This window comes from Pseudoalteromonas pernae (assembly GCF_039831865.1).
In the GTDB taxonomy this organism is placed as follows: domain Bacteria; phylum Pseudomonadota; class Gammaproteobacteria; order Enterobacterales; family Alteromonadaceae; genus Pseudoalteromonas; species Pseudoalteromonas pernae.
Map to the genome: position 1 here is coordinate 1 of NZ_JBDODM010000001.1, position 57,671 is coordinate 57,671.

The 57,671-nt window shown below is 45.2% G+C and carries 52 protein-coding genes and 1 rRNA gene (1 of these 53 running past the window's edge); 31 read left to right on the forward strand and 22 right to left on the reverse strand.

The genetic code is table 11. From position 1 onward, the window contains the following. The first annotated feature begins 76 nt into the window (after positions 1-76). Positions 77-191: ribosomal RNA gene (gene rrf, locus V1358_RS00005) — 5S ribosomal RNA — on the forward strand. Positions 192-759: 568 nt separating this feature from the next. Here the strand turns inward: rrf and V1358_RS00010 are convergent. Beyond that, positions 760-1,032 (reverse strand): hypothetical protein, encoded by a 273-nt coding sequence (locus tag V1358_RS00010; protein WP_347392177.1) that lies wholly within the window; start codon positions 1,030-1,032, stop codon positions 760-762. Between the two features lie 69 nt (positions 1,033-1,101). Here V1358_RS00010 and V1358_RS00015 point away from each other — a divergent pair, with 69 nt between their 5' ends. The 5 genes from V1358_RS00015 to ihfA all read left to right on the forward strand — a co-directional run bounded on the left by V1358_RS00015 (position 1,102) and on the right by ihfA (position 6,633). Then, positions 1,102-2,148 carry a DUF2066 domain-containing protein gene (locus V1358_RS00015; RefSeq protein WP_440589858.1) on the forward strand — a complete coding sequence of 349 codons (1,047 nt, stop codon included), beginning with the start codon at positions 1,102-1,104 and terminating at the stop codon, positions 2,146-2,148. Between the two features lie 3 nt (positions 2,149-2,151). Continuing rightward, positions 2,152-2,856 (forward strand): DnaA regulatory inactivator Hda, encoded by a 705-nt coding sequence (gene hda / locus V1358_RS00020; protein WP_440589751.1) that lies wholly within the window; start codon positions 2,152-2,154, stop codon positions 2,854-2,856. A 93-nt stretch (positions 2,857-2,949) separates the two neighbouring features. Continuing rightward, entirely contained in the window at positions 2,950-3,930 is a 981-nt protein-coding gene (pheS, locus tag V1358_RS00025) for a phenylalanine--tRNA ligase subunit alpha (protein ID WP_347392179.1), read from the forward strand. Positions 3,931-3,943: 13 nt separating this feature from the next. Next, positions 3,944-6,331: a phenylalanine--tRNA ligase subunit beta gene (pheT, locus tag V1358_RS00030; protein ID WP_347392180.1), complete on the forward strand. Its 2,388-nt coding sequence runs from the start codon at positions 3,944-3,946 to the stop codon at positions 6,329-6,331. Between the two features lie 2 nt (positions 6,332-6,333). Next, positions 6,334-6,633 carry an integration host factor subunit alpha gene (gene ihfA / locus V1358_RS00035; RefSeq protein WP_022943602.1) on the forward strand — a complete coding sequence of 100 codons (300 nt, stop codon included), beginning with the start codon at positions 6,334-6,336 and terminating at the stop codon, positions 6,631-6,633. A 42-nt stretch (positions 6,634-6,675) separates the two neighbouring features. On the opposite strand, the gene V1358_RS00040 is transcribed toward ihfA, so the two are convergent. Next, a complete protein-coding gene (locus V1358_RS00040) occupies positions 6,676-7,470 on the reverse strand; it encodes a DUF2989 domain-containing protein (protein WP_347392181.1) in 795 nt (264 codons plus the stop codon). Positions 7,471-7,757: 287 nt separating this feature from the next. On the opposite strand from V1358_RS00040, the gene V1358_RS00045 reads away from it, so the two are divergent. The 9 genes from V1358_RS00045 (at position 7,758) to ccoG (ending at position 19,406) form a co-directional block, all read left to right on the forward strand. After that, entirely contained in the window at positions 7,758-9,203 is a 1,446-nt protein-coding gene (locus V1358_RS00045; RefSeq protein ID WP_347391823.1) for a glyceraldehyde-3-phosphate dehydrogenase, read from the forward strand. 154 nt (positions 9,204-9,357) lie between these two features. Further along, complete coding sequence (locus V1358_RS00050) at positions 9,358-10,485, forward strand: M14 family metallopeptidase (protein ID WP_347392182.1); 1,128 nt, start codon at positions 9,358-9,360, stop codon at positions 10,483-10,485. 358 nt (positions 10,486-10,843) lie between these two features. Continuing rightward, positions 10,844-12,346 (forward strand): alanine/glycine:cation symporter family protein, encoded by a 1,503-nt coding sequence (locus tag V1358_RS00055; RefSeq protein WP_347392183.1) that lies wholly within the window; start codon positions 10,844-10,846, stop codon positions 12,344-12,346. A gap of 158 nt (positions 12,347-12,504) precedes the next feature. Then, positions 12,505-12,834 (forward strand): hypothetical protein, encoded by a 330-nt coding sequence (locus V1358_RS00060; RefSeq protein WP_342679731.1) that lies wholly within the window; start codon positions 12,505-12,507, stop codon positions 12,832-12,834. Next, positions 12,831-13,112 carry a YeaC family protein gene (locus V1358_RS00065; RefSeq protein WP_347391826.1) on the forward strand — a complete coding sequence of 94 codons (282 nt, stop codon included), beginning with the start codon at positions 12,831-12,833 and terminating at the stop codon, positions 13,110-13,112. Before V1358_RS00060 ends, V1358_RS00065 begins: the two co-directional genes overlap by 4 nt. Next, entirely contained in the window at positions 13,102-15,804 is a 2,703-nt protein-coding gene (locus V1358_RS00070) for a DUF349 domain-containing protein (protein ID WP_347392184.1), read from the forward strand. The genes V1358_RS00065 and V1358_RS00070 overlap by 11 nt, the downstream gene beginning before the upstream one ends. Beyond that, positions 15,801-16,373, forward strand: coding sequence for a YceB family lipoprotein (locus V1358_RS00075; RefSeq protein ID WP_347392185.1), 573 nt, complete (start codon positions 15,801-15,803; stop codon positions 16,371-16,373). The genes V1358_RS00070 and V1358_RS00075 overlap by 4 nt, the downstream gene beginning before the upstream one ends. Positions 16,374-16,445: 72 nt before the next feature. Next, positions 16,446-17,867: a sigma-54 interaction domain-containing protein gene (locus V1358_RS00080; RefSeq protein ID WP_347392186.1), complete on the forward strand. Its 1,422-nt coding sequence runs from the start codon at positions 16,446-16,448 to the stop codon at positions 17,865-17,867. A gap of 159 nt (positions 17,868-18,026) precedes the next feature. After that, a complete protein-coding gene (ccoG, locus tag V1358_RS00085; RefSeq protein ID WP_347392187.1) occupies positions 18,027-19,406 on the forward strand; it encodes a cytochrome c oxidase accessory protein CcoG in 1,380 nt (459 codons plus the stop codon). Between the two features lie 45 nt (positions 19,407-19,451). Here ccoG and V1358_RS00090 read toward each other — a convergent pair whose 3' ends face one another. After that, a complete protein-coding gene (locus V1358_RS00090) occupies positions 19,452-20,363 on the reverse strand; it encodes a M14 family metallopeptidase (RefSeq protein ID WP_347392188.1) in 912 nt (303 codons plus the stop codon). Between the two features lie 118 nt (positions 20,364-20,481). Beyond that, positions 20,482-20,880 carry a hypothetical protein gene (locus tag V1358_RS00095; protein WP_347392189.1) on the reverse strand — a complete coding sequence of 133 codons (399 nt, stop codon included), beginning with the start codon at positions 20,878-20,880 and terminating at the stop codon, positions 20,482-20,484. A 181-nt stretch (positions 20,881-21,061) separates the two neighbouring features. On the opposite strand from V1358_RS00095, the gene V1358_RS00100 reads away from it, so the two are divergent. From V1358_RS00100 to V1358_RS00125, 6 genes are all read left to right on the forward strand, one after another. Then, positions 21,062-21,622: a GbsR/MarR family transcriptional regulator gene (locus V1358_RS00100; RefSeq protein ID WP_347391833.1), complete on the forward strand. Its 561-nt coding sequence runs from the start codon at positions 21,062-21,064 to the stop codon at positions 21,620-21,622. 327 nt (positions 21,623-21,949) lie between these two features. Further along, positions 21,950-24,130 (forward strand): prolyl oligopeptidase family serine peptidase, encoded by a 2,181-nt coding sequence (locus V1358_RS00105; protein WP_347392190.1) that lies wholly within the window; start codon positions 21,950-21,952, stop codon positions 24,128-24,130. Between the two features lie 78 nt (positions 24,131-24,208). Then, a complete protein-coding gene (locus tag V1358_RS00110) occupies positions 24,209-24,730 on the forward strand; it encodes a GNAT family N-acetyltransferase (RefSeq protein WP_347392191.1) in 522 nt (173 codons plus the stop codon). A 73-nt stretch (positions 24,731-24,803) separates the two neighbouring features. Continuing rightward, a complete protein-coding gene (locus V1358_RS00115; protein WP_347392192.1) occupies positions 24,804-25,358 on the forward strand; it encodes a cytochrome b in 555 nt (184 codons plus the stop codon). After that, positions 25,358-25,936, forward strand: a complete 579-nt coding sequence (locus tag V1358_RS00120; RefSeq protein WP_347392193.1) for a YceI family protein — start codon at positions 25,358-25,360, stop codon at positions 25,934-25,936. Before V1358_RS00115 ends, V1358_RS00120 begins: the two co-directional genes overlap by 1 nt. Before the next feature lie 176 nt (positions 25,937-26,112). Then, entirely contained in the window at positions 26,113-27,306 is a 1,194-nt protein-coding gene (locus V1358_RS00125) for an isocitrate/isopropylmalate family dehydrogenase (protein ID WP_347392194.1), read from the forward strand. Positions 27,307-27,319: 13 nt separating this feature from the next. Here the strand turns inward: V1358_RS00125 and V1358_RS00130 are convergent, their stop codons facing one another. Then, entirely contained in the window at positions 27,320-27,709 is a 390-nt protein-coding gene (locus V1358_RS00130; protein WP_347391839.1) for a hypothetical protein, read from the reverse strand. A gap of 104 nt (positions 27,710-27,813) precedes the next feature. Next, positions 27,814-28,746 carry a LysR family transcriptional regulator gene (locus tag V1358_RS00135; protein ID WP_347392195.1) on the reverse strand — a complete coding sequence of 311 codons (933 nt, stop codon included), beginning with the start codon at positions 28,744-28,746 and terminating at the stop codon, positions 27,814-27,816. A 163-nt stretch (positions 28,747-28,909) separates the two neighbouring features. Here V1358_RS00135 and V1358_RS00140 point away from each other — a divergent pair, with 163 nt between their 5' ends. Then, a complete protein-coding gene (locus tag V1358_RS00140; protein ID WP_347392196.1) occupies positions 28,910-29,338 on the forward strand; it encodes a hypothetical protein in 429 nt (142 codons plus the stop codon). Between the two features lie 11 nt (positions 29,339-29,349). On the opposite strand, the gene V1358_RS00145 is transcribed toward V1358_RS00140, so the two are convergent. Continuing rightward, a complete protein-coding gene (locus tag V1358_RS00145; RefSeq protein ID WP_347392197.1) occupies positions 29,350-33,408 on the reverse strand; it encodes a coiled-coil domain-containing protein in 4,059 nt (1,352 codons plus the stop codon). Between the two features lie 173 nt (positions 33,409-33,581). On the opposite strand from V1358_RS00145, the gene V1358_RS00150 reads away from it, so the two are divergent. After that, entirely contained in the window at positions 33,582-34,550 is a 969-nt protein-coding gene (locus V1358_RS00150) for an NAD(P)H-quinone oxidoreductase (RefSeq protein WP_347392198.1), read from the forward strand. Positions 34,551-34,713: 163 nt separating this feature from the next. Here the strand turns inward: V1358_RS00150 and metG are convergent, their stop codons facing one another. Further along, positions 34,714-36,744, reverse strand: a complete 2,031-nt coding sequence (metG, locus tag V1358_RS00155) for a methionine--tRNA ligase (protein ID WP_347392199.1) — start codon at positions 36,742-36,744, stop codon at positions 34,714-34,716. Positions 36,745-36,913: 169 nt separating this feature from the next. Between metG and apbC the strand changes: the two genes are divergently transcribed. From apbC to V1358_RS00170, 3 genes are all read left to right on the forward strand, one after another. Further along, a complete protein-coding gene (apbC, locus tag V1358_RS00160; protein WP_347392200.1) occupies positions 36,914-37,999 on the forward strand; it encodes an iron-sulfur cluster carrier protein ApbC in 1,086 nt (361 codons plus the stop codon). 2 nt (positions 38,000-38,001) lie between these two features. After that, positions 38,002-38,592, forward strand: a complete 591-nt coding sequence (gene dcd, locus V1358_RS00165) for a dCTP deaminase (protein WP_347391846.1) — start codon at positions 38,002-38,004, stop codon at positions 38,590-38,592. A 78-nt stretch (positions 38,593-38,670) separates the two neighbouring features. Next, positions 38,671-41,166, forward strand: a complete 2,496-nt coding sequence (locus V1358_RS00170) for a putative bifunctional diguanylate cyclase/phosphodiesterase (protein ID WP_347392201.1) — start codon at positions 38,671-38,673, stop codon at positions 41,164-41,166. On the opposite strand, the gene V1358_RS00175 is transcribed toward V1358_RS00170, so the two are convergent. Both V1358_RS00175 and V1358_RS00180 read right to left on the reverse strand, forming a co-directional pair. Beyond that, on the reverse strand, positions 41,108-41,887 hold the full coding sequence (locus tag V1358_RS00175; RefSeq protein WP_347392202.1) for a CLCA_X family protein: 780 nt from the start codon (positions 41,885-41,887) through the stop codon (positions 41,108-41,110). The two genes, V1358_RS00170 and V1358_RS00175, sit on opposite strands and share 59 nt — an antisense overlap. 8 nt (positions 41,888-41,895) lie before the next feature. Further along, positions 41,896-42,489 (reverse strand): tRNA-uridine aminocarboxypropyltransferase, encoded by a 594-nt coding sequence (locus tag V1358_RS00180; protein ID WP_347392203.1) that lies wholly within the window; start codon positions 42,487-42,489, stop codon positions 41,896-41,898. Positions 42,490-42,612: 123 nt separating this feature from the next. On the opposite strand from V1358_RS00180, the gene V1358_RS00185 reads away from it, so the two are divergent. The 3 genes from V1358_RS00185 (at position 42,613) to V1358_RS00195 (ending at position 45,146) form a co-directional block, all read left to right on the forward strand. After that, a complete protein-coding gene (locus tag V1358_RS00185) occupies positions 42,613-42,954 on the forward strand; it encodes an Hpt domain-containing protein (RefSeq protein ID WP_347391850.1) in 342 nt (113 codons plus the stop codon). A gap of 89 nt (positions 42,955-43,043) precedes the next feature. Continuing rightward, on the forward strand, positions 43,044-44,261 hold the full coding sequence (locus tag V1358_RS00190) for a pyridoxal phosphate-dependent aminotransferase (RefSeq protein WP_347391851.1): 1,218 nt from the start codon (positions 43,044-43,046) through the stop codon (positions 44,259-44,261). Positions 44,262-44,288: 27 nt separating this feature from the next. Further along, complete coding sequence (locus V1358_RS00195; RefSeq protein WP_347392204.1) at positions 44,289-45,146, forward strand: DMT family transporter; 858 nt, start codon at positions 44,289-44,291, stop codon at positions 45,144-45,146. A 12-nt stretch (positions 45,147-45,158) separates the two neighbouring features. Here V1358_RS00195 and V1358_RS00200 read toward each other — a convergent pair whose 3' ends face one another. The 7 genes from V1358_RS00200 to V1358_RS00230 form a co-directional block, all read right to left on the reverse strand. Beyond that, a complete protein-coding gene (locus V1358_RS00200; RefSeq protein ID WP_347392205.1) occupies positions 45,159-45,836 on the reverse strand; it encodes a M15 family metallopeptidase in 678 nt (225 codons plus the stop codon). Beyond that, complete coding sequence (gene dapE, locus V1358_RS00205; protein ID WP_347392206.1) at positions 45,833-46,963, reverse strand: succinyl-diaminopimelate desuccinylase; 1,131 nt, start codon at positions 46,961-46,963, stop codon at positions 45,833-45,835. Before dapE ends, V1358_RS00200 begins: the two co-directional genes overlap by 4 nt. A gap of 5 nt (positions 46,964-46,968) precedes the next feature. Further along, the gene (locus V1358_RS00210) at positions 46,969-47,316 is read right to left on the reverse strand and encodes an ArsC family reductase (RefSeq protein ID WP_347392207.1); all 348 of its coding nucleotides are present in this window, start codon (positions 47,314-47,316) and stop codon (positions 46,969-46,971) included. Between the two features lie 14 nt (positions 47,317-47,330). Next, positions 47,331-47,810, reverse strand: coding sequence for a PTS glucose transporter subunit IIA (locus V1358_RS00215; protein ID WP_347391856.1), 480 nt, complete (start codon positions 47,808-47,810; stop codon positions 47,331-47,333). Then, positions 47,807-48,190: an ACT domain-containing protein gene (locus V1358_RS00220; protein ID WP_347391857.1), complete on the reverse strand. Its 384-nt coding sequence runs from the start codon at positions 48,188-48,190 to the stop codon at positions 47,807-47,809. Before V1358_RS00220 ends, V1358_RS00215 begins: the two co-directional genes overlap by 4 nt. Before the next feature lie 243 nt (positions 48,191-48,433). After that, positions 48,434-50,578 carry a phosphate acetyltransferase gene (gene pta / locus V1358_RS00225; protein WP_347392208.1) on the reverse strand — a complete coding sequence of 715 codons (2,145 nt, stop codon included), beginning with the start codon at positions 50,576-50,578 and terminating at the stop codon, positions 48,434-48,436. Positions 50,579-50,580: 2 nt separating this feature from the next. Next, positions 50,581-51,780, reverse strand: coding sequence for an acetate kinase (locus V1358_RS00230; protein ID WP_347392209.1), 1,200 nt, complete (start codon positions 51,778-51,780; stop codon positions 50,581-50,583). Between the two features lie 177 nt (positions 51,781-51,957). Here V1358_RS00230 and yfbV point away from each other — a divergent pair, with 177 nt between their 5' ends. Next, positions 51,958-52,404 carry a terminus macrodomain insulation protein YfbV gene (gene yfbV, locus V1358_RS00235; protein ID WP_347391860.1) on the forward strand — a complete coding sequence of 149 codons (447 nt, stop codon included), beginning with the start codon at positions 51,958-51,960 and terminating at the stop codon, positions 52,402-52,404. Here the strand turns inward: yfbV and rlmA are convergent. From rlmA to xthA, 3 genes are read right to left on the reverse strand one after another with little or no spacing between them, the layout of a single operon-like run. Next, positions 52,389-53,198, reverse strand: coding sequence for a 23S rRNA (guanine(745)-N(1))-methyltransferase (rlmA, locus tag V1358_RS00240; RefSeq protein WP_347392210.1), 810 nt, complete (start codon positions 53,196-53,198; stop codon positions 52,389-52,391). The genes yfbV and rlmA overlap by 16 nt on opposite strands. Further along, positions 53,195-53,824 (reverse strand): energy-coupling factor ABC transporter permease, encoded by a 630-nt coding sequence (locus V1358_RS00245; protein WP_347391862.1) that lies wholly within the window; start codon positions 53,822-53,824, stop codon positions 53,195-53,197. The genes rlmA and V1358_RS00245 overlap by 4 nt, the downstream gene beginning before the upstream one ends. A gap of 3 nt (positions 53,825-53,827) precedes the next feature. Further along, positions 53,828-54,637 carry an exodeoxyribonuclease III gene (gene xthA, locus V1358_RS00250; protein ID WP_347392211.1) on the reverse strand — a complete coding sequence of 270 codons (810 nt, stop codon included), beginning with the start codon at positions 54,635-54,637 and terminating at the stop codon, positions 53,828-53,830. Positions 54,638-54,966: 329 nt separating this feature from the next. On the opposite strand from xthA, the gene V1358_RS00255 reads away from it, so the two are divergent. Further along, positions 54,967-55,407: an exonuclease III gene (locus V1358_RS00255; RefSeq protein ID WP_347392212.1), complete on the forward strand. Its 441-nt coding sequence runs from the start codon at positions 54,967-54,969 to the stop codon at positions 55,405-55,407. Between the two features lie 101 nt (positions 55,408-55,508). Here V1358_RS00255 and V1358_RS00260 read toward each other — a convergent pair whose 3' ends face one another. Both V1358_RS00260 and V1358_RS00265 read right to left on the reverse strand, forming a co-directional pair. After that, on the reverse strand, positions 55,509-56,597 hold the full coding sequence (locus tag V1358_RS00260; RefSeq protein WP_347392213.1) for a DUF481 domain-containing protein: 1,089 nt from the start codon (positions 56,595-56,597) through the stop codon (positions 55,509-55,511). Between the two features lie 202 nt (positions 56,598-56,799). Next, positions 56,800-57,671, reverse strand: the 3' portion of a protein-coding gene (locus tag V1358_RS00265) for an anti-phage deoxyguanosine triphosphatase (RefSeq protein ID WP_347391866.1). The gene runs 421 nt beyond the window's last position; only the last 872 of its 1,293 coding nucleotides appear in the window; its start codon lies beyond the right edge, outside the window; it ends in the stop codon at positions 56,800-56,802.

Sequence of the window (57,671 nt, forward strand, 5' to 3'; positions counted from 1 at the left end):
ATTACTTATTACTTTGAAATAAAGAGCAGCTTTCCGAATTAATACTGATTGCGACAGCGATTAGTAACCAACTTTGCTTGGTGATAATAGCGTTCTGGACCCACCTGACCCCATGCCGAACTCAGAAGTGAAACGGAACTGCGCCGATGATAGTGTGGCATTTGCCATGTGAAAGTAGGTCATCACCAGGCTCCTAATTAAAGAAACCCGTTGCAGTAATGCAGCGGGTTTTTTGCGTTCAGGACCCACCAGACTGGAAGGCCAGCCCCGCCCATGCCGAACTCAGAAGTGAAACGGAACTGCCGGAAGGCCGGCCCCGACTAGGCGTCCCCGACCGCTGAGAGTGTGGCATTTGCCATGTGAAAGTAGGGAGAAAGCGGAAATAATGAAGTAAAGAGTTTTACTTCATCCGCTTGAGCGCTGGAGGCCTCAGGCCGTAAGCCGGGCCATCACCAGACTAGGCGCCCCCGACTCCGAATTAAAGAAACCCGTTGCAGCAATGCAGCGGGTTTTTTGCTTTTGGGGTTAAGGTTTTTATTTATAAGGTAGGTGCTTTGCACCGACAAAAGCGTTGAATGTTAGTTCTTGTCGGACCGCCGACGACGGGTTAGAGGAAATGCTTGTCCATTTCTTCTAACAACTCATAGGACACCCCCACATTTGCTGATGCTTGCGCGTGCTGTACGGTCAACGCACACAGCGAAACTCGGCTATCCCTGCCTCGATTCGCTTAACCTGACCATCCAAGGTCAAGTTGTGCTATCCGCCCACCATGCTCAGCGCAAATGTCAGGGGGAGGGGTGATACCTGCCAGCTCTTTTCGGGCAACCAACATTTACGATTTTGATTTTCGGTTATGTAAGGTCGGCCTTTGCCGCCATAGATGGCGATAGTAGCGCACTGCAGGAGCATATTGCTGATAAAGCCGAAATTACACCATACCCAGGCCACTGTCTTGGCAAACCCTGAAGCACAATATTTTTCAATAAAATCCAAAGGATTAAGCCATGCTTCATAGAGTGTTTTAATCACTGCTTACCTTTTGCTTTGTGCCTGAGTTTGTTTTAGGATCAGGACATTCTCACTAAGGTTATGAACGAAGTGATTCGAAATTTATTAATACTTATCCTTGCGCTAGCGGCCTATTCAACTCAAGCGATTGAAGTCAAAGGGCTTTATCAGTACCGTCAGCCTGTTGAAGACAAGACGCGAGACAGTCGTTCTACGGCCAGCCAAAATGCGTTGCTAAACGTTATTGTAAAAGTTACTGGTGACAAAAATGCCGCATCGAACAATGTTGTTCGTGCAGCGATGAATGATATCTCCAATTACATGACCAAGTATGAGTATGCAGATAGCCAAGGGCAGTCTTACTTAGTAGTTCAGTTTGATAACGCTAAGGTTAATGCTCTTGTACGTGAAGCCGGTTTACCTCTGTGGGGTAATCGTCGTCCACTTGTTGTTATTTGGATGGCGATAGAAGACGGTTGGCAGCGCGAGTTACTGACTCCTGATTCACATCCCCAAGTACAAGCCTTACTCGCAGACAGAGCCACACGCAGAGGTCTACCTGTTGTCACTCCTTTACTTGATTTAGAAGATCATCAACGCGTATCTGTTACAGACGTATGGGGTAACTTTAGTGAATCACTCGATGCCGCGTCACAGCGATATATGGCAGAAAGAGTTGTTTCAGCAAGGCTGTACACCGACCAAAACTCTGATGCGTGGACTCTCGAGTGGCGTTTTACCAATGAAGACCAATTTGAAGCTATCAAACATAAAGGCGATCAACAACAAGTGATACTTGATATGGTCGACTCACTTGCGAGTGAATTGGCGAACGAGTACGCCATTGATGCGAGCTCAGGCTACGATACTCAACAGCAGACACTCAAGCTCTATAACACACGCAGTTTTGTTGATATCGAATATGCGCTGCGCCGCCTGCGTAGTCTTAGTGTGGTGACAGAGGCATCAGTCAGCCACATTACTAAAGGGCGTGTCGATATCACTATTAGTCATACAGGTGGTGTGGAAGACTTGAAAAAGGCGCTGACTTTGGATTCTTATTTTGTCGATTATCGCGACCCACAAAAATTCTATTATTCCGATAGCAACGATGACCTTGAGTACGCGTGGCAATAGCTAATGATGCATAGTTCACAATTGGCTTTGCCTGTCACACTGCCAGACGATGAAACATACGCCAGTTATTTTGGTGGGGAAGACTCGCTCGAGGTAAATCACCTCAAGGCGGCGTTTGAGCATTTGAACGAGCAGTTTCATTATACGTACTTGTGTGGTCTGGGCGACTCTGGCAAGTCACACTTACTTTATGCAACCTGCGTTCATGCCCATGAACTTGGCCTCTCGAGTATGTTGATTTCGTTAAGCGAAGTGCAGCAATATGGCCCCCAAGTTCTCGAAGGACTGGATACCCTCGATGTAGTATGTATTGATGACCTGCACGTTATTGCCAATGATGAAGCGTGGGAAAAGGCATTGTTCAACTTTTTCAATCGCTTTAATGAACCGGGGAAATTGCTATTAATATCTGCAGACTTGTTGCCAGATATGCTGCATATTGCATTACCGGACTTGGAATCAAGGTTGAAATGGGGCACGACACTTCAAATTCGCTCAATGAGTGATGATGATAAGGCCCATGCATTGACGAATCGAGCGAAAATGCGCGGATTGGAATTATCCAATGAATGCGCGCGTTTTTTATTGACCCGATTAAGCCGAGATATGCGCGCATTGTTAGATGTGTTAGATAAGCTTGACCATGCATCGATGGCCGCGCAACGCAAACTCACCATTCCTTTTATAAAAGCCACACTTAAGCTGTAGAAACAGGCCTAGAGGGCTAGAATACATGCGGCCCTTTAGTTATCATAAGTAGTTAAATAAACACTTTAAATTATCACCCTAGTCAGGTATCCGATGAACTTAGAAGCGATTTTGGCTGACGCCTTGAAGGCGGTAGAAACAGCCAGCGAAATCGCGCACTTAGAAGATGTGCGCGTAAATTACCTTGGTAAGAAAGGTGAAATAACAGGATTACTAAAAACACTTGGTCAAATGGCGCCAGAAGAGCGTAAGAGCGCAGGTCAAGTAATTAACGAAGCTAAACAACAAGTAACTGAAGCTATCAACACCAAGCGCGAAATTCTAAGCGCCGCAGCGTTGGAAGCAAAGCTTGCAGCTGAAACGGTTGACGTTACTCTTCCTGGTCGCAAAATGGCATCGGGCGGTGTTCACCCAGTGACTCGCACCATCGAGCGTATAGAGTCTTTCTTTGGTGAGCTTGGTTTCGCTGTTAAGTCAGGCCCTGAAGTTGAAGATGATTTTCATAACTTTGACGCGTTGAACATTCCAGCACATCACCCAGCTCGCGCGGACCACGACACCTTTTATTTCAACCCGAAATTGGTACTTCGTACACAGACAAGTGGCGTCCAGATCCGTACTATGGAAACGGAGCAACCACCACTGAGAATTATTTCTCCGGGTCGTGTTTACCGTAATGACTACGATCAAACGCACACGCCGATGTTCCACCAAGTAGAAGGCTTGATGGTTGATACCGATGTAAGCTTCACAGAGTTAAAAGGTATCTTGCACGATTTCTTACGCAACTTCTTCGAGGAAGATATGGAAATTCGTTTCCGTCCATCTTACTTCCCCTTTACAGAGCCCTCAGCTGAAGTTGATGTAAAAGGCAAAGACGGTAAATGGTTAGAAGTTTTAGGTTGTGGCATGGTGCATCCGAATGTACTTCGCTCGGTTAATATCGACCCAGAAAAATACACTGGCTTTGCTTTTGGTATGGGCGTTGAGCGTTTAACTATGCTTCGCTATGGCGTAACTGATTTACGCGCATTCTTCGAAAATGATATGAAATTCCTAAACCAGTTCCGTTAAGAGGTCGTGAGAAATGAAATTCAGTGAAAAGTGGTTACGCGAATGGGTTAACCCAGCTATCGACGCGAACGAACTGGCAGAGCAACTTTCAATGGCCGGTCTTGAAGTAGACGGTGTAGATGCAGCCGCAGGCGACTTCAACGGTGTCGTTATTGGTGAAGTGGTTGAGTGTGGTCAGCACCCTGACGCAGACAAGTTACGCGTAACCAAAGTTAATGTTGGTGAAGACGAGCTATTAGACATCGTATGTGGTGCGCCAAACTGCCGCCAAGGCCTTAAAGTAGCGGTTGCTAAAGTGGGCGCAGTATTACCTGGTGACTTTAAGATTAAAAAGGCAAAACTGCGTGGTCAACCATCTCATGGCATGCTGTGTGCGTTCGTTGAGCTAGGTATCAGCGAAGAAGGTGACGGCATCATGGAATTGCCTGCAGATGCACCAATCGGTCAAGACTTACGTGAATATCTCGGCTTAGATGACAACATCATCGATGTTGATTTAACGCCTAACCGCAGTGATTGTTTAGGTATTAAAGGTCTAGCACGCGAAGTGGGTGTTCTGAACAATTTAGACGTCAACGAGCTTGAAGTCCCAGCTGTAGCACCAACAATTGACGATGCAATCACTATTGAGCTTGTCAACGAGCAGGCCTGTCCTCGCTATCTTGGCCGTGTAATCAAAGGTATTAACCTAGACGCGCAAACACCACTTTGGATGGTTGAAAAACTTCGCCGCAGCGGTATTCGCTCAATCGACCCAGTTGTAGACGTTACAAACTATGTACTGATTGAACTTGGTCACCCGATGCACGCATTTGATCTTGCTGCTATTGAAGGTGGTATCAAAGTACGTAACGCGAATGCAGGTGAAGAGCTTGTATTGCTTGATGGCAACACCGCAAAACTTAACGAATCAACGTTGGTAATTGCTGATCACAACAAAGCGCTTGCGATGGCGGGCATTTTTGGTGGTGAGAATTCAGGTGTAACAGACAGCACTACAGATATTTTATTGGAAAGTGCTTTCTTCAATCCAGTAGCCATTGCAGGTCAAGCGCGTAGCTATGGTCTGCATACAGACGCTTCACACCGTTATGAGCGTGGCGTTGATTTCGCATTGCAACGCGACGCAATGGAGCGTGCTACTGCGTTACTTCTTGAAATTGTTGGCGGTCAGGCTGGCCCAGTTGTTGAGGCGGTTGCACCAGAGCAATTACCAAAAGTAACAGCAGTCACTTTACGTCGTGAGCGTCTAGATCGCGTAATTGGTTACCATATCGATGATGAAACGGTGACTAACATCCTTCGTCGTTTAGGTTTAGATGTGCAATTCGAAAACAACACGTGGCAGGCTGACGTGCCGAGCTACCGTTTCGATATTAGCATTGAGGAAGACCTAATCGAGGAAGTGGCGCGTGTATTTGGTTACAACAACATTCCAAATGAAGCACCGCTTGCCAAGCTGAGCATGACGCAGCACAACGAAGCAACTGTATCAGTTAAGCGTATGCGCGATACCTTGGTGACGCGTGGTTACCAAGAGGCAATTACTTATAGTTTTGTTGACCCTAAAGTACAAAACGCCATTCACGGCGAAGAACACAGCCTAGTTTTGCCGCACCCGATTTCAATTGAAATGTCGGTGATGCGTAAATCACTTATCCCAGGTATGTTAAGTACATTGGTATATAACCAAAACCGTCAACAACCACGTATCCGATTCTTTGAGCATGGCTTGAAGTTCATTGCTGATGAAACTGCTGAAAATGGCGTTTTACAAAAAGCTGTGATCGGTGGTGTAGTGACGGGTAGCTGTTTCGGCGAACACTGGGACTTGCAATCGCGCCCTGCGGATTTCTTTGATGTAAAAGGTGACGTTGAAGCGTTACTTGCATTGTGTAACGACAATGCTCGTTTTAGCTTTAAAGCGCAGCAGTGCGATGGTCTTCACCCAGGTCAAAGCGCCGCAATTTACGCTGGCGATGAGTGTGTTGGTTTCATCGGTGCCGTGCACCCTCAATTACAGAAGCAGCTTGGTATCAACGGTACAGCGTATGTCTTTGAAGTAGAGGTTGAATCTATTTCAAGTCGCTTGTTGCCAAAAGCGGTAGGGATTTCTAAGTTCCCTTCTAACCGCCGTGATATCGCGATTTTGGTCAAAGATGACGTAAAAGCAGGCGATGTTTTAGCAGCGATAGAAAAAGTTGGCGGAAATCAATTGGTTGACCTAAACTTATTCGATGTGTATAAGGGTACAGGAATTGAGCCAGATTATAAGAGTTTGGCTATTGCTCTAACACTACAAGCGGTTGATAGAACGCTCGAAGAGAAAGATATCAACTTAGTTGTCGACAACGTCGTAGCCACATTGGCTAAAGAGTTTAACGCATCGTTGAGGGACTAGATATGGCGCTTACTAAAGCCGACATAGCTGAACACCTATTTGAGAAGTTGGGGATCAATAAAAAGGATGCCAAAGAACTAGTTGAAGCGTTTTTTGAAGAAATCCGCTCAGCTCTAGAGAATGGGGAGCAGATTAAGCTGTCCGGCTTTGGCAATTTTGATCTTCGCGATAAAAAAGAGCGACCAGGTCGCAACCCGAAAACAGGGGAAGACATTCCTATTTCGGCGCGTCGCGTGGTCACATTTAGACCCGGCCAAAAACTGAAAACCCGAGTAGAAGTCGGTACCAGTAAGCTAAAATAAGAAAAGCAGCCTTTTGGCTGCTTTTTTACTTTTACCTTCTAGTTAAGATCTCGGTGAATGAAACGTCCCCGAGACTATTTGTTCGTATGTTGTTTGTGCTAAATCATCCAATCTATCCGTGTCATGTCCCGCCTCTTTGGTATAGTTAGTTAAGGCGTTGTAATCGATATTCTCAATGCCCGCGAGGGTAGCTATGCGCGCAAAGGTGTAGGCCAGATTGTAGTCATGTCGTTGGTAATGAATATTGACCAGTGAGGTTAACACTTCAGGGTTTGGCTCTGTGTCGGGTTGATTAAGCTCCAAGTTGCGATATAAGTGCTGCAAGGTTTTGTCTGTGTCGACTTTCATGTAGTAACTAGCAAGATAAAACTGTGCATCTTGGGAATTACTTACTTTAGGATCATCTTCCATCGCTAACAGCCGCCTGATTGCATCCTGATCATTGTTTCTCGACCAATGATAAAACAGAAGGCCGGGATGATTGGTGCCTTTGGTCTCAAATAATAAGCGGTTTATTTCTTTTTGGGCTGTGTGGTAGCCCGTATATCGAGAAGTGGTTTTTTCTTTAAGCTTGATGTGCTGAATCTGTGCTGCTAATTCCACACACTTGCTGTATCTCTCAAAGTGCTTAAGTAATTGGTACTTGTTTTCTAGATCAGGCTTATTAGCTTCATCCAGACGCGCCATGATCACGTCCGCACGCTCGTATCGACAATGGCTATCGGTATTGAGGTCCTCACATAACATGGCGTTGCTCTCACATACTTCGCGCACAGTTAGGTTGGAATCGCATCCTGCCAGTGAACCTACAAACATTAGACCAACTAATAATCGCATATTAAACCCTTTACACTAGTTTCTAAAAGCTAGTGTAGTTCATGCAATCGTGCACTTACAGCTTTGTACCCCGTTATAATGATCCCTAGCAATTATTTAACTATATGCCGTAAAAACAAACGGCTAGCGGCAATGGGGTGTATAGAGGTGGTTATTATCAAAACTTTGCATTAGAATATGGCCGCCCGACATGCGGTAATTTGTCCTGTATCACGCTCTCACTTTGTGATGGATGACTTACGCGTCGGTTTGATATCCGTTCAAAACAAATTTCAAAGGCAGAAACAATGACCTCATCTCACGAGCAAGAATACTTGAACAGTTGGCAGGAACGCCAAGACTTCGCTGAAAGTATGCAACCAATCATCGGTAGATTGTACCGCAACCGTGGTATCGAAATTGCTGTGTATGGCCGTCCACTAGTGAGCGCCAGCACTATCGATATCATCAAAGCACACAAAACCGTTGCTCAATTTGAAGATTCAAAACTTCGTTTACGCGAAAGCTTCCCGTTCTTAGAAGCAATCGGCAAAATGGAGCTTAACTCTGCACGCATCGATATTGGTAAGCTTGCTTATAACTACCTATACAAAGATGGCGCTAATGGTCGTTCTGTAGAAGAATATTTAAACGATGAGCTAGCAGAAATCACCAACGCTGGCGACGCTAAAGAGCCACGTGATGTAGTTCTTTACGGCTTCGGTCGTATCGGTCGTCTACTTGCTCGTCTACTTATCGAAAAATCAGGTCCATATGCGGACCTTCGTCTTCGCGCTATCGTTGTTCGTGGCGGTAAAGATGGTGACCTAGAAAAGCGCGCAAGCTTGCTTCGTCGTGATTCAATCCACGGTCCTTTCAATGGTTCTATCACTGTTGATAAAGAGCGTAACGCAATCAAAGCGAACGGTAGCTACATTCAAGTTATCTATGCTAACTCACCGAGCGAAGTTGATTACACTGCGTACGGTATCGACAATGCGCTTATCGTTGACAACACTGGTATCTGGAAAGATGAAGCCGGCCTAGGCCAACACCTAGAAGCAAAAGGTGCTGCTAAAGTACTTCTTACTGCTCCTGCTAAAGGCAATATCAAAAACATCGTTTACGGTGTAAACAACCACGATATCAAGCCAGAAGATAAGATTGTTTGTGCAGCGAGCTGTACAACTAACGCAATCACGCCAACATTGAAAGCGTTGAATGACAAGTTCGGTATCCGTAATGGTCACGTAGAAACAGTACACTCGTACACTAACGACCAAAACCTAATTGATAACTACCACAGCGCCGAGCGTCGTGGTCGTGCAGCAGCACTGAACATGGTTATTACCTCAACGGGTGCGGCGAAGGCTGTATCTAAAGCGCTTCCAGAGCTTGAAGGTAAGCTAACTGGTAATGCTATCCGTGTACCGACACCGAACGTATCAATGGCGATTTTGAACCTAAATCTTGAGACAGCGACGTCAGTAGAAGAGCTTAACGCTTTCCTACGTGAAACTGCACTTTACTCAGATCTTCGTGACCAAATCGACTACACAGCGTCGACTGAAATCGTTTCTACCGACCTTGTAGGCAGCCGCTATGCAGGTGTTGTAGATTCACAAGCAACTATCGTTGACGGTGAGCGTGTTGTACTTTACGTATGGTACGATAACGAATTCGGCTATAGCTGCCAGGTAGTACGTTGTATGCAAGACATGGCTGAGTGTGCTCACCCAAGTCTTCCGCGCTAAGCAACGAAACTATGATGATAGCCGGCACTGAGTGTCGGCTTTTTTATTGCTAAAATTGTTAGCAAGCGATGTCGAGCAGAAGAACTACTTCTTGCTAACAGCGTTTGTGACGCCATTTAGATATTTATTTCGCGCTTTAATTTTAGGAGCAACCATGAACATCACGAGTAATTTCGACAGTGGTAACATCAAAGTTATCGCTTGTGAAAACCCGATGGATATTCAACTTGAGATCAACAAGGACAACCAGTCTGATTTTTATCAATGGTTCCATTTCCGCCTAGAAACCACTCCGTTTGTTGAGCACCGTCTGCACATCAACAAATTGGCTGAGTCTGCTTATCCACAAGGTTGGGATGATTATCATGCAGTTGCTTCTTATGACCGTCAAACTTGGTTCCGTGTACCAAGTCGTGTTGAAGATGATGCGTTAGTCATCGATTTCGAACCTGAGTGTTCGCAAGTATTTTTTGCTTATTTCGCGCCGTACAGCTACGACCGTCACCTTGATTTAATTTATTGGGCGCAAAGCCATGATATCTGTCACGCTCAAAACTTAGGTTTAACTCTTGATGGCCGTGATATGACGGTATTACGTATCGGCGAGCCAAGTGACGATAAGAAAGTAGTGTGGATCACCGCACGTCAGCACCCTGGTGAAACGATGGCCGAGTGGTACGTAGAAGGTCTACTTCACAAATTACTGGATGACGAAGACCCACATGCTGCAGCATTGCTATCAAAAGCCGTTTTCTACATCGTGCCAAACATGAACCCTGATGGCAGTGTGCGCGGCCATTTACGCACTAATGCCGCGGGAGTTAACCTCAACCGTGAGTGGGCTACACCAAGCATGGAAAAGAGCCCAGAAGTGTTCTTAGTACTTAATAAGATGCGTGAAGTTGGTCTAGACATGTATCTGGATATTCACGGTGATGAAGCGCTGCCGTACAACTTTGTTGCAGGTAGTGAAGGTATTCCTAGCTATGATGCGCGCCTTGAGGGGCTAGAAAATAGCTTCAAACAGGCACTTTTGACTATCACTCCTGAATTCCAAGACGAATTTGGTTATGACAAAGATGCACCAGGGCAAGCAAACTTAACCGTTGCTTCATGTGCGGTAGGTGAAGAGTTTAAAGCGCTAGCTTACACGGTTGAAATGCCGTTTAAGGACAACGCTAATCTGCCCGATGTAGATTATGGTTGGTCTGACCGTCGTTCATACCAGTTCGGACAAGACACATTAGGTGCAATTTTAGCTGTGGTTGATAAGCTAAGATAAACCATATTTGCACTAAGCAAGGGTCTTGTTTAACTGTGACAATTACAAAGGCATTGGTTGTGAATTTCAGCCAATGCCTTTTTTGTATAGCGAGAGTAGGCAGCTCACATGAAAATCCTGTTGATTAAACGCATTTGCATCTAACAAAGAAGATTGCTGGGTTAAGCTTGGCTAGTTACCATTGTGCAGTCACATTGAAAATTAACTGTTAACAAACTTAGGTGGTATAAGTTAATATTCATAAAGTTGAACAGCAGTAAGTCTCTTAGCTTGCTTAATTCTCACTGCCTTATGTTACGCATGCCTAGTGGCACAGTATCGTAACTAAAAATAAGAAATATAATTATAGAGGATATCCATGGAAGCTTTTGTAAGCGCCGTTAACGACGTAGTGTGGAGTAGCGCACTCATTTACCTATGTCTAGGTGCAGGTTTATTTTATTCCGTATTAACCCGTTTCGCTCAAGTTAGACATTTCAAAGAAATGTGTAAGTTGCTTCTAAGTTCAAACGATTCAGACAAAGGCATTTCATCGTTCCAGGCGCTAGCTGTATCGCTATCTGGTCGCGTAGGCGTGGGTAATATTGCCGGCGTTGCAGCTGCGATTGGGTTTGGTGGCCCAGGTGCTATTTTTTGGATGTGGATTGTGGCATTTCTTGGCGCTAGTACTGCATATGCAGAATCAACGCTAGGTCAAATCTACAAAGAGGAAGAAGGCGGCCAGTACCGTGGTGGTCCGGCGTATTACTTTGACCGTTGTTTACAACAAAAATGGCTTGCTATTTTATTTGCTGTATCTGCCATTATTGCCTGTGGTGTGTTTTTACCAGGTGTTCAAGCAAATGCTGTTGGTAACGCGTTTACCCAAGTATTTGGTAACGGTGAGATGGTCACAACCAGTTTTGGTGAAGTAGGCAGCTTCAAGCTTGTTGCGTTGGCAATCATCTTAATGGTGTTAGCGTTTATCATTTTCGGTGGCATCAAGCGCATAGCAAACTTCACGCAAATCGTCGTACCGTTTATGGCGTTAGGTTACATTGTCTTGGCATTGATAGTGGTGTTCTTAAACCTTGATAAAGTGCCAAGCATCTTTTCATTAATTTTATCTGATGCCTTTACTGCGCAAGCGGGCTTTGGTGCTGCCATTGGTTGGGGTGTAAAACGCGGTATTTACTCTAACGAAGCAGGTCAGGGCACAGGCCCTCACGCAGCTGCAGCGGCAGAAGTTGACCACCCAGCACAGCAGGGGCTTGTGCAAGCTTTCTCTGTGTATGTCGACACTATCTTCGTATGTACGGCTACCGCGCTCATGATCCTTATTACGCAGCAATACAACATCGTAGGTGAGCTTCCAGCAGGCCAGTTTATCGTGCAAAACGTTGACGCAGCGACTGAAATTGGCTCAGCAGCATTTACACAAATGGCACTTTTCAAAGTGTTCGGTGGTTTCGGTGAAGCGTTTGTAGGTATCGCACTATTCTTCTTCGCGTTCACGACTATTTTGGCGTATTACTACATTGCAGAAACGAACCTAGCGTACTTAAACCGTTACGTTAAAGGCAGTATTCCACTGGTCATTGTGAAAATCGTGATTATGTTCATGGTGTCATATGGCATGGTTAATAGCTCAGGTTACATCTGGAACATTGGTGATATCGGCGTAGGTTTAATGGCGTGGATCAACATTGTGGGTATCTTGGCTATTTTCTTTGTCGCTAAACCTGCACTAACGTGTTTGCGTGATTATGAAGACCAGAAAAAAGCAGGTGGTGAGATTACTTTCGACCCTGTGAAACTGGGTATCAAAAATGCGACGTTTTGGGAAAAGCGTCTAGCTAAGCAAACGAAAGAACCAAAATAATTTAGGTTTCATTTTTTGATGAGCAGAATGGGCGAAGGTCGTTTACTTATATAAACAATTGGCGCAAATTCAAAAAAGACATCGACAAATAAAACCAGTACAATGAGGCGCCATAGAGCGCCTTTTTTTATGGCGTGCAATTGCACTAAGGAGTACGCATGGCAATCATTTCTTGTCCGCAATGCCAAAAGTCGATTTCAGACAAACACAAAGTTTGTCCCCATTGCAACGCAGCGGTTGGTGAAATGGACGAACAAACCCAACATCGCCTTGCTGCGCGCACCAAACTTCAACAGCATCAATCATTAATGAATCAGTCGTTTGTTGCCCTCATTCTGTTTCTAGGTGGGTTTTTAGTGCTTTACTGGCAACATCCAGTTCCAGGCTCTTGGCAGCAAAATGCATGCTACGCCGCGATTGCAATTGGTGTGGTGTGGTATTTAGTTAACCGTGTCCGTTTAGTGTTTTTGAAAAGAAAGAAATTATGAATATAGAGCAGTTAGTTCAGTCAATTACACCTGAAGTTTTTGAACGTCTTCAATATGGCGCGTCGACCGGGAAGTGGCCTGATGGCACAGCATTGAGCGACGAACAAAAAGAGCAAACCATGCAGTTGGTAATGCTTTATCAAGCGAAAGTGCTTAAAAGTGACGAACAATTCACCGTTGGTGCAGACGGGCAATTAGTTCAAAAATCAAAACAAGAACTAAAACAACAATTCAAATCAGACAACGAAATAGCTAGGTTTAGTGAAAATGATCTTTAAGCAGTTTTTTCAGCCTAAATGGAAACACCCAAAAGAAACAACGCGCCTCGGTGCTTTGTCAGCACTGGACAGTCAACAACACGAACAAATCATTCGTGAACTAGCCTGCAGTGATCCGAGCTCTAGCGTTCGTGCAGCAGCATTGAAAAAGCTCAATGATGTGCATTTGTGGTGGCAAGCATGCCAACAGGATGCCGAGCCTAGCATCAAACGTCTTGCGAACCAAAAAGTGGGCCAAGCACTGCTCGAGTCTAATGAGGTTCTGTCTGATAGTGATAAAGAACTCTATATTGACCGCTTTGCTCCAGACAAATTACTTGAGCAATTGGCGCTACAAGAAAAGACAAATACTGCAAAAATTAAACTTCTTAAGCGTCTGCATAAACCGCAATTGGTTGAACAGGCTTTCCGAAGTGCAGATGAGGCACTGCAACACCAGCTTTGTGATCTAGTTATTAATTTAGAGTTAGCCGCCAAGCTGCAAAAATTTGCTCAAGGCGAAGCGCAAAGCCAACTAAATGAGTATTTAGAGCGCCAGCAACGCGCACAAGAGATGCCGGTTGAGGTCGATCAACAAGCCAAATTACTGCTAGCCAAACTCAACGCTCTGAGAGAAAAATCGGACTACCAGCTTGTCAGCACACACTTCAGTGCGCTCAACAAGCAATTTGAACAATTGGATCTGTCTTGGCTTGGTGACATTCAGCGCGAGCAATACGAACAAAAGCATGCGACGCTAATGCTTAAACTTAATAGTCACTTAGATAGGCTAAAAGCTGAATATGACCTTGAGCTATCGAAACAGCAAGCGCAGCAACGTAGCGTACTTGCGCTTGCAAACCTTAGTGCGTTGGCAGAAGAAATTGCCCATGCGATGTCACTACGTTTTGATGGTAATGAGCAAATTCAGACCGATTGGTTGCATGCTAAAGTTGATCAAGCAAGAGACATGCTGTTAAACGAAGACTTACAGCCTGGTCAGGAACTTAACAGCCAACGTGCTGAATTAGAACGTTTATTTAAACAAGTTGAGCAGCTGGCTGCGTATGAACAGGACGTAGCAACCGTACGTGCCGTGCTAGGTGAATATCAAGCCCTTAGTGTACCAACCACCACTGACGAGCTTGATGGTGCACTGGCGCAAGAATCCCAGTTACGCGTACGAGTCCGCGAAGCAATTAATGCCTTACCAAAAGAACTAACAGGGCATTGGCAGCAACAATTCAAAGCTGCTCAAAAGCACTGGCAAGCTCAGGTTAAGCCTCTGACTGAAGAACAAAACAAACTGTTAGATATAGCCAAAAAGAAAGCAAAAGATCTACGTCGTTTGACTAGCCAAGGCCGCTACCGTGTTGCGTTTGGCGTATTCAATGGTTTGCGCGAAGTGTATGAGCAAATGACGCAACACTTTCAACAACAGGTTGCCCGCGAATATGAAGCAATCGAAAGTATGCTCGATGAAGCCAAAGACTGGCATCAGTACGCAGGCGAAGCGCAGCAAGAACAACTTGTTAATGCTGCTAAAGAGCTTGCGAGTGAGCAATGCGAGGACGCCAATGAGCGTTTGGAGCAGGTCAAGCGGTTGCGCAAGAGTTGGCAGCTACTAGGTCCTGAAGTCGATGCGAATGCTAAAGAGCAGTTCGAGCAAGCTATCGAATTAGCGTTTGAACCTTGTCGCGTTCATTTTGCTCATCAGCAAGAGCAAAAGGAGCAGGCGATTGCCCAGCGCGAGCAAATTATTGCGGATATGCAAACGCTTAGCGAACAACGCGAACAGATGCAAATCATCGAACTTGAGCGCGCTTTTAATCTCATAGTCAAGCAATGGCGAGAAGCAAAACGTCTAGAGAGTAAGCTATATAACAAGTTCAACAAACGCTTTAACCAAGCCCAAGGTGATGTTGTTAACACCATTGAGCGTTATTATGATGACAATGCCGCGGCTAAAGAAGCTTTGTTGCAGCAAGCACAGCAAATACAACTAGACAATGTATTTGCAGCGACTAATGAGTTGAAAAACTTACAGCAACAGTGGCAAAAAATAGGCTTTGCTGGCAAAGGCAAAGAACGCAAACTGTGGCAAGCCTTTAGACGCATTAATGATGACGTATTTAAACAACGCGATGAAACCAAAGCGGTTCAGCAAGAAGAGCTTGATGCATTAAAAACTGAGCAATCTGAGCAGCTGACGCTACTCTCGCAGAGTTTTAAACAAAGTGAGACCTTGGCACAGTTACAAAAATTGGATGCTGAAATCACAGCACTGAATGTGATTAAAGAATTGAGCGCAGACAAAGAAGCGCTGCGTGTGCAAGTTCGAAATACGATAGAGAAACTAACAAAAGCGGCGCAAAACGAGCACCTGATTATTTTGAAGAAATCTCTGCAGGAACAGACAGCAGTCGATCATCTATGGTTAAGCAACACACAGCTAGGCTTAAGCGCTGAACAATTAGTTGTACGCATCGAAATCTCTGAAAGTGTTGATAGCCCAGCGAGTGATGCCCAGTTGCGCATGCAAGAGCAAGTAACCATGCTTGATGAGAAGCACCACGGTGTCATACATTCAACGGATGCGTTGCTCAAAGCATGGTTAGCGCAAAGCACTGACGCTGAAGGCAATGTGAGTGATGAGTATGCAACCCAATGTCAGCGAATTATCGCTGTATTAGATAAAATGGTGTCCTTATGATGCAGTGGCTAAAAGCCTCGTTAATAATAGTGTTGGTTGCGGTTGTGAGCGGGTGTGCTTCGACTGCGCCTTTGAGTATATTTTCATTAAGCAGCGGTGAATTAGAGCAAAACCTATTAAAGCAAAGCGATAAATACCATGCCTCCGGCTCCGTGCTAGGTGTGCCTATGGACTTGCAGGTTAATGATATTGGTGTGGTTATTGGCGGTGAGCAAAGCCCAAAAGGGATTGAACTGGCGTTGGATAACACCGTTATGATGCAAGCTCTAGCTATTAAAGTGCCGGTGCGAGTGCGTTTAAACATTGCTGCTATTCCTGTATTCAATGCCAATGACGATTCAATTTATTTGCAAGACTTCAAAGTATTGAACGCCGATATTGATGCGATGGGGTATCGCGGTAAATTGGCCCCGCTGTCTCAGGAAGTACAACAATTGCTGACACAAACCTTCAGTCAATATCCAATCTACACCTTAAACCAGCAGGACCCTCGTCAGGCGTTGTTGTCACGTTTTAAGCTAGCGCTTGATGTACGCCCTGGTGTGATCACCCTCACATCAGGCCTGTAACGGTAAACTTGCGCGGTTGCATGTGTTCTCGATAAGATAACGAAATATCGTTATCTTATTTGTGTAACCGCCATGGACTCTTCTCTTAAGCAATACCTTCACGACCCACGCCTGTTATTAGACGCAGCGGGTGAGGGCATTTATGGTTTTGATTTAGACGGTAACGCCGTTTTTATAAACCCCGCAGCTGAGCGTATGACCGGTTGGAAGGCCAGCGAGCTGTTGGGCAAACGCATTCATCAATTTCATCACCACAGCCATGCTGATGGTAGTGAATATCCTGCTGATGAGTGTCATATTTACCGCACTATGTTTGATGGTCAAACGCGACAAATCACCAATGAAGTGTTTTGGCGCAAAGATGGTAGTCAGTTTCCTGTTGAATACACGTCCACACCTATTTACAAAGATGATCAGCTTATCGGTGCAGTGGCGATATTTCGTGATGTATCAACACAGCGCAGCACGCAACAGGCTTTGCGTGATGCTTTGCAGCGTGTCAGCCAGTTAAGTGAACAACTGCAGGCGGAAAACACCTATCTGTTAGAAGAGATCAATGCGGATTGGCAACATGGCGAGTTGGTCGGTCAATCACCACCGTTTTGCACTATGATGCAACAGCTGCAACTAGTGGCGAACACAGATGCGACAGTACTCATCCAAGGTGAGAATGGCACAGGTAAAGAACTTGTAGCGCGACATATTCATGCTCAAAGCCCCAGGAAAGAGGCTCCGCTCGTTAAAGTTAATTGTGCGGTATTTGCTGAGAGCCTCTTGGAGTCTGAACTCTTCGGGCATGAAAAAGGTGCGTTTACGGGGGCTACTCAGCGACGTAAAGGTCGCTTTGAGCTTGCTGACGGTGGCACACTGTTTCTTGATGAAATCGGTGAGTTGCCTTTGCCAGCACAAGGCAAATTACTGCGAGTGTTACAAGAACACGAATTTGAGCGCCTAGGCGGACAGCAAACGATTAAGGTCAATATCCGTTTGATTGCGGCTACTAACCGAGACCTATGGGAGATGGTGCAGCAGGGGACATTCAGGATGGACCTCTATTACCGTTTAAATGTTTTTCCATTGCGTGTGCCCGCCCTCAGAGAGCGAATTGATGATATCGAACTGTTGGTGAGTCAGCTATTGGTCAAGTTGTCGCAAAAGCTAGGTAGAAAATTTGATTCTATTTCCAATAAAAGTCTTTCCTTACTGAAGAATTATGATTGGCCTGGAAATATTCGTGAATTGCAAAATACGCTTGAGAGAGCGGCGATACTAACTCAAGGAAGCGTGTTAAATATTGAGCTATTTGCTGAAAGTGCCTATCAACATGAGCAGCCAATACAGACATTGGCTGACTGCGAGCGCCAGCACATTAGCCGTATTTTGAGCCAGTGTCAGGGTAAAATTAACGGTGTAAATGGTGCTGCGAAGTTACTGGGCTTAGCACCAAGTACGCTGCGCTCGAAAATGAAAAAGCTCAATATCGCGCGAGAGTAAATGCTAATTCAGCGATATATCGCCACCAATAACGATATATCGTTGTTTTGTGAAGTGCGTTTGAAATTTTATATAATAATATCAACGTTTTACGCTGTACCCTGATTGGCATGGCAATTGCCATATAAGGGCGTTTATGTAGCAATCAAAAGCGTCCTTATGAAGTTTGATATTAAAGAAGAAGATCTCATCATTAAGCCCTATAAACAGTCCGGGCCAATCTATATTCGTGAACAAAAAGGTAAATTCCAAAAAATACGCAGGGTTCTTAGCTGGTGTTTAATGTTTGCCTTTATCGCCTTACCTTGGATAAGTTATCAGGGGCAACAGGCGGTGTTGTTTGACGTCGCTAATCAACAGTTTCGCATTTTTGGTGCCACCTTCTTTCCGCAAGATTTTATGTTGCTGGCATGGATGTTTATGGCAGGCGCGTTCGCCTTATTTTTCATTACCAACTGGTTAGGCAGGGTGTGGTGCGGCTATATGTGCCCACAAACTGTGTGGATGTTGCTGTTCACATGGGTCGAGCATCGTATTGAGGGCAGCCGCAATCAACGTATCAAGTTAGACAAAGAAGCTTGGCATGCGAAAAAATGGCTAAGAAAAGGCGCTAAGCATGCGATCTGGATGAGTTTGGCTTTTCTCACTGCAACGACTTTTATGAGCTATTTCATCCCTGCGAAAGAGTTGTATATGGACTTGTTCGTTCTGTCTTGGGGTGGTATCACCAGTTTTTGGGTGTTTCTGTTTGCGCTATGTACTTATGGTAACGCTGGCTGGCTGCGGGAAAAGATGTGTATTTATATGTGCCCTTATTCTCGTTTTCAGTCAGTGATGTTTGATAAAGACACCTTGGTTGTCACTTATGATCAAGCTCGTGGCGAAAGTCGTGGACCTCGTAAACGTAAAGCCAACCACAAAGAACTTGGTCTAGGAGACTGCGTTGATTGTAATCTGTGTGTGGAGGTGTGTCCTGCAGGCATTGATATCCGTAATGGCTTGCAATATGAATGCATCAACTGTGGATTGTGTATTGATGCGTGTGACGACACGATGGCGAAGTTTGCATATCCTAAGGGGTTGATTAGCTATCAAAGTGAACGTCAGCAGCAGGGCGGGCACACCTCTATTTGGCGGCTTAAACTTGTGGGCTATGCGGTCATGACGGTATTGGTGTTCAGTGTCATGGTTATTTGGCTAAATGGGCGGGTGCCGATAGAAGCCTATGTGACCCGCGATAGGGGGGAGCTATCTCGTACGGATTATCGTGGTATGGTAGAAAACCCTTACCGTATTTCTATTATCAACAAATCACAGCAGCCACAAACCTACCAGTTACAGGTTGTGGGTATTGAAGGTGCCGCGTTAGCAGTGCATGGAAATTTAGAATTTGCCGGAGCGGAACAAAAAGAAATCCCGGTGACTGTGAGCGTTGATGAAACTCTACTGAAGCAAAAGGTGACGCCGTTTAAGTTCGAAATTAAGGCGTTAGGTGATGCACAAGTCGTGGTAGAAAAAGAGTCACGATTTTATAAATAATTAAATAACAGCCCGACTCAAAAGCGAGTCGGGCTAGCAATGTCTCTACAGTTGGGCGACAAAATCTAACGCCGATGTTACCGCAGCCACCTGCGCATCGATGCAATTTTGATCATCCACTTTTGGACTGTCTGGGTAGACTTCCGTCGTGGTTACATAAGGGGCGTTGGTTAAGCCCATGCATAAACCCAATTTCTTACCCGCGTATTCAATTACACCACGCTGTTGTAGTTCAACCCCAATTAGCTGATTGTTGTTATCAGCAGGTGCGATGTGAGTCACTGTTTCTACGTGGTCAATAATAGCTTCTTGGAATAATGGCTGTGGGCGCTCAGTGTCTGCCACCAAATAGAAGCCATCAGGAATATTCCAGTTATGATTTGTCACGCCATCGCGCGCAGCAAGGGCTGGGCGGAACTGCGAATTATCAGTATCTGTCGTCTCATGCAAATCGATATGAACCAACACATCTGAACTGAAAGGCGCAATAAAATCCAACAGCAACTGCGACTCAGCAGCATCAGAGCCTTCATAGAAAGAGCGATTAGGATCGATAGCCTTAGGGTTCCAACGGTTGATTGTTTCGTAGCCCCAAGGACTTACACAGGGCACGACTAAAATGTTGAAAGTGTCGCAATGTGCGTCAGTCACGTTTTCTGCAAAGGCCAATGCACCGTGCACTCCACTGGTCTCATAGCCATGCACACCACCCGTTACTAAAGCAATAGGGCGACCTTTTTGCCAATTTTTATGTTTTAGCGCGAATAAGCCATATGTGTGCTCATATTCCAATTGACCGTATTGAATAATGTCATAGTCATTACCAAGTTGCTCAATCTTGCTAAGTACTTGCGTTTCATAGCTACGCTGTTTGACTTGTGCTTGGAACCAAGCTTGTTTGTGTTCTTCAGACCAAGGTTGGCCAGCAATACCAATTGGATAAGTTTCTTTACTCATTACCCTTCCTACTCAACGAGTGTTTAGGCGCAGCTTAGAGTCTTTGTTGTGATTGTCAACAGTTACGCATGAACCAGTAAAGCTGTCAGGCCTATACTTAAATGGAGCTTTAGTATGGTTAGAGATAACTGTTGACGTAGGAAAGTGCATCATCAAGATCAGAGAAAATGATGTCGCTGGTTTTATTTTCTTTACCCAGCTCTTTGCGGATTTGGTCAAGTTGATTGATAGCTATGGCGGAGTCAACAACGAATGCTATTGCTTTACATCCGTGAGCATACATGTGCTTAGCAATGCTAACCATACGCTGCTGTGCTTCCGGGGTTGCAGCGGGCACATTAATAGAATTACCCACATAGGCCCATTGGCTAAGCTGATGCTCGTTCACCAAAGCCTCGAGTTGTTTGGCGAATGTGGCAATCATTCGATCATTAATCGCGCCATTGAATTCACCGATAATGACAGACCCTTGAAGCGTCAATTGGTATGAGCCATTGGCACACGAATAGTTATACATACATGCTCCTATGTCATTGATGGCGAGATTTTAATCATTATGTCCCTATTGTAAAGCATAATAATGGCGAAAGAAGGAAATTTAGCCCCTCAATACTCTTGTATGTGCTTAAGGGAAGATATTTGCTAGATTTAATTTAAATGCGATAATTTCAGAAAGAACTGAAACAAGAAAGGTTGCTATGGAACTCACTGAAAAGATGGAAGCATTTGTAATGCACTGTGGAGAAATGGGGAGTCGTTGGGGATTCAACCGAACTATTGGACAAATGTACGCTTTATTACTGATCAGTGAAGAACCGCTAAGTGCCAATGAGCTGTCGCAAACTCTGCACATTTCTCGTGGTAATGTCAGCATGGGAATAAAAGAGCTAAACTCTTGGCAGTTGATTGCAACTAAACATAAGCCCGGCGACCGAAAGGAATATTATCAACCAGCGGGCAGTATTTGGCAGATGGCCAACCGCGTATTTGAACAGCGCCGGAAGCGAGAAATTGACCCAACATTAAGTCTTCTTCGTGATAGTCTGCTTGACGAACCTAGCAACCAAGGTGAAGCCTACGCGCAAACGCGGATGTTAGAAATTCACGATTTACTCGAAATGATCACCGAGTGGGCTTCAGAGCTGCAAAGGCTTAGTCCAGAAAAATTATCGACCTTGATGCGTTTGGGGGCTGGGGTGACAAAAATGCTCGACCTACGTGATAAGTTGACCCTCAAAAGTGGTAAAGACAACGCCTAGCACTTTCAAATGTAATGATAAAATAAGTGGTTTGACCAGAAACTTGAATAACGAGTTTGCTGTGTACCTTTTATGCCAAATTACTCAATGGTCTAAGTGGATTAGGCTATATAACGAAACAATAGAGACAATGTAATCACTTTGGGTTAATAATTAGTTAATGGTTTCCAGCCAAAACAGATAACCAACTTTAGCTTCGCGAGTTGGTTTTCTTCTTTCACCCTCATAAATCCCTGTAGTCCTGCTGCCTTTACTCGCACAAAACTAGACAAATAGTACCTGTGGCGCTAACGTGGGTTCGCTTATAACAACAAGATGAAAAATATTATGCTAAAACGAACTCTCGCGATTGCAGTGTGCGTTGCACTTACTGGTTGCAACGACAAACCAGCTGACACATCGACCCAAGCTCAAGCAACAGAGCAACCAACTGCAGTAGCTGATAACGCAGCGGCAACCAAAGGTTTTACTTACCCAACGACTCGCAAAGGTGATGTAGTTGATACCTATTTTGAGCAACAGATTGCTGACCCATATCGCTGGCTAGAAGACGATATGAGTGAAGAAACTGCAAGCTGGGTAGAATCACAAAACAAGGTAACATTCGATTACCTTCAGCAAATCCCATATCGCGACGAACTAAAGAAAAGCCTTAAAAACCTGATGGATTATGAAAAGGTGAGCGCGCCTTTCCAAGAAGGTGAGTACACATATTTCTACAAGAACGACGGATTGCAGAACCAATATGTCCTTTATCGTCAAAAAGGTGATGCAGAAGCTGAAGTCTTCCTCGATCCAAACACCTTCAGTGAAGACGGCACAACCTCGCTAGCGGGTGTAAGCTTTAGCGAAGATGGCTCATTAGCTGCGTATCAAATTTCTGAAGGCGGCAGTGACTGGCGCAAAGTCATCGTATTAGACACCAACACCATGAAGCCAGTGGGTGAGACGCTGGTGGATGTAAAATTCAGTGGTATTGCGTGGTTAGGTAATGAAGGTTTTTATTACTCAAGCTACGACAAACCAAAAGGCAGTGAATTATCAGCTAAAACTGACCAACACAAACTGTATTATCATAAGCTAGGCACTGCACAAAAAGACGATCAACTTGTCTTCGGTGGTACTGATGAGCAAAAACACCGTTATGTCGGTGGCGCAGTAACTTCAGACCAGCGCTTCTTAATTATTTCAGCGGCAGTTTCCACTTCTGGTAATAAGTTGTTCATTAAAGACTTAACGAAAGACAACAGCCCACTTGTAACTGTGATTGATGATATTACTTATGACAGTGATATTCTCGACAATGACGGCGATACCTTATACATAGTTACTAACAAAGATGCGCCTAATAAGCGTGTTGTGACTGTAAACGCAAGTCAACCAACGCCTGAAAACTGGAAAGACTTAATTCCAGAAACAGAAAATGTGCTGAATATTTCAAAAGGCGGCAACTACTTTTTTGCCAGCTATATGGTTGATGCGATTTCACAAGTGAAGCAATTTGATAAATCAGGCAAACTTGTGCGTGAAATTGAACTACCAGGTGTGGGCACAGCGTCTGGTTTCGGTGGAAAGAAAGAGCAATCAACGCTTTATTACAGTTTCACTAATTACAAAACACCGGGCACTATTTTCAGCTTTGAAGTTGAATCAGGTGAATCAAAAATCTACAACGAGTCTGGCGCTAAATTTGACCCGTCTTTGTATGATTCAAAACAAGTTTTTTATACCTCTAAAGATGGCACTAAAGTGCCGATGATCTTGACGTATAAGAAAGGCATCAAAATGGATGGAACTAACCCAACCATTCTGTATGGATACGGTGGCTTCAATGTCAGTCTAACCCCTCGTTACTCTGCAACCACTGCAGCTTGGTTAGAGCAAGGTGGTGTGTACGCGGTACCGAACCTTCGTGGTGGCGGTGAATACGGTAAGGAATGGCATAAAGCGGGTACTCAAATGCAAAAGCAAAATGTGTTTGATGACTTCATCGCAGCGGCTGAATACCTGATCGAAAACAAATACACCTCGAGTGATTACCTTGCGGTGCGTGGCGGCTCAAACGGTGGTCTATTGGTCGGTGCCGTAATGACTCAGCGCCCAGATTTGTTCAAAGTTGCATTGCCAGCGGTTGGTGTATTAGACATGTTGCGCTACCACACCTTCACTGCGGGAGCTGGATGGGCATATGATTATGGTACAGCGCAAGACAGCAAAGAAATGTTCGAATACCTCAAAGGCTATTCACCAGTGCACAATGTTAAAAGTGGCGTAAGTTATCCTGCAACGCTTGTAACTACCGGTGACCACGATGACCGTGTAGTACCAGCACACTCTTATAAGTTTGCTGCTGAATTACAGGCAAAAGATGCAGGTGAAAATCCAGTCATGATCCGTATTGAGACCAATGCAGGACATGGTGCGGGTACACCGACCTCAAAAATCATTGAGCAATATGCTGATATCTATGGCTTTACCCTATACAACATGGGTATTAAAAAGCTATAAATAATAAGCTATTACGCATTTATTGAGCCGGCTATTAGCCGGCTTTTTTATTCTTATTCTACGTTCTCGGGGTTAGGTTTGCGTTTTCAATCTCAGCGGTTGCTATTGATGCCATTGTCGCAAGATCATTGGCCTGTGTTTTTGGCGCTTCACAGCGACGACAGTGTCATGCAGTATGTTGCAGATATGCAGAGCGAGGCGCATGTTAAAGTTCGTTTTGAGCAACGCTTGGGTGAGCACTCACACCACACTCATAAATTTTGCTGGGCAATCACTTGCAAACAAACAGCCGCGGTGTTTGGTGTGATTGGATATGACTTAGTAAATGATTCACAAGCTGAGTTGGGCTACATGCTGTTACCGCATCACCAAGGGCGTGGCTATGCGAGCGAAGCGCTTGAAAGGGTGATTGCCTTTGCCGTGAAAGCACAGGGAGTTAGGTGTTTTAGTGCAACGGTCACACAGGGCAATGAAGCCTCAAGAAAGGTACTTATCAATTGCGGATTCAGTCAACTGCAGACCCGAAACACAGGATATATGATTAATGGCAAGGAAGTGAATGACTGGTGCTTTGAGCTGTGCGTAAATGCACAACTATAAGTGCTGTTGTGCCATATTTATTTTGTTTTCTAGCGCATATTATTAATTCAATATTTTTCAAATGGGCATTTCTATGCTGAAAAACTCAGAACAGGGCTATGGTTTGGTCGCTATAACTCTGCATTGGTTGATGGCCGTAACCGTAATAGACTTATTTGCATTAGGCCTATACATGGTAGAGCTGAGCTATTACGACGCTTGGTACAAGGGCTCTCTGGATTTGCATAAGAGTGTGGGGGTGAGCTTGGCCATCGTTTTGATTTTGCGCTTGGCGTGGCGCATAAGCCAGCCTAAACCTCAATCATTAGCGCAAAATTCTTTACAAAAAAGAGCTGCCAGTGCGGTGCATCTATTACTTTACGTGCTATTGGTCGCATTAGTCATGAGCGGATATTTAATCTCCACTGCGGATGGCCGAGCGATAGACGTGTTTGGATTTTTTGAAGTCCCCGCTCTGGGATCGTTTGTAGAAAACCAAGAAGATCTCGCAGGTGATATTCATTTTTACCTTGCGTGGACACTCATTATCGCAGTCGCGGTTCATGCGCTTGCGGCATTAAAACACCATTTCATCAATCGGGATCGGACGTTAGTTCGAATGCTAAAAGTAACCAAAGGAAATTCATAATGAAAAAACTATTTACTCAACTTGCAGTTGCTGGCGCGTTAATTACGTCTAGCCATGCGGTAAATGCGGCTGACTACGTGATTGATACTCAGGGCGCGCACGCGTTTGTTAATTTCAAGATTAAGCATTTAGGCTACAGCTGGTTATATGGCCGCTTCAATACTTTTAAGGGTGAATTTAGTTACGATGCCGCGAATGCTGATGCGTCGAAAATTAGCGTTGTTATCGATACTGCGAGCATCGACTCTAACCACGCAGAGCGAGATAAGCATTTGCGTGGCGACGACTTCCTAAATGTTAAAGAGCATCCTAAAGCGACGTTCACCAGCAGCAGCATTAAATTCAGTGATGCTGACACTGCGACAGTCACAGGTGACTTCACCTTAAATGGCGTGAGTAAAACAATTAGCTTCGATATTGAAAAAATAGGCGAGGGTGATGATCCATGGGGTGGTTACCGTGTGGGCTTCGTAGGACAAACAAGCATTGCCTTAAAAGATTACGGCATTGACTATGATTTAGGCCCAGCTTCAACGCATGTTGACTTAGAACTTTCTATTGAAGGCATTCGCCAATAATAGCTTCTCGCTGTGTGACTAAGCTCGCACAGCGAAACTCCCTTCTTATTGCTTCTTGTACATAGTTCCACATCATTATCATCGTAATGAATAGCGCCCAAATGGCATCTAAATTTGCAGCTGTTAATGACAGGCTGATATAACAATATTGGCGTTATTAAAACAGGAAGTCACTGATGGCGATGAAAAATACTCACATGGTTGGATTTATCGAAGGCGATGGCATCGGACCTGAGGTCATGCCTTTAGTGCGGGAGCTTATAAATCACGTAGTAAATGTGTGTTATCGCGGTGAGCAAACCATTTCGTGGCAACCTTTATTATTAGGTGAGCAAGCAGCGATGTCTGGAGACGGCGAGTGGTTTCCGCAGAGCACCGTTTCCGCATTACGTGAACTTAAAGTGGCTTTAAAAGGCCCAATGAGTAGTGCCATAGGTGGTGGCTTTCGCTCATTAAATATTGCATTACGCGAAGAGTTAGATCTGTTTTGTAATATGCGGGTGATCAAATCGTTAGCTGGGCTGCCAACACCGCTGAAAAATGCCGCCGATATTGATTTAGTAGTATTTCGTGAATGCAGCGAAGACAGTTTCGCCAGTATTGAGTTGGGAGCCAACACCCCGGACGCGCAGCGCCTAATAGAAGTACTGGAGCAAGAGCTAGGCTATTATCGACTGCGCTTTGTTGACGATTGCGCGCTGGCCATCAAAAATTGCTCTAAAGCCGCAACCGAGCGTTTAGTGCAAAGGGCCGTGGATTATGCCTTGGCACATAACCGCAAAAAGCTCACTGTAGTGCATAAAAGTAATGCATGGCAGCTCACGGAAGGGCAATTTCAACTTTGGGCGAGTGATTTCATCACTAACCACTATGAACTAAAAAGTAGTGATGATGGCGCCCAATTTATTGTTAATCCACAAGGTGGTGATATCGTGGTTGAGCAGATGATGTTGGACCAAGTGATGCAACGCCTAGCCCAACAACCACAACAATTTGATGTATTGGTTTGTAACAATCTAGCTGGCGATTTAATTTCTGACCTTGCGACATCCTTGATTGGTGGTGTGGGTATTGTGCCTAGCGTTAACTGTAACAATGAAATGGCGTTGTTTGAGCCTAGCCATGGTCCATTTAGACGCATTGCAGGCAGCGGTTTGGCAAATCCCAGTGCAACCGTGTGGGCTGGCATACTTATGCTGGAGCATTTGGGAATGCATGAGGCGGCGGCTTCGCTTTGGAGTGGATTAAGAGATGTCATTAACGCGCATGACGCGCTTTTTCAACTGGACACCCGCGATAGCTTGAATCAAGGTGTGTCAACAACACATATTATCGCCGCTATTGAAGCGGCGATACCCATGCCAGCTTAAGCAAGGCGCGTAGTTAAGCCGCGATGGCACCTTGCAGTAGTTCTCGGGCTCTAATGCGCGAGGGCTCTTGGCTTCCTAGGTTAGGCGCTAATCCCAGTTCATCAAGCAAGGTAAACAACATGGCTACTGGGACAGGGCAATTATTTTCATCGAGAATATCAGCTTGGGTTGCAGTGACCGTGGCCGCATTTGGGTAGTGCTCGCGCAGTGCATCAAGAGTAATTGCGTTATCGCCACACGCGCGGCAGTAACCACCAAACTCATCGTTTAATTGCGCAAGCGCTTCGTAAAAGTCGTTAAGGCTGAGCGTTGAACCGCAAGCTTGAAGCTGGGTTTGAATAAAGATATCTAGTTCAGCGTTGATATGAATGCAATCATAGTGTTTGTATTGTCGTGATAGCATGAGTGCCTCCAGTGGCGTTTTGTTTTCTTATATATACCTTAAGATTAATCATGCTATTTATGAAATGGATGAAATCGATATCTAGTATTTACACTGTAAATATTCTATTTATATTGTTGCAGCTGCTGTCTTAACCAAACGTGTGCTGGGCTATGGTGTACCAGGGGGCTCCAAAGCATAGAAACACCAATAGGCACGATAGGAAAGGGGACAGGGCACAAAGCGAGTTCCACGCGAGTATTGGCAACAAGGTGCTCAGCAAGGCGTCGTGGCAGCGTAGCCAGTAGATCCGTCCCAGCACATAAGTCCGCAATAAGACTGTGGTGGCGTGCATAAACAGCAATATTTCGCTTGTGACCGAGTTGGATCAGCGCTTGATCAACCCAACCCAACTTTTGTGGCTCTCGGTTCTTTATTACCGGTTCTGGGCCAAAACCACTGCGATTAAGCCAAATATGCGAGTGCGCAAGGTAGGTTTCAACATCCAAGTGGGTGTGTATAGGGTGGCCAGCGCGTGCTAGGCAACAATAATTGTCTCGCCACAATGTTGATTGATGAAAAGACGAAGGCATACGTGTGAAACGGTCTATAGCAATGTCGACTTGTCCTTGCTCCAACTCACTTAAGGTCACGTCGCTTGGGTGAATGAGATCTATCTTGATACTTGGGAACTGACTTGCTATATCGCGCAGGAACGCTACTAATAATGGTGCAACAAGAAACTCATTGGCCATAATACGAAAGGTGTGCTGTGTGCTGCGTGGGTCGAAGCTATTCTCTTGAATGGTAATAGCTTGCACTACGCTGAGGAAATGCTCTAGTTGCGGTTTTAATGCCAGGGCTTTTTCCGTGCACATCATGGTACTGCCACTTCGTACTAAGAGTGGATCGCAAAACAAATCTCTGAGACGTTTTAATGCGTTACTCATTGCACTTTGCGTGAGTGCCAGCCTGTTGGCCGCCTGCGATACACTGCGCTCCTCGATTAGTACGTGCAGATACACCAAAAGATTCAAGTCAATTTGACGTAAGTTCATAACGGTTCATTACCAATTGCCCATACAGTTAATGTATCTCAGCTCAATTCATAAATCTAACTCATTGCTAAATAACGATAATAGGCACAGTTAATAATGATTAATTTTCAATTTTAATTGTCCACTTTGCCACGTATGCTGTTCTAAAAAAGGAGTTATTGATATGGGATTCGCGAATAAACTAGTCGTTGCAGGGATGCTACTGTGTGTTCAACCGGCTTGGTCTCATCCGCTAGAGGGGAGTTGGCAGTTTGTCTCTGGTGAATATTTTACGCCGCAAGGTGATTTTAAAGCTCAAGCACCACAAATTAGTTCCACCAAAGTGATCAGCGCGGGTCACTTTAATTACGTAACCAGAAAAAATGGGGCGTTTCATTATGCCGCTGGTGGTCGATATGAAATCACTGACACACAATTTATTGAATACATAGACTATGGCAATATTCCCTCTTTGCTCGATAAACGTTTAGCGTTTGATTTTGAATTAATAGGTGATGTGTGGCATCACAGATTATTTGAGCAAGGGAAGCTAGTGGAATATGAAATATGGCGTCGTTCTGATGCAATCTCACAAAAAAAGGCGCCTAAATAGCGCCTTTCTCATTAAGCTGATTGGACTTCGTCGAAGTCATCATCCATGGACTTTTTTACTCGGGTACCGTCCTCTTGAGCTCGTAAACGTTCCAATTCCGCGGTTGTTTCTGCCAAGCTTGTTTCCAGCTCGCTAAGGCGATTTTGCGCCAGCGTTGCACTTTTAGACAGGCGTTCAAGCGTTGCACTGGAATTTTGCTTCAAGAAGGTAATTTGCTCTCTCAAGCGTTTATTTTCGTCGATTTGCTCTTGCAAACGTTCGCTATCGCCATTATCTACATTGGCTGGCTGTGCAGTTGCCTGTGGAGCAGGTGAAGTCAATTGCTCTTGTAGCTCTTTAATCTTTTGTTGTAGCTGTTCATTACTCGAAGTTAAACGTTCAATGGTCGACGCCGAGTTGTTTTTCAAGAAGCGCACTTGCTCCATTAGCTTATCGCTAGCCTGTTGTGCCTTGGCTTGTTCTGCTTTGGCTGCCTCTAACTCTTCCGTTTGTAGCCTAGTTTGTTCACGAAGTTGGCGTAAGTCTTCACGTTGAGTTTCTTGGTGACGGGCAGCGACAGTACTTTGCTCTTTGAGCATCATGTTTTCGTTTTTCAGCCTATCAACCAAGGGTTGCTGCTCTTGCAATTGTTGCTGTACGCGTTCGATCTTAACTTCAAGCTCAGCTTTTGCTTGTTGCATTTCGGTGTGCTGTTGCGTCAATACTTCGTGTTTCTGCGTGATCGCGTCGCGCTCTTGCACTATGGTCGCAATTTCAAGATCGAAGTTATCGATGCGATGTTGCAGGGCAGCAACTTGCTCATCACTACCCGATTGTAATAACTCAACTTGTTTTTGTGCTTTTTCAAGGGCTTTCTGATTGCTCGCCAACTCTGCCGCTTGAGCATCAATATGCTTTTGTTTAGCAACGATATCTTCACTAAGCTGCAAATTTTGTGCACTTAACTTTTGCTGCTCTTGTTGCAACGTTGCTGCGTGCTTATCTGCCTCAGCTTGAGCATTATCAAGTTGAGCTTGTGTTTGTGATAACTGTTCCTGTTGCAGTGCAATTTGCTTGGTTTGCTCAGCAATTTGTTCTTTGTTAGCGGTAACTTCGCTAGTTAAGCCCTGATTTTGCTCACTAAGTTGTGAGTTTTCCTGCTGCAAACTGGCAACTTGTTCATCAACATTAGATTGTGCTCGCTGCAGTTGCTCTTGTGCAGTCGTTAATGCTGCTTGTTGCTGTTCGAGCTTCTGTGTTTGTTGGTCAATAATCTTTTGACGAGCAATCACGTTATCCGTGAGCTCTTTATTTTGCTCGCTTAGCTTAGTATTTTGCTGAGTTAGTGCCGAAACTTGCTCGTCTAACTGAGCTTGAGCACCATTGAGTTGCTCTTTGGCAACTGCTAAGTCAGCTTGCTGTTGCTCTAGTTGTTGCGTTTGTTCATCAATTTGCTTTTGACGCACTGACACTTGCTTGCGCAAGTCTTGATTTTGCTCATCGAGTTCGGTGTTAGCCTGTTGCAAAGAAGCAACCTGCTCATCAACATTGGATTGCGCTCGTTCAAGACGCTCTTTAGCGCTTTGCAGTTGATGCAGCTGTTGCTCAATTGTTGCTGATTGCTCGTCGATTACTGCTTGTTTAGCGACAATATCTTCACTGAGTTGTGCGTTTTGCTGACCAAGCTGTTGTGTTTCTTGCTGCAGTTGCTCTGCTTGCTGCTGCGCGTCTGCTTGGGCTGAGCTTAGTTGCTCCTGAGCTTGAGCAAGTAACTGCTGTTGGTTAGCTACTTGTTCCGTAAGCTCTTCAATTTGTAGTTGCGAAGCCTCTATACGTGCGTTCGCTTCTTGGTTTTGTTGTGATAGCAATTCACATTGTTGCTGTAACTCTGCGGCTCTGCTATCACCTGATGCCAACGCTTCCTGTGCTTGCTGCTGTGCAGAGACAAGCTGTTGTTGTAACGCTTCGAGCTCTTGCGTTTGCGCGTTGAGCTGTTGCTCAGAACCTTCAATTCGTTCGATAAGAGACTGATTTTGCGTTGTGAGTTGCTCACACTGAGCGTTCAGTTGTGCGACTTGCTCAGCGCTTTGAGTCTGCTGCTGCTCTACGAGTTCATGTGCTTGAGCCAGCTTTTGCTGATGTTCTTGTAATTGCTGCGCTTGCGCTTCTAATTGCTCGTTCGCAGTTGATACTTGTTCTTTAAGCGACTGATTTTGCTCGTCGTATTGTTCACACTGCTGCTGTAACTGCGCTGTTTTTTCACCACTGTCAGCGAGTACGCTTTGCACCTCGGCTTGCGCTTGAGCTAATTGCTGTTGTTGCTGTTCTAATTGCTCAGCTTGAGCTTGAAGCTTTTCATTCGAGCTGGCCACTTGCTCATTGAGCGATTGGTTTTGCTTATCGAATTCATCACATTGTTGCTCAAGTAGGGCGGCTTTTTCGTTACTTTGAGCAATTGCCTGCTGTGCTTCAGCTTGCGTTTTCTCAAGCAGCTGTTGTTGTGTTTCTAGTTGTTGTGCTTGATTGTCAATTTGCTCATTCGCACTTGACACTTGTTCGGTGAGCGATTGATTTTGCTCGGTTAACTCATTGCATTGTTGCTGTAATTGGGCAGCTTGTGCGTCGCTGTCTGACAGTGCATTGCTAAGTTGTTGCTTTGATTCAGTGAGCGCTTTTTCTTGCTCAAGCAGTTGTTGCGTCTGCTCTTCTAGCTTCTGCTGAGACGCGCTGATCTTTTCATTTAGAGATTGGTTTTGAGCAACGAGCTCGTTGCACTGTTGTTGCAATGCTGCACTTTGCTCGCTGCCATCGCTCAGCGCTTTTTCTAACTGCTCTTTTAATGAGTTGAGTTGATGTTGTTGCTGTTCTAACTGCTCAGTTTGCCCCACCAGTTTAAGCTGTGACTCGCTCATTTGTTGGTTCAAAGTGAGGTTTTGTGTACTGAGCTGCTCACATTGCTGTTGTAATGAGGCAGTTTTAATTTCGCTTTCTGCTAGTGCAGTAACCAACTGGTCTTTTGCGCTAACAAGCTCTTGCTGACGTTGTTCCAGTTCTTGGGCTTGCGTTGCTAGTTGCTGTTGTGACTCGCTAATTTGCTTAGTTAGCGCTTCGTTTTGCGCAGCTAATTCATCACACTGTTGTTGCAAGGCGGTGATTTGACTATCGCTTTGCGCAAGTGCCGTTTCGAGTTGTTGCTTTGTTTGTTCAAGCTCTTGGCGTTGCTGCTCAAGTGTTCTTTCTTGATTTTCAAGCAGTTGTTGCGACTGAGTTACCTGGTTTGCCAACTCATGCTTTTGCTCTGCGAGCTCTGAACATTGTTGTTGGAGCTGCGTCGCTTTGTCGTCACTGTCTGCCAGAGCCGTCTCTAACTGTTGCTGCGCAGTTTCAAGCTGCTGCTGGCGCTGATCTAACTCTTGTTCTTGTGCTGCAAGTTGTTGCTCAGTTTTATTGACTTGTTCGCTTAACGTTTTGTTTTGTTGTTCAAGCTGCTCACATTTTTGCGATAGATCGGCCGTTTTACTTTCGCTTTCTGCTTTGGCATTCGCAACTAGTTCTTGTGCACTAGATAAGTGCGCTTGCTGCTCTTGCAACTGCTCAGCTTGCGTGTCTATCTGAGTTTGTCGTGCTTCAACTCGCTCTAACAATTCTTGATTTTGGGCCACGATCGCATCGTATTTCTCTTGAAGATCTTCAAGGTTTTTAACGGCGACATGTTCGGCTTGAATTACTTTCTGTAGATGGGCTTGAACAGGCTCTAACTGTGCTCTGGCGTACGCTTCACTTTGCGCTTTAAACGCTTCCATGAACTGATCAGAGAACTGCATATCTGGATTGGGTTGAAAACCAGCACCTGGAGTAGGTGGTGGCATAAACGCGCCTTGAGTTGGGCTTGGCGCAGCTTGTGGTGTAGGAGCGGGTTGAGAAGCTTCTTGGGGGCGAACAGATCTATCTTCACTTCGCCATAATCGATAATGTTCAAGGACTTGCGAACGATCGCCATCATAACGCTGTAGAATTTTTTCTAGCGTAATTGGTACACCCGCTCTGTGAAGTTCATCACAGATCGCCTTAATCTCACTATACTGAGCCATCAACCTATCCTCCCAACAGATATTTAGGATAGCATTAAAACTGCCAGTGAACAGCTTTCTAATAAAAAAATTCGAGCTGTTTAAAAGGTAGCAGCTAATAAGTACTATTTTAGTTGTAGTTTTGTCCCTAAAGGTGCTGTTTCTATCATACTACGTTAAATCGGGCTCACACAATGCTAACAATTGATTTAAATGAAAATAAACAACTAGTTATTGTTCAAACGCAAAATATTAAAGTGAAATCAGAACAAATACTGATAAAAGTGTACGCCAGTGGCGTAAATCGTGCTGATTTATTGCAACGAAAAGGACAATATCCTGCACCTATTGGTGACAGCGATATTCTTGGTCTAGAGGTTGCTGGGGTGGTGCAAGAAGTGGGTGATGGGGTTAGCTCTGATTGGCTAGGCAAAAGGGTGATGGCGTTATGTGCCGGAGGCGGCTATGGCGAATTGGTAAGCGTTGATGTTGGTCATTGTATCGAAATGCCACAAACGTATTCCTTTGCCCAGGGAGCTGGTTTTTGTGAGGTGTTTTTTACTGCTTTTGATGCACTGCAACAATATCCGAATTTTGGGTCTGATCACACTTTGCTCGTTCATGCTGGCGCCAGTGGTGTCGGAACGGCAGCCATAACCCTAGCTAAAGCGTTGGGTGCGAAGGTTGTCGCCACGGTGGGTTCTGAGGTTAAGCAAAAGGCATGTGAGCAGTTGGGTGCTGATTTGGTTGTTAATTACCGCAGCGATGACTGGGTTACCAGCATGCGAGAAGCGGGTCTTGAAGCGGATGTGATTATTGACCCAATCGCTGGTGAGTATTTGCACCGGGATTTGAATGTTATTGCCCGAGATGGGCGTATTGTGGTGTTGGCTATGCTGGGCGGGCGATTCTGCGAGCGATTTGATACCGCCAAACTATTACAAAAACGGGCACATCTCATTGGCTCGACGCTCAGAAATCGAAGTTCACAATATAAATCGGAGCTCGTGAAGCAACTATTATCTCAATTCGGTGAGCAACTGGCCGCGGGCCAGCTTTTACCCGTGATTGACTCGGTGTTTCCTTGGCAGCAAGCAGAACAGGCGCATCAACGCCTAGAAAACAATGAAAATATTGGAAAGGTTATATTGGTGCATGAATAAGTGCACTGGTGAAATCTCGCAGCCAGCACGTTAGCAGATGATTGCGGCTAGATAAGTCATTGAACAATAGAGGCAATGGGGGTGATTGTCGCTTTTTATCAATAAGCACATTTTGCTAGCGAGTAAAAAAAGGCCAGCAATTGCTGGCCTCATTTAGATATTATTACATGACTCGCATGCCTGGTTTTGCACCATCATGTGGTTCAAGGATATAAATTTCATCCTTGCCAGGGCCAGCTGCCAATACCATGCCTTCAGATAAGCCAAAGCGCATCTTACGAGGCTTAAGGTTAGCGACCATAACAGTTAGTTTACCTATTAGCTGCTCTGGGCTGTAAGCCGATTTGATACCCGCAAACACTTGGCGTTGAGAGCCACCTAAATCTAGCGTCAGCTTTAATAGCTTGTCTGCTTTTTCAACGTGCTCAGCATTGATGATTTTCGCAACGCGTAAATCAATTTTGGCGAAATCGTCAAATTCAATTTCATCAGCAATTGGATCTTTTTCCAATTCACCGTTTGACTCTACAGCCACCGCTTGGCTTTGCGGTGCAAGGCTTTCTTTGGACTCTTCCAACATGGCATTCACTTTATCCATTTCAACTCGCTGCATTAGGGCTTTGAATTTGTTAATTGGGTGACCAAGTAGTGGTGTTGCTACCGAATCCCACGTTAGCTCGTCGTTTAAAAACTCGCTTACGTTTGCAGCCATGCCCGGAAGAATAGGGCGTAGGTATGTCATTAACACTTTGAAAAGGTTAAGACCAACGCTGCATACTTCATGTGCTTGCTCAAGGGTACTTTCATCTTTAGCAAGGACCCAAGGCGCTTTGGCATCAATATACTGGTTTGCTTTATCAGCGAGCGCCATGATTTCACGAACTGCACGTGAATACTCACGGTTTTCGTAATGAGCTGCGATGCTGTCGCGTGCAGCTGCGAATTCAGCTAGAAGCGCAGGCTCTGCATTTACTGTGCTGAGCTTGCCGTCGAACTTCTTAGTGATAAAGCCGGCACAACGACTGGCAATGTTCACTACTTTACCGACTAAGTCCGAGTTAACTCGTTGCGCAAAGTCTTCAAGATTTAAATCTAAATCAGTGATGCCGCTGTTTAGCTTCGCAGCAAAGTAGTAGCGAAGGTATTCAGGGTTTAAGTGCTCAAGGTAAGTGCGCGCTTTGATGAATGTACCTTTAGATTTTGACATTTTCGCGCCGTTTACCGTCACGAAGCCATGGGCAAATACATTCGTTGGTTTTCTAAATCCTGCACCTTCGAGCATCGCTGGCCAAAATAGGCTGTGGAAATAAATGATGTCTTTACCAATGAAATGATATAGCTCAGCGTCAGAGTCTTGTGACCAGAACGCATCGAAATTGATGCCAGATTTGTCACATAAGTTTTTGAAGCTCGCCATGTAGCCGATTGGTGCGTCTAGCCATACATAGAAGTATTTGCCTGGTGCACCTGGGATTTCAAAACCAAAATAAGGTGCATCGCGGCTGATATCCCACTGCTGTAGACCATCCGCAAACCACTCGTCTAGCTTATTTGCCATCTCTTCTTGGATTGAGCCTGAACGTAGCCACTCTTTGAGCATGCCTTCAAATGCAGGCAGATCGAAGAAATAGTGCTCCGAATCACGTAATACAGGAGTTGCTCCCGACATGGCCGAGCGTGGAGACTTCAACTCAGTAGGTGAGTACGTCGCACCGCAAACATCACAGCTGTCGCCATTTTGATCTTCAGCACCACAGCTTGGACAAGTACCCGTCACAAAACGATCCGGTAGGAAGATTTCTTTCTCTGGGTCGAACAACTGTGAAATCGTGCGCTTTTTAATGTAGCCACCGTCATTAAGGCGGTTGTAGATTAATTCGCTGAGCGCTTTATTCTCATCAGAGTGCGTACTGTGGTAGTTGTCGAACTCAATGTTAAAGTCGGCAAAGTCGCGTTGGCGCTCAACACTGACATTCGCGACCATTTGTTCTGGTGTAATGCCTTGTTTTTGGGCGTTAAGCATGATTGGCGTGCCATGTGCATCATCAGCGCACACATAGTAGGCTTCATGTCCTTGCGATTTTTGAAAGCGTGCCCAAATATCCGTTTGAATATATTCAAGTAAGTGACCTAGATGTGTAGGGCCATTTGCATAAGGCAATGCGCTTGTAATGAGAATTTTTCTCTTAGCCATAAAGTGCTCATTCCATCTCAGATAGGGTTTCCCAAATAACTAAACCTAGCACGTACATTAACTGCGAAGTTTACTTACCTTGGGTGAATAGACTGGTGTTAATGCCCCAAATGTTACATAATTTGGCGGCACATTTCATTACGCTTCTTTAATTATTTACGCAGTTATTATGTTTGGATTTGGCTCAGGAAAAAAACCGTCTTTGTTTTCAAAACAAACTTCTGAAAAATGGCAAGTCCAGTTTCAGCAGTTGCTGCTTCAATATCGCAGTGTAGCGCTGCCCGTTGGAGTACCAAAAACGGCAGTTCAAGCGAGCAGTTCTGAATCTCAGTGTCAGTTACAAATGCCTTTTGCCTGTGCACAAGAAGCGCCAAGTATCAGCGAATTTTTAACCCAAAAATTGGACCGTGAAGTCAGTGTAGCAATTGACGTAGCGCTTACGGAAACACCTCGCTTCGCTCAGGTAAAGCACATTATACTAGTGGCCTCAGGTAAAGGCGGAGTGGGTAAGTCGACGTGTGCGGTGAACCTTGCTAATGCGCTGCACTATGAAGGGGCTAAAGTCGGTATTTTAGATGCCGATATCTATGGTCCGTCTATCCCTTTATTGCTGGGGCTGCAAGGGCAAAAGCCCAAAGCCTTAGACAACAACACCTTGTTGCCTATGCAAGCGAACCACCTTAGCGCGCAATCTATCGGTTTTCTAGTTGACCCTGATGACGCTACTGTGTGGCGTGGTCCGATGGCCTCGCAAGCTTTGATGCAGTTGTTGAATGAAACGCAATGGGGTGAGTTGGATTACCTTATTGTCGATATGCCTCCGGGGACGGGTGATATACAACTGACCATGTCGCAAAAAGTGCCTGCATCTGGTGCCGTTATTGTTACAACACCACAAGATTTAGCGCTTGCAGACGCCCAAAAGGGTGTTGCGATGTTTAATAAGGTGAACGTGCCTATTATTGGTTTAATAGAAAACATGAGCCAATTTGAATGTCCTCATTGTCATCAATCCAGTCCTATTTTCGGACAAGACGGAGCAATGAAGCTATCACAGCGCTATGGCGTGCCTATTTTGGCTGAATTACCGCTTTCTATGGAAATTAGGACAAGTTCTGAACAAGGCGGTGATCTTCATAACGAACATCCTCATATCGCAGAGCATTTTGCCCAGGCTGCACGGTTGTGCGCCAGTCAAATTTATTATCAACACAGCGCTACTCAAGGCGTTGAAATCATTTTTACGGACGATTAGTCATGCGTTTATCAGATACACATATAAAAGAATACTTACGCTCACAGCGCATTGTTATTACCCCAGAACCAAGTGAGCAAATGATTTCAGGTGTCAGCGTTGACTTGCGATTAGGTGATAAGTTTCGCGTATTCCAAGATCATTGTGCGCCATACGTTGACCTTAGCGGCCCTAAAGAGCAACTCAATGCCGCGATGGAATCGATCATGAGCGATGAAATCGTAATCGCTGACGGCGAAGCCTTTTTCCTGCACCCAGGTGAACTGGCTCTCGCAATGACCTATGAGTCGGTAACACTTCCTGCTGATATTGTTGGCTGGTTAGATGGTCGCTCGTCATTGGCGCGATTAGGTCTTATGGTGCACGTAACTGCGCATCGTATTGATCCGGGTTGGTCGGGTAATATCGTGTTGGAATTTTATAACTCAGGCAAATTGCCATTGGCCTTGCGTCCGAATATGAAAATAGGGGCATTGAGTTTTGAAACTTTGTCGAGTCCAGCAGAAAAGCCTTATAACGCCCGTGTAGATGCGAAGTACAAAGGTCAAAACAGTGCATTAGCAAGTCGAATTGGCGACGAAGGCGAGCAATAAAAGACCCTCTATAAGGTACGTTATTGGACAAATTATCTAGCACCCCCATACTTTAGGAAACTCTAAAGGAGGTGCTGGATGCAGTTTCTAGGGCGAAGGTCGGTTCATTTTCAAGCTATTTTGTTGATGATAGTGGCGGCTGCCTGTGTGTTGAGCACCCATACCTTCGCTAATGAATCTACAGCCATTACAGCTCAGTTTATTTCGAGCGAACAGCGAATGAGCGTTGCTGATGCTGTAGAAAACGATTTTTCGTCTGCGCAGCATCTCAACCAACATGAGGTCATACTGCTGCGTCCAGATTTGGATTACTGGTTCAAGGTTGAGCTAAATCCGAGTCAATGTCAGGGGCAAGTGTGCTACCTGTTGTCGCATAACCCATCTTTACTGCACATCAACTATTACGCCTTCATCGAGGGACAGCTGGTCGCTGACTCAGCGAGCGGCAGTATGTCGCCTGATCCTGATCGCTATTTGGGCGCGTCAATGCCTATTACTGGCGATGAACTCCATACTGTGTTTATTAATATACGCAGTGAACGCATGGCCTATTTTAGCTTCGATTACCTCAATGATTTAGTCTTTCAATCAAAACAACAAGAACAATGGTTGTTGTGGTTTGCGTTTGTGGGCTTAATGTCTGGCTTTTTAATCTATTGCGCAGCAATGTGTATCGCTTATAAAGAGTCGGTGTATGGTTTCTTTGCACTATATATAGCCAGCTCAACGATACTTTTGCTTGTGCAAACAGGTATCACCAAATTGATCCTGCCCTATATGTTGCACTCTTTCTTACTGCAATATATTGGCTTATTGGGGAGCTTATCAGGCGTTTCCATCCTGTTGTTTTTGGCGAAAGTGTTGCGTATTGAGCGCGATCATCGAGTCTATCATCACATCGTTAATGGTTTAATGATTGCCTGTTGCTTACTTGCAGCTTGTTCGCTATTTCTGCCCATTGCTATGCAAATGGTTGCTATGCGGGTATTGGTCGGCTTGATATTAATAGTCGCGATTACTTTAAGTATTAAGAGTAAGCATGATGAGCGTCGTGATTGGTTATTGTTCTTAAGTTGGTTTCCATACGTCGGCGCATATTGTGCGATGATTTGGCTATTTGTCGCACCGTATCCCAACGGTATCTATATACATGCGATGTTTGCCATAGCGACAATGGCAAATTGTATTCTTATTGGCATAGATTTTACTATTCGCGAGCGCCGGTCGCTGAACAAGCACAGGCAACAGGTATATTGGGATAAAGGTACGGGGCTGCCAAATAAACAGCTCTTTTATAAAGTGCTGCACTTGATTCAATCCCCGAATTTGACGTTGATAATGTTTAAACCAAAAGGCTTAGTGGAAGCGCGGGCTAATTTTGGTATCGATCATTCAGATAACTACATTAAAAGACTTATCGAGCAAACTGAGAAACAGCTTGTGGGCTTACCCCTTGTTGCGCTCAGCGAGGAGCACTTCATATGCCGCTTCAGTGATGATATTTTTGCACTGGCGCTAGATGGTGATTTAGAAATCAGCACTATTGAGCAAACCGTATGCGTAGTGAATGCGGTCTTTAATGAGGGTGTCGCCATCGACAATACGCATTTTATCGATCAAGTAGATTTTGGCGTTGCTAATATCCCTATCCATACTAATTCCAAGCAACAGTTGGTGCGTTTTGCCATGCAAGCGCTTTATCGTGACAAAAATAGTAATCAGCGCTGGCACATGTATTCGCCGGAAGATTGTATTCGCTCGCAAAAACGTTTAAGCCTAGCCTCGGATTTACGCGTTGCTATTGACCGTGAGCAGTTCCAAATACATCTGCAACCACAAATCGATCTTATTACCGAAGAGGTTTACGGCGCTGAAGTACTTATCCGTTGGTTTCATCCTGAGAAAGGCATGATCAGTCCCGTAGAATTTATTCCGATTGCTGAATCTGCTGGCTTGATCTCGGAAATTACTGAGTGGGTGATCACCGAGGCGATTAAAACCCAAGCTCAAATTCTCGAACAGCGACAAAAGCACGTGATTTCCATTAATATCTCAGGCCGTGACCTGTCAAACCGCGCTTTGCCTTCACATATCTTAAGTGTGTTGCAAGAGTTTGGTGTACCGCCGAGTAGCATCATGTTGGAGCTAACCGAATCATCGACGATAGGTGGTAAAAAGAGTGCGATCAGTATGTTAAACGAATTTCGGCAAGTCGGGGTGCAGATCGCCATTGATGACTTTGGTACGGGTTACTCATCTTTAGCCTATCTTAGTTATTTAGGCTTCAATGAGCTCAAGATTGATAAACAATTTGTCAGTAATATTGCTAATTCACCAAAAGATCAGTCTATCTGTCAGTCAACCTGTGGACTGGCCGAGAGCTTACAAGCAACGGTTGTGGCCGAGGGTATCGAAGATATAATCGAAGCTCAATATATGGCGGGCTATGGTTGCCAATTAGGGCAAGGTTACTATTTTGCCAAGCCTATGCCGGTGGAAGATTATTACGATTGGGTCAATTTGGACCACGACTTTGGCTTATTGAGCGTCCTAAAGTCGAAAAATATTGGTTAAAACACTTGGCCATTTCCTGTGCTTCAAGGGCGTTGGGGTATGCGCCTAACTTCGCCAATTCACTTTGTTTGGTGCCACTGACCAAGTATTGATTTTTGATTGTTTGACCTTGAACATAATGCTCAAACGCACGCGCACTTAATTCCTCAGGCATGGCAAAGTAAAACTGCTTTGCACCCGCGTCTAACTTTGAACAGCGCCTCACAAATTCTGAAGGTTGGGCCAGCGAGGAGTCTAAAAACAATTTAGCAAAGAGTGTCAGCAAAGGTTGGTTGACTGGGTGTTCGTTAACATCATTGCGCGTTAACCACAATTTGCTGGCGAAGTCTTTGGGGCGAACGTTATCTGTGAATAGGAATGGGCAAATGTAGTGATCAAATGCATGCCACCATTCGTGGGCGAGGGCGCCGCTGCCAGCGTGCTTAGCAAGTGCTAAAGTGCGCGTAGCACCGTGATAGTGTGCTTGCACACCCAACTGACCTCCTTGACCGAACGCAAGAGTAAGGGTTTGCCGTAAACCAATCACCTCAGGTGGGATTGCTAAAATTTGCGTTAAGTCTGCAAGTGCATCATAGATCAGATTCGCAGCGCGCTGACGTTCTTCAGTATTAACCCATTTACCCACACTAATTGCTTTGAGGCCAAAGGTGGCACGTACCTCTGAGAAATCAACGTCGACACCGAAACGATAGTCAGGGCCATTACGGTATTTGCTGGCCATCAACCCCGTCATAGTTCGTAACGACTTTTAACGTGCTCAGGCATGTGTTGAGTTTGTACTTCCACGAAGCCATCGAGCAGCTTAAACAGAGGGGCAGTGTCTAATTGTTCTAACTGTTGCAAACAATACGCGGTGGCCTCAAGTGTCGATAGGCTGTTTTCACGATTCGCTTTGCGAATGCGATAACGACTGCGTGGCACATTTGCAAAGCTGATGCCCTTTATCGCATGTAGCCAAAGGTTTTGCTGCCATACTCTGTGCACCTTACTCCACGTCCCATCCAAGACAATGATATGCTTAATAACAGACTTATCGGCAATGTTCATAGTTTCTAGCGGGGTAGCGCTTTGGCTCGGATACAGTACGGCACAGTGCAAAGGGTCTAATGCTGTGACTTGGGAAAAATCACCTGGAACTTCTCCTACACAAATGTGTGCTTGCTGCAGCGCCAGTTGCAATAGAGGCGTGGTACTTTTGGCCTGAGAAGCTTCATGGGGATGCTGTAGAATCCAAACATTAATCTCGTTATTCACACTCTGAACGAAGCGACACACACAGCTGCTGATTGGATACTGGCACTGTGAACAAAGTGGACGAGTCATGAATTGAGCCTAGATTATTGCATGGTGTAGTACATTGTAATGGTTTTAGTTATTTGCTCCAAGGTATCCATTTGCTATTCTCAATAAATACAAGTGAATAAATGAACGTAGGAAGTGCTCTGCATGGAAATTAAAATTGATGGTTCGGCATTGGCAGCGATGCAAGGATTATTGGGGGATCAGTTTGAAGATACATTGGAGTTCTGCTTCAGTGAGTTTTCACGTTTGCATGGTGCATTCGAACAAAGCCTCAATAGTGATCACAGTGAAGCGATTAGAAGTATTCACAGCCTGAAATCAAACGCCGCACAGTTCGGTGCCACCACACTTGCTGACACCGCGCGTGAGATTGAGCTGGGCCTGAGCAAAGGCGAGCATCAGCATTTAAAGCCATACATTGAAGCACTGCCAGCGACAATCGAAATGAGCATCGAACACATGAAACAATGGCAACAGCAAAGTTGAAATAAATTCATTGATAACTGTTCGTAGCGTATAGCAATTTTGCCCTTGGACCGATAATCTAACGGAACAATTATCACAAGGGTTAAAGCATGTCAGAAATACTCAAAAGCCAGAAGTTGCACGGCGTTTGTTACGATATTCGTGGGCCAGTTCTTCGCGCGGCCAAAGCAATGGAAGACGAGGGCCAAAAGGTTCTCAAACTGAATATCGGTAACCCTGCCGCCTTTGGCTTTGATATGCCAGAAGACATGCACAAAGACATCATCCGCAACCTTAGTTCCGCACAAGGTTATTGTGATTCAAAAGGTCTGTATTCAGCACGAGTAGCTGTATATCAACATTACCAGCAACGCGGTCTGCACAATTTAAGCATCGACAACATCTTTATCGGTAACGGTGTGAGTGAGCTTATCCAAATGGTGACACAAGCGCTGGTAAATAATGATGATGAAATTCTGATCCCTTCCCCTGACTACCCGTTGTGGAGTGCCTGTGTCACGCTCGCTGGTGGCAAAGCGGTTCATTATCGTTGCGATGAAGAACAAGATTGGTTTCCTGATATCGACGATATTCGCAGTAAAATTACGTCTCGAACCAAAGCCCTGGTGCTTATTAACCCAAATAACCCGACCGGAGCGGTATACAGTACGGCGCTGCTGCATGAGCTTATTACGCTTGCGCGTGAGCACAACTTATTGCTGCTAAGTGACGAAATCTACGAAAAAATTCTTTATGACGACACCCCGCATTGCTCGATAGCCTCGTTGTGCGATGATGTGCCAGTGATCACTTTTAATGGTTTGGCAAAAACCTATCGTGCTGCGGGCTTGCGCATTGGCTGGATGGTTTTAAGCGGTCCTACCAATCGTATGAGTGATTTAATACAAGGATTGGATATGCTTGCTTCTATGCGTTTGTGTGCCAATGTGCCATCGCAATATGCAGTGCAACAAGCCCTTGGCGGTGTGCAGTCCATCGATGCGTTGATTCAACCGGGCGGACGTCTATACGAGCAGCGTAATATTGCTTGGCAAGGGCTCAATGATATCGAAGGTGTGAGTTGTGTGAAGCCAAAAGGTGCCTTGTATGGTTTCGCCAAAGTGGACACCAAACGGTTTAACATCACTAATGATGAAACGATGGTGCTGGATTTACTCAAACAAGAGAAGATTTTATTAGTGCATGGCCGCGGTTTTAACTGGCCCGAACCAGATCATTTCCGAATTGTGTTTTTGCCGCACAAAGACGAACTAGCGCCAGCTATGCAGCGCATAGGGCGATTCTTTGACCGTTATAAGCAGAGTTAACGCCATCAAAAATGTGCGAGGTGCATCATGCTGAAGTGGCTATGTGCGGCTTTAGCTATGGTCGCCTTTGCACTCAATTCTTTATTAAATCGTGAAGCCCTAGCGGGTCTGCATTTGGACTCGTGGAGTTTTGCGTTTATTCGCACTTTTAGTGGCGCAGTTATGCTGTTGATTTTGGATAAAATCATTCCCGTTAAGCGCTCCTATAACGCGGTGCAAGCGAGCATAAGCTGGTGGGGAGCAATTGCGCTAAGTACTTATATGCTTGGTTTTTCATTGGCATATGTGCAACTTGATGCGGGAATTGGTGCACTGCTGTTATTCAGTGCGGTGCAATTTACCATGATTGCTTATGCTGTGTTTGTTGCCAAAGAACGCTTTTCATTGTGGCAGTGGTTGATGCTTGCAGCGGCTTTGGGAGCCTTTGTTGCACTTGTTCGCCCAAGCAACGGTGCGATTGCGATAAGTGGTGCTGCGATGATGGTCATCGCTGGTGTAGCATGGGGTGTTTACAGCATTTTAGGTAAAGGGGCTGAACCTCGCACAGCAACGAGGATACACTTTACTCGCTCAGCTTTGATAATGATGCCGATAGCTGCGGTGGCCTTATTATTTTTTGACGACAGAGTGTGGACAGAAAAAGGCTTCATGCTCGCGGTTACCTCTGGCGCCATCACCTCAGCGCTAGGATACAGCCTGTGGTATTTCGTTGTCGCGCGGATAAAAACAAGCCAAGCATCCATTATGCAGCTCAGTGTGCCCCCGATAGCACTGGTACTTGGGGCACTATTGTTGCAGGAGCGTTTAAGCCAAGATACGATTTTTCTGTGTGCAATATTACTCGGTGCCATCTTGGCCTTTACTTTGTTGCGTTATCGCCAATAGACCAGAGGCTTGCTAGCCTAAAGGCGGGCAAATATTAGTAACATACTTGGCATACAAACGTTCGAGATCAGCCAAAATGCTTTCTTGCCCACCGATTTGTGTGCTCTTAATCGCATCAGCAATCGCGTCCACACTTTGCCATCTGAGCATGTGCGAGGCGCTCTCTAAGTGACTCAAATGCCAAGGTTCGGCGGCAACGCCACCTTGATAACGATGATAAGGTCTAAAAAAACCAAACTCAGACATATTGTCATCGAGCCAACGCGTTAATGCTGCAAATGGCCCGTTTATTGCGTATTCATCAGCATTGAGTTGTAGCTCGTATCCCTTGGCTACAGCACTGGGATCCCATACGTCCATGTCGGTACCAAAGTGGTGTCGGCTGGCGCCGGGTAGGGCTGAGAATAACATGATTGCTTCAATGCGTTCGCTCTCGTCCAGTAACGCAATATCAATCTGATTTTGTTCAATATCATAAACAGGGCGAAGACCTGAGAATTTATTGTTCCAAATCATCGCTTGGCGTTCAAAAGAGCGAAATGATGAGGCGATGGTGAGGTCAATGCCATCAGCTTGTGCGCGCTGTTGCATACGCAAGAAATCATCAATCGCGCTATTGTGCAGCATGTAATTGTTAACGTGTGCGAGGTGGGCGTCGCTGCGCCCCGTGGCACAATAAGCTAAATTCATGTTAGTAATTGCTTCAATATCCCTTCGTAGATTAAGGCAAGCTTATCTAAGTCTTCACAACTTACGCACTCGTCTACTTGGTGGATAGTTGCATTGCGTGGACCAAGCTCAATAACCTTGGCGCCTGTCGGTGCGATAAATCGACCATCCGATGTGCCGCCACTGGTTTGTAACTCTGCTTCGTAACCCATTTCATTACGAATGGCACTTTGCACTGCATCAATCAATTCACCCGGTTCAGTGATAAACGGCTGGCCATTGTGAATCCATTTTAAATCATAGCTGACTTGATGCGCGTCAAGCATGGCGATAACCCGTGCTTTGATTTGTTCAGCAGTTAATTGTGTGCTGTAGCGAAAGTTAAATTGCACTTCAAGCTCGCCAGGAATTACATTACCGGCGCCTGTGCCTGCATTAATATTCGAGATTTGCATGCTGGTCGCAGGGAAAAAGGCATTGCCGTCGTCCCATTGCTCTTGGCAAAGAGCCTGTAAAAAAGCACTGGCTTGATGTACGGGGTTATTAGCAAGATGCGGGTATGCAACATGGCCTTGCTTGCCTTTGACCGTTAAATACGCTGTTAGCGAGCCTCTGCGGCCGTTTTTTACAACGTCTGCTAACTTGTCCGTTGATGACGGTTCGCCAACGATACACATATCGATTTTTTCATTGCGCGCTTCGAGCGTATCAATAACACGAGTCGTGCCATTGATAAACGGCCCTTCCTCATCTGAGGTGATAAGAAACGAAATAGAGCCTTTGTGATCAGGATGCTTGGCGACAAACCGCTCGGTAGCGACCACCATAGCGGCAAGAGAGCCCTTCATATCCGCTGCACCACGACCATGTAAATACCCATCATGTTCCGTTGCGGCAAACGGGGGGAAATGCCATTTTGCTTCATCTCCTGTTGGCACCACATCGGTGTGCCCAGCAAAGCAAATATTTGGCTGCGAATCGCCGCGTCGCGACCACGTATTGAGCGTATCAACGAAAAACATGGGCTCGTTTTTGAATCCCACTTTGGCCAATCGCTCAGAAATAACGTGTTGGCAGCCAGCATCATCGGGTGTTACTGACGGGCGGCGTATTAGCTCTTTGGCTAGGGTGATCACATCACTCATCATCAGGCCTATGCGCTTAGCGCGTCGTATTCAGCGGCTTTGTAGCCAATTAGCGAGTGATTGTCGCTTAGTAGAATAGGGCGCTTAATAATCGCAGGGGATTCAAGCATTATCGCAAGCGCGGATTCTTTATTGATATTTTGTTTTTGCTCATCGCTCAACTGGCGAAAGGTGGTGCCGCGTTTGTTCAACATGGCTTCCCAACCAAAGATGTTTTCAAGTTTTGTAAGTAATTCAGCGTCTAAACCTTGTTTGCGGTAATCATGAAAATTGAATTCAAGGTTGTTGTTTTCAAGATGTTTTTTAGCTTTTTTAATGGTATCGCAGTTGCTGATACCGAAAAGAGTAATAGTCATAATAATTAGAATACTTAACTGACGAATAAAAGTGGGTCATTGGCTTCAACTTGCTTGTGGCAAAAGTAGATGCGTTTTGACGCCGATGTGTTGGTGACAATGATAGCGGCGGTCGGCGTTGATTTAAACTGCCTTAGGTCGAAATAGGCAATTTCTTCACCTTGTTTAACGCGTGTGGCATTAATGTAATTCAGTTTTGCCTTGTTGGTGATGGTATCTTCCTCGAGGTACAAGTGCACCATAATGTGTAAACCGTTACTGGCTTTAAAGCGCCATTGCTTGGCGCCTTGGCAAACATCTATCAGTTGGCCATCGCAAGGTGCCACAAGGCGGTGGCCACGCATTTGTACACACACACCTGAGCCTAGTAGTCCCAGCGACATCAACGCCATAGGCGCTGCACTTAAAGGGGAAACACTGCCACTGACAGGGGAATAAATGATTTGGCTTTTTGGAATGTCACTAGCAACACAAAATTCAGCGGGTAAGTTCATGAGCGAACTGTGTATCCTTCTTTCTTTAATGAAGTCATGGCGTTTTTTGCTTCTTTACGCTTGACCAAGATGTAATCGGTATCAAAGGTTGAAATAGCGAATATCGGGATATTTGCCGCTGCAAGTACACCAGAAATATTAGACAAGATACCCGTTAACGAAAAGCCCAACGGACCGAGTACCTCAAAGGCAACCCACCCAGGCTCTTGCTCTAAGCTATCAAGTTTGATGTCGCTGTTGCAAACGATGGATAGTTCTTCTGCGGTTTTTCCAACAAAATACACTTCGCTTCTGAAGATTGCCGATGGGATCTCTGACAAACTATCGAAGCTATGAATGGTGAAATCGTGTGGGAGTAACTGAAGCGTTTGTTTAGCCATACAAATCCCCTTTGTTCTACTTCTGTTATACCTAAATTATATGCACTTATCCACTGTAAGTTGCTCACATTTGCTGTGGATAAGTTTGGGGGTAGCATGGTTAGTTGTCTATAACTTAATGAATTAAATAGAATTTCCATGGTTGGGTGTTTATTGATCAACTTGATGCTGATTATTGCGCCACGAGAAATAAAAAAGGCACGAATTGTGCTCGTGCCTTTTCAAATCGAGGGCTTAGTTGGGCTACTTAGTATCCGCTTGGATCGCCGTCAACGCGATGGTATAAACAATGTCATCCACCAAGGCTCCGCGGCTTAAGTCGTTCACAGGCTTTCTCATACCTTGCAGCATAGGGCCGATACTGACGAGTTCAGCACTTCGTTGAACTGCTTTGTAGGTAGTATTGCCGGTATTGAGGTCCGGGAATATGAATACCGTTGCTTGACCAGCAACAGGGCTGTTTGGCGCCTTTTTACGTGCTACGTTTTCCATGATGGCAGCGTCATACTGTAGAGGGCCATCAATGATTAGGTCAGGGCGCTTTTGTTGTGCTAACTCTGTCGCCTGCCTTACTTTCTCAACGTCTTCACCTGCACCAGAGCTACCGGTGCTATAGCTAATCATAGCAACCCGGGGTTCAATGCCAAATGCCGCTGCAGAGTCTGCTGATTGAATCGCGATATCTGCTAATTGCTCGGCCGTTGGATCTGGGTTGATGGCACAATCGCCATACACCAGCACTTGATCGGGAAGTAGCATAAAGAATACTGACGACACCAACGATGAGCCAGGCGCTGTTTTAATTAATTGCAATGGTGGACGTATGGTATTTGCTGTGGTGTTTACAGCACCTGATACTAAGCCATCGACTTCGTTAACCGCCAGCATCATGGTACCAAGCACCACATTGTCGAGTAGCATTTCTTCTGCAATAACCTCGGTCAAGCCCTTGCTCTTACGCAACTCAACCATAGGCGCAACGTATTGATGCCTGATTTTTTCAGGGTCAACTAAACGCATGTGCTCGTTGAGTTCGACCCCTTGCTGCTCAGCAATACGAGTGATCTCAGCTGGGTCACCTAATAACACGGTGTTGGCAATGCCACGCTCGCCACAAATTGCTGCTGCTTTAATAGTGCGTGGCTCTTCACCTTCGGGCAAGACAATCGTTTTGTGCGCTTTGCGCGCTTTGTCTGTTAGCAAATAACGAAATGCCGGTGGCGAGAGTTTACGGGTTTTCTGCGACTGTTCAGCGAGCGAGTCTAGCCAATCAGAGTCAATAAACGTAGCTTGGTGAGATTTCACTTTGTCTACGCGTTGTTCGTCATCACAGGGCACTTCTAAATTAAAATTGTGCAGCAACAAGGATGTGCGCCAAGTATCGTGCTCGGTCGCCAAAATAGGCAGACCTGTTTGCTCCATCGCTTGATAGCATAACTCCATGATACGTGGCTCTGGCTCAATTCCGCCGGTCAGCAAAATGGCCCCGATTTTCGTACCGTTCATTGCTGACAAGCAGCCTGCAACCAATACATCAGAGCGATCCCCAGGGGTCACTAGTAACACCCCGGGAGAAATGTGATTCAATAAGTTCGATACGGTACGTGCACAAAAAGTAACGCGGCGTAGTCGGCGGTGCAGTAAATCACCTTGGTGGATAACGCGAGCGCCAAGGTATTTGGCCAAGTCGATGCCTCGCGGTGCCACTAGCTCAAAATCCCAAGGAATGGTTCCGAGCAACTGAAAAGGGTGCTTACGAAACAGTGGCATTGAAGCGAGTCTGTTGATTTCGTTTTCAAGCATATCTGGGTTGTATTGTTCAACTAAATCCGCTCGGGCACGACCTTGCTCATCCAACGGCGCATTCACTTTGTTAAAAATACAGCCAAGCACACGTGGGTGAGCAACTCCACCATAGTTACCTGCGGCAATTTCCAACTTGTCTTCTAGTTCTTCTACTGTGTCGTTACTCGGTGTGACAACGAAAATGATGTCTGCGCCAAGCGTTTGCGCAATTTCTCGGTTCACGCGGCCAGCGTAAGGCTGGTTTCTGGTGGGGACCATGCCTTCGATAATGGCGATTTCTTCGTCCTTAATACCGCTTTCGAAGCGCTCAACAATTTCTTCTAATAGTGTGTTACCTCGGCCCGTACCGATCATATTTTCAGCGTAGGATAATGAAAATGGCTCTGGAGGATTAATGCTTGAACCGATTTTCACAATTGCCGTAGATTTCTCTGGGCCACACTCACCTCGACGAGGCTGAGCGATGGGTTTGAAAAAATTGACCTTTAACGCTTTTTGTTCAAGTGCGCGTACTAAGCCCACTGACACCGACGTTAAACCTACGCCCGTAGACACAGGGATTAACATAATGCGACGAGACATGCTTATACCTCCTGCGCCAAACGCGCCGCGTCTTGGCAAATCATCCATTCCTCATTGGTTGGGATGACCAGTGCTGTAATTGGGCTTGAATCCGTTGTAATGATGCCGGCGTTACCAAAACGCGCATCTGTATTTTTTTGCGCATCAACTTGCCAACCTAAGAAGCTCAAGTGTGCTAGCACTTTGGCGCGAATAATATCTGAGTTTTCGCCAATGCCTCCGGTAAAAACTAGGGCATCCAGGCCACTTAGCGGCACAAGGTAAGCGGCAATTTGTTTTGCCAAGCGATAACAGAAGATATCCAGTGCCAACGTCGCTTGTTCATGACCATCAAGGTAAGCTTCTTCAATCGTACGACAGTCATTGGATAACTCACTGATCCCCAGTAGGCCGCTTTGTTTATTTAGCATAGTACTGACATCCTCTGCGCTGTAACCAAGTTGAGCTGTGAGGAAATCGAACAAGCCAGGGTCTATATCGCCGCTACGGGTTCCCATCACCACACCTTCAAGTGGTGTAAGGCCCATGCTGGTGTCTACACTGACACCATTTTTAATCGCACACACAGAACAACCGTTGCCCAGGTGAGCGGTGATAATACGATGTTCGTCGGTTGGTAAAGCTAAGGCCTTGGCCGCTTCAGCCGATACAAAGTTATGGCTAGTGCCATGGAAGCCGTAACGGCGAACGCCGTGCTCTTTATATAATGAATAAGGAAGCGCATACAGGTAAGCATGCTTAGGCATAGTTTGGTGAAATGCAGTGTCAAACACCGCAACTTGCGGCAGAGCAGGGAATGCAGCCTGCGCCGCCTCAATCCCTGTTAAGTTTGCCGGGTTGTGGAGTGGTGCGAGCTGCGCGGTTTGTTCGATGGCCGCCAACACCTCATTGGTGATGACTTGAGAACCAGTGAAATGCTCGCCGCCATGCACTACACGGTGGCCAACCGCAATGATATTCTCTGCCAAGGCACGCTCGTTTATGAGGGCTACAAGTGTATCAATTGCGACTTTGTGATCGGCATTGTAAGGTAATGCGTTTTGATGTTTTGAGCCGTCGATTTTATACTTAATGGTGGCATCATCGTTAAGTAGGCGCTCCGCTAAACCAGTGAGCAGTTCTTCGCCGTTTTCGGCATTCATTACTGCAAATTTTAGACTGGAGCTGCCGCAATTTAATACAAGGACGTGTTGTACAGACATTTGGTGGACCTGTGGTTGAATATCAATGTTTGAGACCCCATTTATTCCAAGTCTAGCGCATTATTTCGTGTCCATACTTGGCAATGAACGATGTGCAAAAATAGACTAAGGTATAATTGAAGGGGCCTGTATATTTTACCTTAAATTTCGACAGAAAGTTAGTTGTAAGGGGCGTAAATGCAAAAAAGTCTTATTTCACAAATGCAGCAAGGATACAGCTATGCAAAACTGTGGCCCGCACGACGCGAGCTAGCGCCTCTGTTCGTTGAAAACAGAGTGACCAGTGCAACGCTTTTTGCTGTAAAGGTGATGCCGGCTGTTGCCATTACCAGCTTAGTCATTCAGTTACAGTACCTAGGCACCGATTATGCAGCACCTGCTTTGGCATTCGCTTTGCTAATTCTGTCGCTACCTGCACAAGGACTTTTGTGGTTGGGTAAGCGAGCGTCCTCGCCACTGCCACCGTCTATGGCATCTTGGTATAAAGAGCTATATAGCAAAATGGTAGCGAAGGGTTATGAAGGAGCGCCAGCAAAAGCCAAGCCTAGATACCTAGAGTTGGCTCATTTACTCAAAGATATGTTTGAAAAAATGGACAAGGCGTTTCGTCAAGAGCTCTTTTGAAACACGCTGAGGTAAAACTCAGCTTGTACAGTGAAAGAGTGCCTTTGCGCTAATTCGGTCAGTTGTTCTAGGCTGAACTTCCACGCGAAAGGCGTCATGAGGCTCAGGTCTTTCGCCGTATCCCCAGACAGCACTAACTCTTGCGTCAATAAGTCTTGCGAGACTCGAACAAACCCTTGTGGTGTTTCGATTTCTTGGTGCGCTCTAACTTCGTTGTAGATGATTTCTTTCAATTCTTTTAGATGCATTGGTCCCGGTGACACCACTACCAGATAGCCGCCATCGACCAGCAACCTACTACTTTCTTGCGCAAACACTGGCGCAAATACGCTTGTTACCACTGAACAGCAGTGCTCAGATAAGGGTATTTGCTTACTAGATGCCACTGCAAATTCGCACTCTGAGTAACGTTTTGCCGCATAGCGGATCGCCGGTTTGGCGATATCAATACCAAAAACTTGGCCAGTCTGGCTGAGTTGCTTGGCTAGTTCGCTGGTGTAGTAACCCTCACCGCAGCCCATATCAACAATATGAGTACCATCTAGATGCAGTGAAGACACCTTGCGTGCTAATGCATCTCGTAAAAAGGAATAATGTTCATTGTTTAAAAAACGACGACGAGCTTGCACCATGTCTTGGTTGTCACCAGGTTGCTTCGATTTCTTAAACTGCACTGGCAATAAATTGATATAACCTTCTTTGGCATAATCAAATTGGTGACCCTGATGGCACAGCAGACTGGAGCCTTGGGATTGCAGTGGACTTTGACATAATGGGCAGCAATAAGCACTCATTGGGCGAGGTATTCCTTATCGTAAAATGTGCGTACCCAATGGGGACGATAAATAATTAAGATGGTCATAGCCATACCGCTGAGCATCGCTTCTGGAAACCAAATAAGGGCACACAATATGATGTAATTATCTAACAGGGTAGTCCAATCATAACTGCCTATTGCCCAAAAATAGGTTGCAGTGACAACTATTTTTAAGCAGTTCGCTAAGGCCGCGCACAGGAAACTGCAAATAAATACATAAACAAACAGGTGCCTTGGCAAGGTGTGGTACACAAAGCTAAACACCGCATAGCTAAAATAGATGGGGATGAATGCTGTCGTTATTACGTATACAGCACTGTGTTCCCAGCTAATAACCGAAAAGCTGGCTAGCAGAATTGTAGCGAGCAAAGCAGCAAGTGACGCGAGGCGCCAACCTAGAATCAGCGTTATGGCGGTCACCCCGAGAATATGAATGTCTAACCCAGCAAAGATGCCTGCTTTAATTCGCCACAGTAATGCCAACACGAGTGCGCAAGCGAAAAGCCCAGTTTGGCGCGCGGGGCGGTGCAATAATCCTTGTAACGTTGTTTTATTGATAGTCAGTATCAAGATAACGACGAGGATGATATAACTGGGCAACATGACTTAACCCTCGAAGGTACTCCAAACGGGGGCGTGATCGGACGGCTTATCAATGCCTCTTAATTCATAGTCTATACCGCTGTCTTGGAGCGTTTTCGCTAGTGACTCAGTGGCGAGGATAACATCAATTCTCAGGCCTCTATTATCGTCAAAACCTTTGGAACGGTAATCAAACCACGAAAATTGGTCATCTACGTCTGGATAGGCTTGCCTAAAGGTGTCAACAAAACCCCAGTTAAGCAAAGTTGCTAACCATTCGCGCTCTTCAGGTTGAAAAGAGCACTTGCCCGTTTTTAACCAGCGTTTCATGTTGGGTTCGCCGATACCGATATCAGCATCAATAGGCGAGATATTGATATCACCCATCACGACCAGTTTGGACTCAGGGCTGTATTCGTTTGTAAGCTCGTTCATCAAATCTGCATAAAACTGGCGTTTATATGGAAACTTAATTTCATGGTTGATGTTATCGCCTTGCGGGAAATAGCCGTTAAGCACAGTGACATCTTCGCCTTTAGCGTTTTCAACAGTGACGGCTATCATGCGTTTTTGATGCTCGTCATTATCAGTTGAAAACCCCTTTTTAACCATTTTGGCTGGCTGTTTGGTAAGCATGGCTACACCGTAATGCGCCTTTTGACCATGAAAATAGACGTGATAGCCCATAGCTTCAACATCTGCAACAGGGAACATCTCGTCATGCACTTTGATTTCTTGCAAGCCAATTACGTCCGGCTGATGTTTGTCTATAAGCGCTTGGAGTTGGTGTAATCGAGCACGAATACCGTTGATGTTAAAAGAGATAATTTTCATTGTTCGAGTCCCTTTGCAGACTTTCTTAAGCTGATTGAGCGCAGTATATCAACCTAAGGATAAAGTAAAAGGGAGCGGGTTCCATTTGATAGAAATATCTCATATTGCAAGGGGGAGCGGTGACGAGATGCAATTTCAGTCCCGTGCGATAAAGACCCTAAAAAAGGTAAAGTGTTAAATTAACTGTAAATGGTAATAGCGACTGGTTTTTGAATTGTTAACCTTAAAATATATTTTGTATAGAATAAAAAATGCATTTGACAGGGGTTTTTGTGGCTATAAAATGCAGATCGTTTTTTAACCACCCGTTCAAATTGTGGAGTAGTCCTATGTTCAAATTTGCGACTGTATTATTACCAGTTGTGTTTGCTTCAACTGCAATCGCTAGCACAGGCAATCAGTATTTTGCCAAAAATGATTCAGTTGAATCTCAATTATGTGCAACGGCAGCGAACAGCGGTTTGATGGCTGCTAAAGTTGAAGGCCAGAAACACGGTATTAAAATCAGCCGAATTTCTTCTAGTCTTTACTGCAATGGTCAAGATATTCGTGATATTGCAAAAAAAGTGGAAGTTGTAAAAGTGGTTGAACAAGGGCCAACAGTAAACCTTTATGCGAAAAACACAGCGCACGATACGAAACTGTGTATTGCCGCTGCTGAAAAAGGTTTAGCCCGTCTGGCGTTTCACGGTAAGCGCGTGTCTGATCTTAAGTGTAACGGTCAGCCAGTAGAAAAGTTTGTTGAGCAATACGGTCAATCTGCGAAGTAAATTCGTAATGTACTTATTTTCATTAACGTGTTCCCACTCGCAGTGTTGTGAGTAACACGTAGAATAAAAAAGCCTTCTTAAAGAAGGCTTTTTTATTTGTTTTATAATTCAACTCCGAATGAAAAAATCATTTTGTAGTCGTCTTGTTTTGGTACTGTGCCATCAGAATTTGCAATGGGCGCTTCTAAATAATCCCAAACTAGGGAGATATCAAAGTCGATATCCTTGGTTATATCGATTGATGCGCCAGCAAGAGCGTGCTGAGCATTGCCACCGGCTTCTTCTGGAGAGAAGGTAAAGCGATAGTCAAACATAAGGTCGATGTCTGAAGTTAGTTCGTAATCTAAGTTTGAGGCGATATAGAAAGATGCTGATGAGTTCGTGTCTTTTTCACCAACAGCTACAGTATCAAACTCTGTGCGTTGAAAGGCAGGACCCGCACCGATGTCCCATTCTAATTTATCGGTATCCACAACGTAGTAACCAAGACCCGCACCCAACGAGTATTTGTTAGCGATATTTTGAAATGGGTCGCGATAGTATTCAAAGAACACAGGACGGAAATATAGCTTGGTCGTATAGAACCAGTCGAACGTACCGTTAGCTCGAATGTTATTCTCAGTCACTTCCTCATCGTTTGAAGTGCGTGCGGCAAGTGCATTGATTAATAGTCGATTAGTTGCTGTGCGACGTTTAATGTCAACAGTTGCTGAATACTCTGTTTGCTCTGTGTTACCGCGGCTCAGGTTTGCCCCAAGGCCCACTTTGGCGTACCACGCTCCGCCTTTATCTTTTGCGCTAGGTGCGACAGAAACAATGTCACTTGGGTTAAAACTGGTCTTACTGTCAGCAATTGAAACAGTCTCAGGGCCAATAAGTAAATTGCCTTCTCTAACAGTGCCATCATTAAAACGAATGCTTAAAATCTTTTTTGAAATAAGCATTTGTACATCATCTCTATCTATAAACAAGGTATCGAGGATGTCACTTTCAAACTCGACATTTTTGTCATACATGGCTTTGAATTCACCTTTTAGCCACTCGCCTGAGGTGAGCCTTAACCAATCAAACTCATCGTTTGCTTTGATCAGTACTTCACGCTCTTGCTCATACAAAGCGGACGATGTTTGACTCATAGCTAAAGAGCTAAAGAACAGAGTTAAAAACAGGGTAATGTAAACAGCAGGCATACAGAGTTCCTTTGCACAAGTTGTTGGGTTTATTCGTCGTAAAACAGCAAACTAAATAAAATATAGCCGATGATTTAAACGTACATCTGTCCTTTTTGAGGTCTCGCTTTCATCATTTAAGGCTAAGTACCTGTTATTACGTCGATAGCGACCACTATTTTACACGTTAGCTGAAAAATTTGTACAGTGATTAGGGCCAATATCAGTACGCATTGCTGCTAAATAAGCGTTGATGAGTTCTATAGGCGTATTCGTCCGTCATACCGCTTAGGTAATCACACAATACCCGATAGGTACTTTGCCCCATCTTTTCAGCCTCGCGATAGGCAACGGCTGTAGTTTCAGGGAGTAGCCTAAGTGGGTCACTAGCAAACGCCTCAAACAACTCAATAATCAGTTTTTGACCATTGAACTCGATTTGTTGCATGTGTGGAGCACGAATAAGGCGGTGATAGATAAAGCGTTTAAGAACATCGAGCAGTTCTTGATATGGTTCAGGTAACACAACCTGATAGCGCAATATGTCGCAGTCGAACTGTGGATCTGTCGCTGTTAATTGGCTTTGAGTGATGAACAGATTAACTAATTCGCCGATAATATCTTTGCGGTCCGCCTCACTTTTGAAAAATAACCGATTAGCCATATCAGCGTGTTGCAGCCAAGGGCATTGCAACTGCTTGAGCATAGGTTCTGCATGTGATTGCCAATCATGAATGGTTATTTGCTCTGTGGCGATGGCATCTTCGAGGTCGTGGACCGCGTAGGCGATATCATCAGCAAGCTCCATAATGGAAGCATCTACCGATTTAAACAAAGTCTTCGAACGGAAACTATCGTAACTTTGATAGCTTTGAAATAATTGTCGGTCTTGGTGTCCAAGTGGACTGAGGATCCAATCTACAAGCTCTAGGTCATCATGATACAAACCTTTCGCAGGTCGCCATTCGTTGGCGCGAATATATCTTTGCTGCGCAGGAACAGAAGGTTTTGTATGCCACAATTCATCGAGCATCGCAGGATATTTAATAAAGCCAAGTAAAGTTCGGCGAGTGAGGTTCATACCGAAACCGTGGG

Coding starts and splice junctions, on each gene's coding strand:
- hda (WP_440589751.1), top strand. CDS start 2,152: ATGATGCATAGTTCACAATTGGCTTTGCCTGTCACACTGCCAGACGAT.
- pheS (WP_347392179.1), top strand. CDS start 2,950: ATGAACTTAGAAGCGATTTTGGCTGACGCCTTGAAGGCGGTAGAAACA.
- pheT (WP_347392180.1), top strand. CDS start 3,944: ATGAAATTCAGTGAAAAGTGGTTACGCGAATGGGTTAACCCAGCTATC.
- ihfA (WP_022943602.1), top strand. CDS start 6,334: ATGGCGCTTACTAAAGCCGACATAGCTGAACACCTATTTGAGAAGTTG.
- V1358_RS00040 (WP_347392181.1), bottom strand. CDS start 7,470: ATGCGATTATTAGTTGGTCTAATGTTTGTAGGTTCACTGGCAGGATGC.
- V1358_RS00045 (WP_347391823.1), top strand. CDS start 7,758: ATGACCTCATCTCACGAGCAAGAATACTTGAACAGTTGGCAGGAACGC.
- V1358_RS00050 (WP_347392182.1), top strand. CDS start 9,358: ATGAACATCACGAGTAATTTCGACAGTGGTAACATCAAAGTTATCGCT.
- V1358_RS00055 (WP_347392183.1), top strand. CDS start 10,844: ATGGAAGCTTTTGTAAGCGCCGTTAACGACGTAGTGTGGAGTAGCGCA.
- V1358_RS00060 (WP_342679731.1), top strand. CDS start 12,505: ATGGCAATCATTTCTTGTCCGCAATGCCAAAAGTCGATTTCAGACAAA.
- V1358_RS00065 (WP_347391826.1), top strand. CDS start 12,831: ATGAATATAGAGCAGTTAGTTCAGTCAATTACACCTGAAGTTTTTGAA.
- V1358_RS00070 (WP_347392184.1), top strand. CDS start 13,102: ATGATCTTTAAGCAGTTTTTTCAGCCTAAATGGAAACACCCAAAAGAA.
- V1358_RS00075 (WP_347392185.1), top strand. CDS start 15,801: ATGATGCAGTGGCTAAAAGCCTCGTTAATAATAGTGTTGGTTGCGGTT.
- V1358_RS00080 (WP_347392186.1), top strand. CDS start 16,446: ATGGACTCTTCTCTTAAGCAATACCTTCACGACCCACGCCTGTTATTA.
- ccoG (WP_347392187.1), top strand. CDS start 18,027: ATGAAGTTTGATATTAAAGAAGAAGATCTCATCATTAAGCCCTATAAA.
- V1358_RS00090 (WP_347392188.1), bottom strand. CDS start 20,363: ATGAGTAAAGAAACTTATCCAATTGGTATTGCTGGCCAACCTTGGTCT.
- V1358_RS00095 (WP_347392189.1), bottom strand. CDS start 20,880: ATGTATAACTATTCGTGTGCCAATGGCTCATACCAATTGACGCTTCAA.
- V1358_RS00100 (WP_347391833.1), top strand. CDS start 21,062: ATGGAACTCACTGAAAAGATGGAAGCATTTGTAATGCACTGTGGAGAA.
- V1358_RS00105 (WP_347392190.1), top strand. CDS start 21,950: ATGCTAAAACGAACTCTCGCGATTGCAGTGTGCGTTGCACTTACTGGT.
- V1358_RS00115 (WP_347392192.1), top strand. CDS start 24,804: ATGCTGAAAAACTCAGAACAGGGCTATGGTTTGGTCGCTATAACTCTG.
- V1358_RS00120 (WP_347392193.1), top strand. CDS start 25,358: ATGAAAAAACTATTTACTCAACTTGCAGTTGCTGGCGCGTTAATTACG.
- V1358_RS00125 (WP_347392194.1), top strand. CDS start 26,113: ATGGCGATGAAAAATACTCACATGGTTGGATTTATCGAAGGCGATGGC.
- V1358_RS00130 (WP_347391839.1), bottom strand. CDS start 27,709: ATGCTATCACGACAATACAAACACTATGATTGCATTCATATCAACGCT.
- V1358_RS00135 (WP_347392195.1), bottom strand. CDS start 28,746: ATGAACTTACGTCAAATTGACTTGAATCTTTTGGTGTATCTGCACGTA.
- V1358_RS00140 (WP_347392196.1), top strand. CDS start 28,910: ATGGGATTCGCGAATAAACTAGTCGTTGCAGGGATGCTACTGTGTGTT.
- V1358_RS00145 (WP_347392197.1), bottom strand. CDS start 33,408: ATGGCTCAGTATAGTGAGATTAAGGCGATCTGTGATGAACTTCACAGA.
- V1358_RS00150 (WP_347392198.1), top strand. CDS start 33,582: ATGCTAACAATTGATTTAAATGAAAATAAACAACTAGTTATTGTTCAA.
- metG (WP_347392199.1), bottom strand. CDS start 36,744: ATGGCTAAGAGAAAAATTCTCATTACAAGCGCATTGCCTTATGCAAAT.
- apbC (WP_347392200.1), top strand. CDS start 36,914: ATGTTTGGATTTGGCTCAGGAAAAAAACCGTCTTTGTTTTCAAAACAA.
- dcd (WP_347391846.1), top strand. CDS start 38,002: ATGCGTTTATCAGATACACATATAAAAGAATACTTACGCTCACAGCGC.
- V1358_RS00170 (WP_347392201.1), top strand. CDS start 38,671: ATGCAGTTTCTAGGGCGAAGGTCGGTTCATTTTCAAGCTATTTTGTTG.
- V1358_RS00175 (WP_347392202.1), bottom strand. CDS start 41,887: ATGGCCAGCAAATACCGTAATGGCCCTGACTATCGTTTCGGTGTCGAC.
- V1358_RS00180 (WP_347392203.1), bottom strand. CDS start 42,489: ATGACTCGTCCACTTTGTTCACAGTGCCAGTATCCAATCAGCAGCTGT.
- V1358_RS00185 (WP_347391850.1), top strand. CDS start 42,613: ATGGAAATTAAAATTGATGGTTCGGCATTGGCAGCGATGCAAGGATTA.
- V1358_RS00190 (WP_347391851.1), top strand. CDS start 43,044: ATGTCAGAAATACTCAAAAGCCAGAAGTTGCACGGCGTTTGTTACGAT.
- V1358_RS00195 (WP_347392204.1), top strand. CDS start 44,289: ATGCTGAAGTGGCTATGTGCGGCTTTAGCTATGGTCGCCTTTGCACTC.
- V1358_RS00200 (WP_347392205.1), bottom strand. CDS start 45,836: ATGAATTTAGCTTATTGTGCCACGGGGCGCAGCGACGCCCACCTCGCA.
- dapE (WP_347392206.1), bottom strand. CDS start 46,963: ATGATGAGTGATGTGATCACCCTAGCCAAAGAGCTAATACGCCGCCCG.
- V1358_RS00210 (WP_347392207.1), bottom strand. CDS start 47,316: ATGACTATTACTCTTTTCGGTATCAGCAACTGCGATACCATTAAAAAA.
- V1358_RS00215 (WP_347391856.1), bottom strand. CDS start 47,810: ATGAACTTACCCGCTGAATTTTGTGTTGCTAGTGACATTCCAAAAAGC.
- V1358_RS00220 (WP_347391857.1), bottom strand. CDS start 48,190: ATGGCTAAACAAACGCTTCAGTTACTCCCACACGATTTCACCATTCAT.
- pta (WP_347392208.1), bottom strand. CDS start 50,578: ATGTCTCGTCGCATTATGTTAATCCCTGTGTCTACGGGCGTAGGTTTA.
- V1358_RS00230 (WP_347392209.1), bottom strand. CDS start 51,780: ATGTCTGTACAACACGTCCTTGTATTAAATTGCGGCAGCTCCAGTCTA.
- yfbV (WP_347391860.1), top strand. CDS start 51,958: ATGCAAAAAAGTCTTATTTCACAAATGCAGCAAGGATACAGCTATGCA.
- rlmA (WP_347392210.1), bottom strand. CDS start 53,198: ATGAGTGCTTATTGCTGCCCATTATGTCAAAGTCCACTGCAATCCCAA.
- V1358_RS00245 (WP_347391862.1), bottom strand. CDS start 53,824: ATGTTGCCCAGTTATATCATCCTCGTCGTTATCTTGATACTGACTATC.
- xthA (WP_347392211.1), bottom strand. CDS start 54,637: ATGAAAATTATCTCTTTTAACATCAACGGTATTCGTGCTCGATTACAC.
- V1358_RS00255 (WP_347392212.1), top strand. CDS start 54,967: ATGTTCAAATTTGCGACTGTATTATTACCAGTTGTGTTTGCTTCAACT.
- V1358_RS00260 (WP_347392213.1), bottom strand. CDS start 56,597: ATGCCTGCTGTTTACATTACCCTGTTTTTAACTCTGTTCTTTAGCTCT.